We start from the raw sequence: 57,544 nt of genomic DNA on the forward strand, positions 1-57,544 counted from the left end.
TGCCTTTGCTGGCAACCCAGTTAACGCCGAAGTGATTCACAAAATTTGTAAGACATTCCCTGAACTTGATGTGCAGGTTGGCGGCGGGATTCGTGATGAAGAAACCATTGAAACCTACCTGCATGCCGGTGTGCGTTATGTCATTCTCGGCACCAAAGCCATCAATGCACCGCACTTTGTAGGTGATGTCTGTGCTGAATTCCCTGGCCACATCATCATTGGCCTTGATGCAAAAGACGGTAAAGTCGCGATTGATGGCTGGTCTAAACTATCGAATCACGATGTCATCGATATTGCCCAGCAATTTGAACAAGACGGTGTGGAAGCGATTATTTATACCGATATCAGCCGTGATGGCATGATGCAGGGCGTCAATCTGGAATCAACACGCAAACTGGCAAACGCCATTCAGATTCCTGTTATCGCATCAGGCGGTGTTACTGACTACAACGATATCGAAGCGTTGTGTGCTGCAGAAGATGAAGGTGTAATGGGCGCCATTTTAGGTCGCGCCATCTACGAAGGCACAATCGATCTTAAAAAAGGACAGGAACTGGCGGATAAGCTCAACCCACCGCTGGAGTTCTGATACCAATATGGGGCTCGCAAAACGTATTATTCCCTGCCTGGATGTCGACGCTGGTCGTGTAGTGAAAGGCGTACAGTTTGTTGATATTCGTGATGCCGGCGATCCAATCGAGGTGGCCAAACGCTACGATCTGCAAGGTGCCGATGAAATTACCTTTCTGGATATCACCGCCACCCATCATCAACGGGACACTATGGTTCATGTCGTGGAAGCCGTTGCCAGCCAAGTTTTTATCCCACTCACGGTAGGGGGCGGGATTCGCACTGTCGAAGATATTCGTCGTATGCTCAATGCTGGTGCCGATAAGGTCGGCATTAATTCTGCTGCCGTTAAAAACCCCGAATTTGTTCGTGAAGCCGCCGACAAATTTGGTTCACAATGTATCGTCGTCGCGATTGATGCCAAAAAAGTCTCAGCTGAAGGTGAAATCAATAAGTGGGAAATCTTTACTCATGGCGGTCGCCAACCTACCGGGATTGATGCGGTGGAATGGGCAAAGAAAATGGTCGCCTTGGGTGCGGGGGAAATCTTGCTCACCAGTATGGACAAAGATGGTACCAAGTCCGGCTTTGATCTCGATCTTACCCGCGCTATCAGTGATGCCGTTGATGTGCCTGTTATTGCATCGGGTGGTGTTGGTAAACTGCAGGACCTGACCGACGGCATCAAGCTTGGTCACGCCGATGCCGTTCTTGCCGCCAGTATTTTCCATTTTGGTGAACATACTGTCGCCGAGGCGAAACAACAGATGGCAAATCAAGGTATCGAGGTAAGACTCTGATGGAATGGCTGGATAAGGTAAAGTGGAATCAAGATGGCTTGGTTCCCGTTATCACTCAAGAGTTTGAAACCAAACAGGTATTAACTTTAGCTTGGCTTAATAAAGAAGCATTAAGACTTTGCGCTGAAACTGGTCATGCTGTTTATTGGTCTCGCTCCCGACAAAAGCTCTGGCACAAAGGTGAGCAATCCGGTCATCAGCAAATCATTCAGTCCATTCGCTTAGATTGTGATAACGACGCCGTATTGTTAGAAGTAATACAAAACGGCGGCATTGCTTGCCATACCGGCCGTCATCATTGCTTTTACAACAAACTGGTAGACGATCGCTGGGAAGCGATCGAACCTGTATTGAAAGATCCCAAAGAGATTTACTCATGAGCGATATCATCACCAAACTGAATCACGTCCTTAATGAGCGCAAACACGCTGATGCTGATAGCTCTTATGTTGCCAGCCTCTACGCTGCAGGTATCGACAAGATCCTCAAAAAACTCGGTGAAGAGGCGGTAGAAACAGTGATTGCGGGCAAAGGTGGTGTGCGCGATGAAATCATCTATGAAACCGCGGATTTGTGGTTTCACAGTCTGGTATTACTGGCGCATAATGATATTGATCCACAATTGATTCTGGATGAATTGGATCGTCGCTTTGGATTATCCGGTCTGGACGAGAAAGCCAGCAGGAGCAAAGAATGAGTAACTGTTTATTTTGTAAAATTGTCAGTGGTGAAATTCCTTCAGACAAAGTGTTTGAAGATGAATGGATCTATGTATTCAAAGATATTGCCCCCAAAGCTGATGTGCATTTACTGATTATCCCCAAACAGCATATTGCACGACTGGATCAGACCACTGAAGCAGACGCTGCTCTATTGTCACATATGCTGCTAGCACTCCCTGCTTTAGCTAAACAGCAAGGATTGGAAACCGGATTTCGTACCATTATCAATACAGGACCAGGAGGGGGGCAGGAAGTCGACCACCTGCATATACATTTACTCGGTGGTAAAAAACTGCCTGGCTTTAATTAGGAGCACATTATGGGTATCGGTGGTATCAGCATCTGGCAGTTATTGATTATTCTGGTGATCGTAGTGTTATTGTTTGGCACTAAAAAGCTACGCTCATTAGGTGGTGATCTGGGTAGCGCTATTAAAAATTTCAAAGACTCAATGCAAGAAGGCAAAGACTCGGCGGATGAAGACAAAGACGGTGTGATTGAACATGATGACAACGCTAGCCAACAGCACCGAGAGCAGGATAAGGATAAAACCTCCCGCTAACTTAAGCCAACAGGTCAACTATGTTTGATATCGGTTTTTGGGAAATCCTATTGATTGCGGTCGTCGCCTTGATTGTGGTCGGTCCTGAGCGTCTTCCCAAATTAATCCGTGTTACCGGCTTATGGATTGGTCGGGCGCAGGCTTCTTTGCAATCAATTCGTAGTGAAATTTCTAAAGAATTGCGTGCACAAGAACTTAAAGATGCACTGAAAAAGCCTGACAATATGCCGGATCTCAACGAAAACATCGCCTTCCCGGACGATAGCAAACCGAACAAAGCAAAGGATAAAGACCAGAATGGATGATGATCAGCAACCGTTGATTTCGCATCTGGTTGAACTGCGCGATCGCTTATTGCGTAGCGTTCTGGTGGTTTTATTGGTTGCTGTTTGCCTATTTCCGTTTGCTAATGATCTCTACATCTACTTGTCGGAACCGTTATTAAGGCATTTACCTGAAACCAGTTCCATGATCGCCACTGAAGTGGCCTCGCCGTTTCTGACCCCGTTTAAGCTGACCTTAAGCACTGCGATTATGATGGCAGTGCCATTTCTGCTTTATCAGTTATGGGCTTTTATTGCTCCCGGTCTCTATGAGCATGAACGTAAGCTTGTGTACCCATTATTGTTTGCCAGTACCTTGCTGTTTTTTCTCGGTATTATGTTCGCGTTTTATGTGGTTTTTCCGATAGTTTTGGGATTTTTAACACAGGCCGCACCGGAAGGCGTCGCGGTGATGACCGATATCAGTAGTTATCTGGACTTTGTTCTGAAATTATTTTTTGCCTTTGGGTTGGCATTCGAAGTTCCCATTGCAACCGTATTGCTGGTCTGGACGGGTGCATCAAGCATTGAAAGCCTGAAGCAGAAACGCCCTTATATTATCGTCGGCGCCTTCGTCATTGGTATGTTGCTAACGCCACCCGATATTATCTCTCAAACCTTACTAGCAGTGCCTGTGTGGCTGTTATTTGAACTAGGCCTGCTGAGTGCCCGCTGGTTACCCAAAAAGTCGCAAGAAGACTAGCCAGCGCTGCGCATACGTGTTCCATGCTCTAATGACAGTAAAATTTCCTGAGCGCTCACCTGTTCTGGAAAATAAGCACCAGAAATTTTAGCCGCGTGAATGCTGGCCCCATTCATACTGATGCATTGACTAAAGTCTATGCCGCGCAAATCAGCCTGACGAAAATAACTATTGGAAAAGTCTAAACCTTTTGCAATCAAGCCTTGCAGATTTAGGTGACGAAAATCGCATGAGGTTAAGTCCACCTGCTCACCTGCCGCAACACGTTGATTAAACTCATCAATCTTACCTTCACGCAATAAGCGGTAGAGCGGATGCTCCGATATCACAGGTGTCGTCATATTCATTCTCCTTTGAATTACTTTACTTAGATTACAACCTGTTTTGGGTGATTGTAAATGGTGGAAAAATGACGCTTCGCAGAGGATTTTATTGTGCTATGTTAATTGAAACTCTCAACGCAAAGAGGCGCTACGAATGACAATCAAACAACACCTGATTGATGAAATTGAAGTATTACTGCAATTCCCTTTGGATAGTACGCAAGCTGGTATCAAAATTCACAATACCGCTAAAGAAGGCCTGATTAATGCAGCACAAAACTTATTTGAAAAAGGGTTAATCACCCAACATGATGGTGGCTATCTGACCGATTTAGGTTATGAAGCGGCTGAGCACCTACAGCATGCGCTGAGGATCATTACTTCCTAATTCGCTGATAACACTGAAAGCTGTAATCAAACTCATTGTTTTCATCTGCCTGATGGTCTTCAGAACTGATTAACATCCAGTCCTGCTCAGACCATTCAGGAAACCAGGTATCCCCCGTCAAACTGGCATGCACCCGTGTCAGGTAAAGCGTATCTGCTAGCGGTAATAGTTGCTGATATAGCGATGCACCGCCCATTACCATCATTTCTTCGGCATCACTGCATAAAGCCATCGCAGCTTCTATTGAATTGACCACCTCACAGCCGTCAGCCTGATAATCCTGTTGTTTGGTCAACACGATATTTTGTCGTCCAGGTAAAGGCCTGCCTATCGATTCATGGGTACTTCTTCCCATTATGATGGGTTTCCCCATTGTGGTGCGACGAAAGTACTGCAAGTCAGCAGAAAGCTTCCACGGAAGATCATTCTCTCGTCCGATTAAACGTTGCTCATCCATTGCCACAATAATTGCTATAGCCATACTAACTCTCATCTAAAAATACCTGCCAAGGATACCGTAAATAGGCAGCATAATAAGTCTTGTATAAATGCCCAATAAGATCGATCACAAGCTGTGGATAACTTTACCTGTGGATAAGTCGCATTTTTATCCACAAGAGATCCATTCCGCACGATCAAAGTTATCAACAAGCTAAGATCAAGTTAAGATACTGAATTGACACGCTTAAACAGATCTATTCAACAATCCACAGGCATTAAACATTAACATCACTAAAAAAATATCTTTCTTTCTTTATGTTTAATTAATGACTAGCATTCTTCAAATCGCCGTTCCTTGTCCACTGAGACAATTATTTGATTACCTTTCTGAGGAACCAGAAAATCATTGGCAAGCAGGAATGCGAGTTAGGATTAATTTCGCAAACCGTTCTTGTATTGGCATCGTCATAAAAGCTCGTGACGTAACAAACGATATCGATACAAGGAAATTAAAAGCTATTGATGAAAAGCTCGACGACCAGGCATTAATACCTGAAGAAATCCTTCAAACAGTGTTATGGGTTAGCCGTTATTATCATCACCCTCTCGGAGAATGCTTCCAGGCAGCCCTACCAAAACAACTTAGAAAGGGTGAAACGAGTGATTTACAGCTAGAAAACTGGTGGTTTAAAACCGATCAGCAAAGCAATAAGAAATTAGGAACAAAGCAGCAAGCCTGTATCGACTTTTTAAACGATTACCCTGATGGGATTAGTCAGGCTGCAATGAAAGCCCATTTAGGCACTGTTCTCTCATCGTTAAAAGCGCTCGAACAAAAAAATCTAGTCAAACAAGAACCCTTTCCCAAACTGCCCATTGCTCAGGTTGAACTCAGTGTTCCATTTGAGCTGAATAATAAACAAAAAACTGTGATTGAAGCGGTGTGGCAAAAAAAAGCCCAATTCCAACCGTTTTTGCTAGAAGGTATTACCGGAAGTGGTAAAACCGAGGTCTATACTGAGCTCACAGAAAAGATCATCGCGGAAGGAAAGCAGGTCTTAATTCTAATTCCTGAAATCGGTTTAACCGGGCAATTCGTTGACCGTTTCAAGAAACGCTTAAATACCAATATTGTAGTGTTGAACTCTGCAGTATCCGATGGTGATCGCAAGCAAGGCTGGCTATTAGCGAAACGCGGATTGGCAAAAGTCATTATCGGAACGCGATCTGCAGTCTTTACACCCTTGCCCGATGCAGGCCTCATCATCATTGATGAAGAACATGACGCTTCCTACAAACAGCAAGATGGTTTGAAATACCACGCCCGTAATGTCGCCTTAATCCGTGCTCAAAAAAGAGGGATCCCAGTATTAATGGGCAGTGCGACCCCTTCCTTGGAAAGTTTGTACCAAGTCGAACAACAACGTTATCAATTACTGCAACTGAAGCAGCGTGCAGGTGGCGCAGCATTACCTAAAGTACAGCTAATCGACAGTAATGCTGCACATCCTGATCATGGCTTAAGTCAGTTATTGCTAAAAAACATGCATCAGCATTTGAATGCCGGCAATCAAGTTATTTTATTTATCAATCGCCGCGGCTATGCGCCAGTATTGATGTGTCATGACTGTGGTTGGCAAGCGAAGTGTCAGCATTGTGATGCCAGAATGGTCGTGCACCAGCAACGCAACATCCTGTTTTGTCATCACTGTGGTTTTATACAACGGTTGCTTGAAGCATGCCCTGAGTGTGAGTCTAAACAACTTAAAAGCTATGGCGCCGGTACCGAAAAAATAGAACAGGTTTTACAAAAACTCTTTCCTGACACAGCTGTGGTCAGGGTGGATCGGGATACCACGCAACGGGTGAATGCCTTTAACGATATCGTTGCAGACATCAAACAGGGGCAGGCTAGAATTTTGGTAGGCACACAAATGCTGGCCAAAGGTCATGATTTTCATGATGTGACCTTAGTTGGTGTTTTAGATACGGATCAAGGCTTATACAGTGCTGATTTTCGTGCAACCGAGAATTTGGCACAAATGATCACCCAAGTGACGGGTCGAGCAGGGCGAGGAGATAAAAAAGGGGAGGTGATAATACAAAGTCAGCAACCTCAGCATCCTTTCTGGGAAAGTTTAATCCAACAGGGCTATAAAAAAACCGCACAGGATTTATTGCAAGAGCGTATTGATATGGCAATGCCCCCGGTTTCTAACTGGGCTGTGATTCGTGCTGAAGCGCAAGAACGCCATCAGGCCATGGATTTTCTACAAGCCGTCACCAGTATTTTGCACTCGACACAACAACAGCACGTTTTAATTCTCGGTCCAGTACCCGCAATTATGGAAAAAAAGGGAGGCCGTTTCCGCGCTCAACTTTTACTGACTTGCCAACAACGCAAACCCTTACATCAATTACTTGATCAACATATTCAGGCAATTGGCAGTCATAAACTGGCACGGAAACTCAGGTGGTCAATTGATATCGATCCGATGGATCTACTCTGAAACTCGAACCGTTAAGTTAAACCTTGCCAAAACAAGGATGTAATCCACCCTGTGGATCGGGTAAAATGCGCGACACCATTCAATTTGCATTCAAGGCTTCACAACGTTGAAAGATCAACTGAAAAACCTGGTTGGCCAGGCGTTATCCATTTTTATTCAAAAACACGGGTTAGAGATCGATCTCCCCGAGATTCAGATAGAGCGCACTAAAGATAAAACGCACGGTGATTTCGCCTGCAATATTGCGATGATGCTGGCAAAACCAGCCAAAATGAATCCACGCCAAATTGCCACGGATATTGTTGAAGCATTACCGACCAGTGACGTTGTAACTCAGGTTGAAATAGCCGGTCCTGGATTTATTAACTTTTTCCTGTCGGCGGAAGCCAGTCAGCAGGTGGTCAAAGAAATCCTGTCTAAAGCAGAGAAATACGGTCAAAGCCAGATTGGTAAGGGTAAAAAAGTACAGGTGGAATTTGTTTCTGCTAATCCCACCGGCCCCTTACATGTTGGGCATGGTCGTGGTGCAGCTTATGGATCGGTAGTCAGTAGTCTGCTCAATGCCGCGGGCTTCAATGTGCATCGTGAATACTACGTTAACGATGCGGGACGCCAGATGGATATTCTGGGTACGAGCGTTTGGTTACGTTACCTGCAAGCCTGTGGTGAAACCATTACCTTTCCAAGCAATGGCTACCAGGGGAGCTATGTCCTCGATATTGCCGCTGAACTCAAACAAACGTTTGCAGAGCAGTTCCGTCATCCGGCTGACGCGGTGTTTGATGGTGTACCTGCTGATGAACCACAGGGTGGTGATAAAGAATTACACATTGATGGTTTGACCAATCAAGCCAAACAGCTGTTAGGTGAAGCGAATTACCGCATTGTGTTTGATAAAGGGTTGAATGCGATTCTGGGTGATATTCGTGATGATCTAGCTGAATTTGGTACCGAGTACGATGAATGGTTCTCAGAGCGGTCACTCGTTGAATCCGGTGAAGTAGAGAAAGCTATCGAACAATTAAAACAGGCCGGTCAGTTATACGAAGAGAAAGGCGCATGGTGGTTTAAATCGACAGATTATGGCGATGAAAAAGACCGTGTGGTGATTCGTGATAACGGTCAGGCAACCTATTTCGCTTCGGATATCGCCTACCATCTCAACAAATACCAACGCGGTTTTGATGAAATCATCGATATCTGGGGTGCTGATCACCATGGCTATATTCCGCGGGTGAAAGCATCGATGCAGGCCATGCAGCAAAATGTCGATCAGTTGAAAGTCTTATTAGTGCAGTTTGCTGTTTTGTACAGAGGCGCTGAAAAGGTTGGTATGTCAACGCGTAGTGGTGAATTTGTCACCTTGCGTCAGCTTCGTGATGAAGTCGGTAAAGATGCCGCGCGCTTCTTCTACGTGATGCGTGGTGCCGATCAACATATGGACTTTGATTTGGAGTTGGCAAAATCACAAAGCAACGATAATCCGGTCTATTACGTACAGTACGCCCATGCTCGTGTTTGTAGTGTGTTTAGACAATTGACCGAACGCGGCCACGCCTGGGATAAGGCGACTGGTGAACAACACCTCGATCGCCTAACGGAAACGCATGAGGATGCGTTAATGACCATGTTGGCTAAATACCCAGAAATTCTGGAAACCGCTGCGTTAAATCACACACCACATTTGCTGGCGCATTACCTGACCGATTTAGCGCGTGACTTCCATACTTACTACAATGCCCACCAGTTTATTGTGGATGATAATGAACTCAGTCAAGCGCGTTTAACACTGATTGAAGCGGTGCGTCAGGTGATTCAAAACGCACTTACCGTGATGGGTGTATCCGCACCGGAATCGATGTAAGAGGCTAATGGTGGCTAAACGAAATACCCGAAACGATAACACTTCCCGTTCTTTACCTTGGGGGCCGATGCTGCTGAGTTTCGCAGTGGGGGCTTTCATCATGTTCTTATTGCACATCAAGGACAATATCCCGGAAGACAAAACCAGTCAGACCAACAATAAAAACCAACAACAAGAAAAAAAAGGTGTTGAGCCGACATTTGATTTTTATACCTTGCTGCCAGAAATGGAAGTGGTGGTAGAAAATAAAAATAAAGGCAAACAACCGGTCGTGACTTCTCCACCGCAAACGCTTAAGCCTCAGCCTGAAGCCCCCCCTGCGGCTGAACCGACAGCGAGTTATATGATTCAAGTGGGATCATTCAAAAAATTAGCCGATGCGGATGGATTTCGTGCCAAGTTAGCCTTATTAGGTATTGAGTCTAAAGTTCAGACCGTTACTATAGACAACAAAGATACATGGCATCGCGTTCAGGTTGGTCCTATTGCTGGTCGTAATAAGGCCGATGCGGTGCAAAAGCAGCTACGCCAAAATGATATTGATTCTTTGCTGTTGCGAGCCAAACACGGCTGATGCCCTAGCAAAGAAAAGCGCGACACCTCTGCTATTGCTTGCAATACTGGCCTGCTGATTCAATTTTTATGATTATTATTTGATTGAGGACACCGATATGACGGAAAACACTGAAGCAGGCATCTTTCGTGATGTTGCCAGTCCTTTCTGCGGTATTGCATCTGATGATCTGGTGGTGCAGGTTGAGGGTAATACGGTCACGGTGAAAGAAAACGGCGATGCAGTTACCAAACCTGGGTTTGAAACGCCGATTACGGATCTTTCACCGCGCGTAAAAGGGCAGGAAGTCTCGCTGGATAAGGCGGTAAATCATATTGCTAGTTTGTTGAAAAACAGCAAACAGCCGTTAATCGGTGGTATGGGAACCGACTTAAATGGTGCCAGAGCAGCAATGGCATTAGCGGATATCAGTCGCGCCACTGTTGATAGTCAGTTTTCTGATGCCGCATTCAGAAATATTCTGGTGTTGCAGGACAGCGGCTACATGACAACAACACTAACGGAAGTCAGAAACCGGGTTGATGTGTTGCTGGTTGTCGGTACTGACATCGAATCCTCTTTTCCGCGTTTTTTCGAGCGCATAGTGTGGCCAAAGGAAAGTATGTTTGGCCAGGAAATTGAATCGCGGGAAATTATTTATCTGGGCAAAAAGCCTTCAGGCGAAGCTTCAACCACACCCGGTGGCCGTAAAGCAGAAGTGCTGGAATGTGATGATGCGGATCTACCAGAAGTCATCTCAGTATTACGGGCATTAGTGAAAGGCAAAAAGGTACAGTCAGAAACCGTAGGGGGTATTGCCGCCGCTGACTTGGCTGCCATTGCTGAAAAATTAAATGCAGCAAAATACTCAGTAATCAGTTGGTCTGGTACGCAATTGAATATTGATCATGCAGAAGTGACGATTCAAAACATCTGCGAGATGATTAAAGAAATTAATAACACCACACGTTGTAATGGCTTACCGTTAGGTGGAAAAGAGGGTGATACCACCGTCAATGCGGTGTCGTCATGGCAGTCAGGTTATCCGATGCGAACCAGCTTCAGCCGTAATATGCCGGATTACGACCCGTTTGTGAATCGCGGTCAGCGCATGTTGGATGATGGTGAGGTCGATGTGTTGTTATGGATATCCAGTTTCAATACACAAACCACACCACCGCCAAGCAATGCGGCCACGGTGGTTTTAGGTCGCTCAGGCATGACCTTCGAGAATGAACCGGAAGTGTTTATTCCTGTTGGTGTTCCCGGTATTGACCATGAAGGACGCACATTCCGTTGCGACAGTGTGGTATCTCTGCCATTGACGAAATTACGTGACAGCGGCTTGCCCAGCACTTATGACGTGCTGACAGCTGTTGAACAAGCCCTGTAAACGGAGACTGAAATGCTTAAAAAACTCACTGGTGGACGCATCTTCGATCCCGAGCATGGGCTCAATGATGTTGTTGGTGATATCTACATCCGAGACGGTCGAATTGTCGATGCACCGACCGATGGCAAAATTGATGAAGAAATCGATGTGCGCGGCAAAGTCATTATGTCTGGTGCTATCGATATGCACACTCATATCGGCGGTGGTAAGGTTAATATCGCCCGTACCATGTTGCCAGAAGATCATGCTGAAGCCTTGATTGAACGCACGGAGTTAATGCGGAGTGGTTGCGGCCATGCTGCACCGAGTACCTTAACGACGGGGTATCGCTACGCAGAGATGGGGTATACCGCAGGCTTTGAACCGGCAGTATTACCGGTCAATGCACGTCAGGCACATATGGAAATGCATGACACGCCGATCATCGATAAAGGTGGATATGCCATGCTGGGCAGTGATGATTTTCTGCTTAGGATGATGGCGGCCAATGAAGATCAGGAAGCGATTAACAACTACGTAGCCTGGACCATGACGCATAGTCAGGCAATAGGTCTGAAAGTGGTTAACCCGGGTGGTATTAACGCGTTTAAATTCAATCAGCGTCAATTGGATTTAGATGAAAAAAACAGTTTTTATAACGTTTCACCCCGCGAAATTCTGCAACGTTTATCGCGTGCGGTAACCGAACTCGGTGTGCCACATCCTTTGCATGTACATGGTTGTAACTTAGGTGTACCGGGTAATAAAGACACGACCTTAGATACCATTCAAGGTATTGAAGGTTTGCCAATGCATTTAACCCATATTCAGTTCCATAGCTATGGCACCGAAGGTGATTTCAAGTTTTCATCGGGTGCGGCTGAAATTGCAGAATCGATTAACCGTAATAAAAACATCACGGTAGACGTTGGTCAGATCCTGTTTGGGCAAACAGTCACAGCATCAGGCGATAATATGCGCCAGTTTGCTGGCGCGCCGCATGCTCATCCAAACAAGTGGGTGTGTATGGATATTGAGTGTGATGCCGGTTGTGGTGTGGTGCCGTTCAAATACAAAGATCAAAGCTTTGTAAATGCCTTGCAGTGGATGATTGGTCTGGAAACTTTCCTGATGGTAGATGATCCATGGCGGATATTCCTGACCACGGATCACCCGAACGGTGCACCATTCACCAGTTATCCACATCTGATTAAGTTGTTGATGGATAAATCATTCCGTAACGACATGTTATCAACCTTGCACCCTGAAGCGCAGAACGCAACACATCTGGCGTCTATGGATCGTGAATATTCTTTGTATGACATTGCGATTATGACCCGTGCCGGTGCTGCCAAGCTGGTGGGGCTGGCAGATCGTGGTCACTTAGGCGTGGGCGCGGCGGCGGATATCACGGTATATACCGATGATACTGACCGCGAAAAAATGTTCAGTAAACCAGACTATGTCTTCAAAGATGGTGAGATGGTTGTCAGAAATGGTGAGATAGTCAAAGTGACGTGGGGCACCACGCATGTGGTGAAACCAGAATACGATGCCAGTATTGAAAAACCACTTAAAGCTTATTTTGACCAGTACCACACAATGAAAATGGGTAACTTCAAAATCAGTGATGATGAAATTGTGGATGATGGTCGTGGTAGTTTGACCATACAGCCGTTGAAGCAAGGAGGCAGACTATGATCATCAACGGCGTCACAATAGACGCAACATTTGCCGAAGCCTTTCCAATGCGTGGTACTCGCGTCATTATTACCGCACAAAATCTTGAATGGGCAATGAACTCGGCAACGGCCTTTACAGGGTTTGCGACATCGGTTATCGCTTGTGGTTGTGAAGCCTCAATTGAGCGCACTTTAGAACCCCATGAAACGCCGGATGGTCGTCCCGGTGTGGCTTGTCTTATTTTTGCAATGGGTGGTAAGGGTTTAGCCAAACAGGTTGAAACCCGCGCTGGTCAGTGTGTGCTTACTTCGCCGACATCCGCCTTATTTTCTGGCCTGGAAATGGACCAAGAAGGAAAAGAGATTCCTTTAGGCAAGAACTTACGATTCTTTGGTGACGGTTATCAGATTTCTAAAATGATTGACGGTAAACGCTACTGGCGTATTCCCGTCATGGACGGTGAGTTTTTAACTCAAGAAAATACCGGTATGCGTGCCTCCGTAGGTGGTGGTAATTTTCTGATTCTGGCTGAGTCTCAGCCACAAGCGTTGGCAGCCTGTGAAGCCGCTATTCGTGAGATGAAGAAGATCCCTAATGTGATTATGCCGTTCCCGGGTGGTGTGGTTCGTTCAGGTTCTAAGGTGGGGTCTAAATACAAAGCTTTGAATGCTTCAACCAATGATGCTTTCTGTCCAACCCTGAAAGGGCAGACCAAAACAGAGCTTTCGCCAGAGGTGGAATCAGTGATGGAAATCGTCATTGATGGCCTCACCGAAGACGACATCAACAAAGCGATGAGAGTAGGGATTCAGGCTGCTTGTGAATTAGGCGCTGAAAACGGCATAAAACGCATCAGTGCAGGTAACTACGGCGGCAAACTTGGTCCATTCCACTTCCATTTGCAGGAGATCATGGCATGAGTGCATTAACATTCACCCTGAAAAATCCACCTGCGCAACGGATTGATTGTGCAGCGCTGACGGCCGATAAGCTAGTGGATAAATCGGTTGATGAGATTGCTGCTTTGACCTTAGTGGTTGGTAATCAGAAAGTCAGAGTTGATGAGTTATTTGATATCTCAGGCACGGATATAGCCAAAATCTGCTTCGAAAACAGTACGGATAAGCTGGACCATATTGGTCATGGCATGTCGACCGGTAGTATTACAGTAAATGGCGATGCAGGTGCGTATCTTGGCCAGTTTATGACGCATGGTGAAATAGCGGTTAATGGTAATACGGGTATTTATACCGCGTGCGAAATGAAAGGCGGTCAGATCAAAGTTGACGGTAATGCCGGAGACTTTGTTGGTGGCGCTCGTATTGGTTATAAAAACGGCATGACAGGCGGCACCGTCATTATCACCGGTAATAGCGGTGAACGTACCGGTGATCATATGCGTCGCGGCATGATCCTGATTGAAGGCAATGCGGGTAATTACTGTGGTTCACGGATGGTGTCGGGCACGATTGCTGTTTTAGGCCAGGTCGGACAACATCTTGGTTATGCGATGAAACGTGGTACTTTGCTACTCACGCAAGCACCACAACACGGTTTATCAGCCAATTTTAATGACTGTGGTTCACACACACTGGCCTTTTTACCGTTGATGATTGCTTCATTCAAAAAGCTGGATAGTCAGTTTGCTACGCTCGAGCCATTTTCTCGCGTTCAACGTTATGCGGGTGATATTTCCGGTATCGGTATGGGCGAAATTCTGGTTAAAATTTGAGCTATAAAAGCCAGTCTTTCGCCTGTGTGCGGGCGAATATTTGAACTGCATCAGAAAAGTCGGCGACCCGACATTCAGTCGGGTTGCCATTGTCTCCAACGTGGTTTAGCTTTAGATTGTTAGTATTAATAGCAAAGGTTGCTGAACACACCCAGCTTGGAGGCTAAAACATGTCCGATACCGGTAAATCGGTTATTCAGTTTATCGTAGAAGAGCAGCGCGCTAACCCTAGTGCGACCGGTGATCTTTCTGGTTTGCTGGGCGATATTGTCAGTGCCTGTAAAAAAATATCTCATCTGGTTGGACGCAGCGGAATTATTGGCCTGGGCGGTTATGCTGAGTCAAAAAACGTGCAGGGTGAAGATCAGAAAAAGCTCGATATCATTAGCAATGATGTGATGGTCGATCATCTGAAATGGACTGGCCATTTAGCTGCTATGGCGTCTGAAGAAATTGAAGATATCATTCAGATTCCTGCCAAGTTTCCCAAAGGTAAATATCTGATTTGCTTTGATCCCCTGGATGGCTCAAGTAATATCGATATTAACCTCTCCGTAGGGACAATTTTTTCAATCCTGCGTTGCCCGCAAGGGGTAAAAAACCCAACCTTAAAACATTTCATGCAAAAGGGAACCGAGCAGGTCTGTGCCGGTTTTTGTGTGTATGGGCCCTCCACCATGCTTATTATGACAACGGGACACGGTGTGAATGGCTTTACACTGGATCGCGATGTCGGCGAGTTTATTTTGACTCACCCTAATATGAACATCCCCAAAGACACTGCGGAGTTCGCGATTAATATGTCTAACCAGCGCTTCTGGGAAGAACCTGTACAGCGTTATGTCAACGAATGTGTAAAGGGCACAGAAGGGAATCGCGAAAAGAACTTCAACATGCGCTGGAATGCCTCAATGGTGGCTGAGGTGTATCGTATTCTTACCCGTGGAGGCATTTTCATGTATCCCATTGACAGTAAAATTGCCAAGCAAGGCGGTAAATTACGTTTGATGTATGAAGCAAACCCAATGAGCTTTATTATTGAACAGGCGGGTGGTGTGAGTTCGACCGGGCATGAACGCATTCTTGACGTACAACCAGACGATATTCATCAGAGAGTACCTGTCATTTTAGGATCGAAAAATGAAGTGGAAAGGCTCGTTAAATATCATCAGCAAAGCTGATTCTTAAAAGGTGTTTTGAAGATGCGTTATTTATTCAGTCTAATGCTGTTGATTATCTTTCCGCTTCAAGCAGAAGTATACAAATGTACTGCTAATGGCAGTACAACGTTTAGTGATCAGCCATGCTCAGATAATGCTGAGCGTATCGAAATAAAAACTACACCGCCAGCAACGGTTGATATCGAAACGCAGCAGAAAATTACGCAGGAATTTGAAGAAGAGTCACGGATAAATGAAATTAAGGCATTGAATCAGGAAAATGACGAACTAGTGCTTGAAATTAATCGTATACAAAAGCAAAGTGAAACGGATCTTGAGGCCTTAAGAGAAAAAACCTACGAATTAGATGATGGCCGTATGGCTACCTCTGATCCTACGGTATTTGGTGATATGAATCAGGTCATTGCTGACACCAAACAAAAAACAGAAGCATTAAAAGAGAGGATTCGTGTTAACGAAGAGCGGCTCGAAACGCTTCATCAACAAGTCCTGGCAGAAGAAAAGCCCTAAAGTTGATATGAATTAAAAAAGCCCGGTTAAACCGGACTTTTGTTTATCTAAAGATATTTTATTACCAGCCACCAGTACCACTGATTAGTGGCATGCTGAACGAGAAGCTTAGTTCGAGCAGAGAAAAGATCTTTATCAATATATTTTGCTAAGTCAGCAAGTAGTAAACATTGCCTACATTCACGACAAGAGTCGAGTTGCTTGGGAGTCATGCCCTGTTTAAGCCCGGTGGTTAATAGGTTTTTTTAGGCAATAGTATTTTATTTCCCTACCTACATTTGAGGGTAACCAGCTATTGGGATATCTCTTTTTTCAGCGTAGAGTCGTAAGGTAAGCCCTTAGGAGGACAAGCCATGAAAAAAATGCTGTTGCTCGTCACGCATGGAGTGATGTTGCTGATAGGGTTTGCTACAGGGATTTATTTATTGCCTATTTTGACGCAGCCGCCAGCGCCGGATGACAAAATGGTTGGTCGTGTTGCCTCGCAAGCTTTGTTTACGGGCCAGTTCCAACCTGATTTAAAAGGCAGTGACGCGCTACATTATGGTGATGGAACGCTTTATGTGAGCAACGCGATGATTTCGTTTTCTGGCTCCATTTCACCGGGGCCGGATTATCGCTTGTATTTATCGCCCGAGTTTGTTGAAACCAAAGCCGATTTTCTGGCGAAAAAGTCAATGATGAAGCAGGCTGGAGAGGTAAAAACCTTTGATAATTTTATTGTGACGTTGCATGACGATATTGATCCAGCCGTATATAACACGGCAATTGTGTGGTGTGAGGCTTTCGGTATATTTATTACGGCTGGGAAGTATCAATAAATCGGGGAGAATAAAGGAAATCCTTTTCCGTCTTTCATCCTTGGAATATAGTCTAGAGCAATCAACTTCAACTTACCTACCCCTATATGAGGGGGATTAGACGGGGACATGCTACTATTTTCTCTCTTTCACCATAAAATACGATCATGATCCAGCCTCAACGTAATGCCTTAGCGATAGTAGAAACTTACCAACCGCTTCAGCAAGAGCCACAACTTATTCACGCCCTCTATGCAGCATTAACCGAGAAGGATGGCTTTCACGGTTTCCTTGATGTGCTGAAACAGGCCATCAATGCCTGTGCGGCCGAATTGGTGGTGGTGAGGAAAACGCCATTACAGCTGGAGCATATTTGGTATGCCGGATTGTCTCAGGAGTTTATGGAGTGGTACACCAGCAATAATATGATTGAGCATGATCTGGTAGTGAACCATGCGACATATTCTAGCCCCGGTTTCTTTCAAACCGCATTATCGTTGATAGAAAAAGTGAAAAACCAGCCTGATTATGATCGCTGGCAACAGGATCAAAATATGCTTGATAGTGCCTGGCTGGTGGTGGATGCGAGCGAAACACATACAACTATTCTGGCAATGCAGCGGACGGTGGAGCAGGGCGCCTATCAACCGCACGAAATTAACGCATTAAACCGACTGGTGCCTTATATCAGGCAAGCAGTACAACTCAATCAGCAGCTCGACAAAACACTCTCTACCTCGCACACACTTACTTCACTGGTTAATGCTTTGCCCAAGCCGAGTTTTGTCTTAAATGAACAAGCAGAAATATTGTTCGCAAATGCCAAGGCAAAACAGTTTCTCAGTCAAGAAGAGCGACTCCAGGTTAAGGATAAACGTTTACAGTTTAATGAGCGTCAACATCAGGACGCCTTCTTTAAGTCTTCGGTACAAATTATTCGTGCCAGCATGGGCTTAGATAATTTTGACAGTGATGTGATCATGCTTAAACGTGATCATGCGTCAACGTTAATGCTGACATTAACCCCGATAGAAGGTGGGGAGCAGGCATTCAGTGGCGTCTTGGTGACGGTGTATGACAGTGAACAACGTCAGCTACCAAGTGCTGAATTGATAGCCCCTTATTTTGGTTTATCTCAGGCCGAATCACAGTTATGTGCTGATTTGGTGCTGGGCATGAGTCTAAAAGAGATTGCAGAGAACAGGCATAAAAGTGAAGCAACGTTACGATCCTATCTTAAACAAATATTCCTCAAAACCGGTGTTAACCGGCAAAGTCAGCTTATTTGTGCCATTTTGTCTGCATTAATGCGTTAAAACGGGCACTTTTTATCAGTAAGTGCATGTCATAAGCTCAACTACTCTGTTACAAAAAGAGGCCGATAATGAAAAAGACAGTATGTTTAGTGTTGTTGTTATGGGTGTTTTCAGCAACAGCAGAAACCGTCAGCTATCAGTTAAACGGCCAGAATTATGAAGGCTTTTACACCAGTGCTAAAGACAATGCGCCGTTAATTGTTTTACTGCATGACTGGGATGGTTTGACCGAATACGAAATACAGCGTGCCCAGATGTTGGCACAACAGGGCTATGCGGTCTTTGCTGCGGACTTGTTTGGTGCGGGTATTCGACCAATGGAAAATGCCGACAAACGTCAGCACACCGGCGAGTTGTATAAAAACCGGGCAAAAATGCGATCGTTAATACAGGCGGCGTTTCTAAAAGCGGGCGAGCTTGGTGCCGATAAAGATAATGCGGTGGTGATGGGCTACTGTTTTGGCGGGGCAGCAGTGCTAGAGGCGGCTCGTTCAGGGGCTGATTACAAAGGCTTTGTCAGTTTTCATGGCGGCCTGAAAACGCCCGAAGGTCAGGACTACACAAAAACTCAGGGTGAAGTGCTTATTCTTCATGGGGCTGCTGATCATCACATAATTATGGATGATTTTGCCCAGATAGGTGTTGAGCTGGAAGCACAAGATATCACTTATGAAATGATTGCTTATGGCGGTGCCCGTCATGCTTTTACGGTATTGGGTGGTGAGCGTTACCATGCCGAGGCAGACAGAAAGTCGTGGCAGCGTTTTATGTCCTTTCTTGAGCATACCTTGAAATGATTAAAAAATTGATACAACACGGTCTAATCTTCGCAGGTATAACGCTATTATCACCGGTATTCGCTGAAACAGGCTTTCGTTTAGAAAACTTCGCCTACCCCTATCCGCTTGAAATAATGACGTTTGAAAGCCAGCAACAGCAACTGGAAATGGCCTATATGGATGTCAGTCCTGTCACGGAAGCGAATGGCCAGACGGTGGTGTTATTGCATGGTAAGAATTTTTGTGCGGCGACCTGGGCTAATCTGATTCAAGCATTAACTCAGCATGGCTACCGCGTTATCGCAGTGGATCAGATTGGTTTTTGTAAATCATCAAAACCGCTCGACTATCAATATAGTTTTCATCAGTTGGCAACCAATACCCGTTTGTTACTAGACAAGTTGGGAGTCGAAACCAGTTTTATTATGGGTCACTCAATGGGTGGCATGCTGGCAAGCCGTTATGCGCTTTTATACCCGGAACATGTGACCGGATTAATGATGGTTAACCCGATAGGGCTTGAAGATTGGTTACACAAAGGGGTGCCCTATATATCGATTGATGACTGGTATGCCGGCCAATTGAAACTGAATGCCGAGGGTATCAAACGTTACCAACAACACACATACTATGCCGGTAACTGGCGTGAAGATTACGATATTTGGGTGGCGATGCTGGCTGGACAGTTCGATGCCGATCGTGAGAAATCAGCGTGGTTGTCAGCATTGATTTACGACATGATTCTGACACAACCCGTGGTTCACGAATTCAAAGATTTGAGTGTGCCAACATGGCTTTTCATCGGCGAGCAGGATAATACGGCGATCGGTAAAGCTTTTGTCGGGGAGAATAAAAAATCCCAGCTAGGTGACTATTCAGCCCTGGCAAAGCTCAGCCAGATCAGAATCAAGGGGGCAGGATTAAGCCTGTTTCCTGAACTCGGACATTCACCTCATATACAATCACCGAAGACCTTTCATCAGTCTGTGCTGAAAACGCTAGCGCAGTGGCCCCACTAGAAAGAAGAGGACATCATGCCTGTCATATTTAAAGTTTTATTTATTGTGTCGTTATTTCCCATCACCTTAGCAGTATTGGGTGGCTACCTTCGATACCGGCAGTTTGGTCAGTTTGATAATAATCATCCCAGGCAGCAACAGGCTCAGTTGACCGGTGTGGCGGCGAGAGTGCTGGCGGCACAAAAAAATGCGTGGGAAGCGTTAATTTTTTACAGCGTAATGTGTCTGCTGGCTTATGTGTCAGGGATTGGTCTGCAAAGTCTCAGTTATGCTGCGTGGCTATTCTTGCTGAGTCGCATAGCCCATCCAGTATTTTATATATTGGGCATGGCACCGTTCCGAACCTTGGTCTTTCTAATTGGCTGGTGTAGCACCTTGTATATCGGTATTCAGTCGATCGTTTCTCTTTAGACATTGCCTGATCAGCGATCTGATCGATTTAACGATGCTTATATTGGCTGGGACAATAGGCGCGAGATACGGTGGCTTGACGTCGTTTTAGATGTTTTGTTTTTCTACCGTTGACGCGTTTACGCCAAAGCCGAAAACTGCTGGGTTGTAACGTGCTACGCATAAGCTTTATCACTTCGGATTCAGCAAGTCCGAAATGGTTTCTGATTGCTTCGAACGGTGTACGATCTTCCCACGCCATTTCAATGATGCGCGATTGTTCGCTGATAGAAAAAGGATTCAACATAGCAATCAAAGTAAACCTGAGCGTGTGAAATCACTGTAGAAAAATAAGCAGTGATCAGACTAATGCGGAAAGTGGAAGATAGAGAGGAGCACAGTATGCCGGAAATAGACTTCACCTTAATCTGGTTCAATTTGTCACAAATTGGTATCGCTTTTTTATTGGCGTTACCGATAGCGTTTAACCGTGAATATGTTGCCAGTGGTGCCGGGCTAAGAACGTATCCCTTAGTCTCGATTGCCTGTTGCTCGTTTATGTTGGTAGCAATGGATGTTTATCAGGGCAGTGATGCCGAAGCACGGGTGATGTATGGCGTTATCACGGGGATGGGCTTTATTGGTGGTGGCGCGATTGTAAAAGAGGCCGGTCGCGCGATTGGCACGGCAAATGCGGCCGGTATTTGGCTAACCGGTGCCATAGGTCTTTCGGTTGCCTACAGTCGTTATGAGATTGCAATTGTGCTGTCGATAATTGGTTTTCTGATCTTCCAGTTTGGCAGCTATTTGAAAAAACAGGACACTTAAGCGTCCTGCTTTTTCCGTTTTTCATTCCATGACAGCACGCTGATTAACAAACTAGGCAAAAAGGCTAGCGTGACGATCATAGAGCACAGAATCCCGACGAGTACGACAATACCGACACCGCGATAAAGCTCGGTACCGGCACCCGGAATAAATACCAGCGGTGCTAGACCAAACACAGTTGTTGCGGTAGACATCAGGATGGGCCGCAGTCGCGTTGCCACAGCACGGTTAACAGCCAGTCGTACTGAAGTGCCAGCCTCTTGCAGGTTTTTACGGGTTTGTTCAACGATCAGAATCGGGTTGTTGACGACGGTACCCAATAGAATGACAAAGCCCAGCATCGTGATCATGTCAAAGGGTTGAATAATAGCTGGCAAACCAAACGCATTTAATAAGGCGCCCGAGCTGTTCACTGCCACCAGTCCCACAATACCGCCAGCAATGCCCAGTGGAACAGTGGTCAGTATAAGTAGCGGATAACCCCAGTGACTGAAGATTGCTACCAGTAGTAGATAGATTAGAATCACCGCAATCACCATATTGCTGGATAACGATTCACGCGTGGCATCAAGCTGATCGGCAGCGCCAGAAATGCTGATCGACACGCCTTTATCGACTTCGCCCGCTGCCTGCATATCAGGCAACATTTGCGTACGTACTCTATTAACAGCGGTTTCCAACGCAATTTCGCGAGGCGGTATTACCGATAAGGTTACGGTACGGCGGCCATCGACACGACGCAATTGATCGCTATCCACAGTGTCACGAATTTCAGCCAGGGCGCTCAGAGGTAAAACGGTGCCCTGTGGAGTCATGATCGGTAGATCTGACATGTCTGATAACGTCTGATTTTGACCGGCGGTACTAAAAATAAACATATCGATTTTGTCGTCTTCCATGAAAAACTCACCGACATAGGCACCGTCACTCAGTGCGGCAACGGTATAACCAAAATCATCTGCAGTCATATCGATTTCTGCGAGGCGATCCCAGTTGGGCCTCACTTCTATGAGTGGCTGATCCAAGGATAAAGCAGAGGGCTCTGATTCAATCTGTGGATCGCCAAATATACTTTCAGCACGCCGCATCGCGTTTTCTGCGGTGCGGTAAAGGCTTCCCTGGTCAGCACCCGATATATCGAGGTTGACGGCACGTGTACCGCCTTGATTGCTGGCAATGATCGAGCCTCGGTGTGAAAAACCACGCATGCCCGGATATTGTTTATATAAGTCGGTTAATGCCTGCATCATCGGTTCGATGTCCTGATCGCGTGTTGGCTCACTCAGCACCCAAACACGGCCCGGCATAATGCGCTGGAAATAATATTTCAACGAAGGGATCTGATGTTCACCATTGTCGTATTTGCTGGGGTCGGCATTCAGCGCCAGTCGCAGATGATCACGAATTTCATCACCCAGCTTTTCCATTTCAGACAAGTTGTAGCCAGGTGGTGCCGTCATTACGCTAAAGGCTTTAGGTTCTTCACCTTCTGGCAAGTATTCGGCTGGTGGCATCAGGTACCAACCAGCGATCATGGTGCCACTGAAAATAAGCACAATGCACAAGAAGCGTTTGATGGCAGAACCATTGAGCCAACTGACCGTTCTCAGTATCGGGCCCGGATGCGCTAAGTCATCACCATGATCACGCTCATCACCAAAACCAACACGAGCACAAGCGGCCGGTACAACCGCTAGGGCAAACAACATAGAAGCAAGAATCGCCGTGGAAATGGCGATGGCAATATCTGAATACAGTTGCCCCGCTTCTTCCTGAACAAACAATACCGGCGCGAATACCAACACAGTGGTCATGCTCGATGCTAGAACGGCACTCCACACATCGCGAACACCTGTGATTGCAGCTTGAATGCGGTCCAAGCCGCGTCGTCTAGCCTGCTCGATACTTTCCAGTACAACGATGGTGTTATCGACGGTCATACCGATGGCAAATGCGATACCGGCTAAGGAGATGACGTTAATCGTTCGATCAAATACAAGCAGGCCGATAAACGCAGCGATAGTACAAATGGGCATGCCCATCAAGCCGATTAATGTGGCGCGGCCAGAACGTAAAAAAAGAAACAAAACCAGCGTTGCCAGAATGGCGCCCAGCGCTAGGTTTGACGCGACTTTTTCCACCGATGCTTGAACATAACGTACATCATCACCAATTAATTTTATGGTCATGCCGTTGGGTTCAAGTTGCTCCTGACGGATTTCTTCCACCACTTTGAGCATGTCGCGTTTGATATTGATGACATTGGAGCCAGACTCACGTTTAACCGCCATCATCAGCGCTGCCTCGTCATTCACAATAGCTAAATGACGAACTTCATAGTGATCCAGTTTTACCTCTGCAACATCTTTGAGCTTGATATCCGTGTTGTTACGATGCGCCAAGGTAAGTTCATTGAGGCTTTCTATATCTTTAAAACGGCCGGTGGTTCGAATAAAGTAGCGGCGCTTGCCATCATCCAGATCGCCCGCTGATGTATCACGGTTTCGTTCGCGAATGGCATCACGTACGTCGGTTAAGCTCAGACCACGTTGAGCCAACTTGGCCGGATCAATGGTGATTTGTACCTGCCGCTCAGCGCCACCGCGAAGTTGTACCTCAGAGACTCCTCGCACGCGCTCCATTCTGGGGCGAACGTCATCATCAATGAAGTCGGTCACCATATCCATATCGAGGTTGAGAGGGTTACCCTGCTGGGTGGCAACAGCAAAATACATAAACGCATTTTCGGAGAAAGAACTGCTACGAATGGTGGGTTGATCAACGTTCTCGGGGTAGCTGGATACCTGGCTCAATGCGTTGGTGACTTCAATCAGCGTTTCATTGATATCAACGCCAAAAGGAAACTCCATTTCGATATTCGCCTGACCGGTGTCAGCGGTGGACTCCATGCGCGTCATATTGGGGACGCTACGCAGGTATCGCTCTTGTTCAATGAGGATTTCTTTTTCGACATCCTGCGGTGTGGCGCCGGGCCAACCAGTGACAACGCTGATGGTACGAACGTCGAGATCAGGAATCATTTGCACCGGGATGCGTTGGGCAGCAGCAATGCCAAGCACCACGATGATAAGTACGATAACTGTCAGGAGTTTTCCGTTTTTAATGGGTGCTTCCAGCATGTGATAAAAGCCTATTCGTTAACGATAGTGACAGCCTGATCCTCACGTAGCACTTCATTGCCACGGATCACGACGTGTTCATTTAATTGCAGGCCAGAAGTAATGCTGACACCATCCTGACTTTGCTGACCGATGCTTACTTGGCGACGTTTAGCAACGCCGTTGTCAACAATAAACAGGCTGTAGCCGCCATCTGGATGCAGCAGCAGCGCATCACGAGGCACAATCAGCTTTTGACCTGTTTTGCCACTGAGGCCAATGACGGCAGTTGCAGAGGTGCCGGGCAGCAGACTGATATCGGTAGCATCAACCACCACGCGTACTAAAAACGCTCTGGCTTGAGGATCACTAACCGGTACTATGGCGCTGATTTTTGCTGGCAGACGTTGACCCGGATAGACATCGGGAAGGACCTCCACAGGACTGTTTTTATCAATATCAGAAAAACGCTCTTGCGGAACTTTCACATCGAGTCTGACTAAATCAGTGGCAACCAGCTCTAATACTGCTGTGCCACGGTTTATCCATTCACCGGCTTCTGTCATCTTAGCGCTAATCACACCAGAAAAAGGCGCCGGTAGTTCATGTCTGCGCAGTTGTTCGAGGCTGGATCGTTGGGCCGCCTGCATAGCAACCAATGTGGCTTCTGATAGCGCTAAATTTGACTGCCGGTTGGCCATTTCACTTTCCGAAATATAATTTTGTTTCCGTAGTCTTTCGGCTTCTTTGACCAGTCGTGCTGCTTCATCTCGGGCTGCCTTGGCCTCAGCTGTAGCCGCTTGAGATTGTGCATACTGCTGCCGAGATATGGCCGGGTCCAGCTTGAGCAACACTTGACCTTTTTCTACCTCACTGCCTGCATCAACCAACACCTCAGCGACCAAGCCATCTACCCGCGGAGAGAGAAGTGCCCGTTTCTCGGCAGTTAATGAGCCAGACAAACTGAGCGTTTGTGCAATGGATGATTGCTTCGGTAACGTAGTGGAGACGGGGGTAAGGTCATCGGCATAGACCGCCAATGAAAACAAACTCATGACTATAAACGCCCAAGGTCGTGATAGATGTGCCATGTGATATTGAATTCCTTTTTTTCTAACTTTGGGTCGAGATCGGGCTAATAGTTCCTCAGTCATGTCCGTGGAAAATGACTGACAAGCCGACAATTTTAATGACTTACAGTACCCGATTGGCAATACTTACATACGATGTTTACATTATTTTACATATCTAATCTTATCACTCGACTGTTTCCGCTCTGGGTCATACTCTTTAGCTGCCTGGCCTGGTGGCAACCGCAATGGTTTGTGTCTGCGAAGCCTGCGATTATGCCTTTGTTGGCATTAATCATGTTTGCTATGGGGTTGACACTAAAGGTCGCTGACTTCAAGCGGGTGATGACTCAGCCTCTTGTCGTTGTTATCGGTGTGGTGTTGCAGTTTGGTCTGATGCCATTGCTTGCATGGCTAATTGCAACACTATTAAAACTTGAACCGATGATTGCTGTGGGACTTATTTTAGTAGGTGCCTGTTCTGGCGGTACAGCCTCTAATGTTATGACGTATCTTGCTGGTGGCAATGTGGCGTTATCGATCACAATGACAGCGGTATCGACCTTGTTGGCCGTGTTTATGACGCCATGGTTAAGCTGGCTTTATATCGATACCGTGATCGATGTTCCCATATGGGCAATGTTTAAAAGTATTTTGCTGTTGGTGATTCTTCCCGTCGCGGCAGGGGTGCTTTTTAACCGGGTTTTATCTCGTTTTATCAGACCAATATTGACGATATGCCCAATGATTGCAGTATTGGCGATCGTATTTATCATCGCTATTGTGGTTGCGCTTAATCATAGCCGAATGGCTGAGCTATCTTGGCTTATAGTGCTGGCGGTGGCATTGCACAATGTTTCAGGCTTAGCGTTGGGCTATTGGGTGGCGCGCTTAGTCGGTTATTCCAGCGTGATCGCGCGAACCGTGGCGATAGAGGTCGGCATGCAAAATTCAGGTCTGGCGGTGGCATTGGCGCTGAACTTTTTTACGCCATTAGCGGCTTTGCCCGGTGCGATATTCAGTATCTGGCACAATATAAGTGGATCGATGTTTGCCACTTTTTGGCAATGGCGCGATAGGAGTCACGGCCATGACAGCAGAGATTGAAACGCTTTATTACCTATTGATAGCACTGGCAATTGGTTTGATGATTGGGGTCGAGCGTGGCTGGCAGGAGCGAGCCAGTCAAGAAGGCCAACGAATAGCTGGTGTGCGTACATACGGTTTGATCGGTTTGCTGGGGGGCAGCTTTGGTCTACTGGCGCAGCAGTATGGTGAGCTGTTATTAGGTTTAGGGTTTGTCGCTGTGTCGGTTGTGGTGGGAATGATTTTTCTTGCCAAGCAAAAACAAAATGGCGAGTGGGGTATCACCAGCCTTGTGGCGTTGTTACTGGCCTTTATTTTGGGAGCGTTGGCGACCAATGGTGAGGAGCTGGTAGCTGCCGCTACCGCAGTAGTAACAGTGCTGTTGCTTAGTAATAAGCCACAACTACATGGTTTGATCAGCCGCTTACAGGCAGAGGAGTTGCGGGCGGGTATTAAGTTGCTTTTGATCTCAGTGGTGATGCTGCCTGTGTTGCCCGACCAAGGCTTTGGCCCTTGGCAGGCGCTCAATCCTTTTCGGATCTGGCTAATGGTGGTGGTCATAGCGGCGATTTCCTTTGCGGGTTATGTAGCCATCAAGCTTGGAGGTACACGTCGCGGTATTTTGTTTACGGGGCTGTTTGGTGGTTTGGCTTCATCCACGGCGGTAACGCTGCACTTGTCTCGGTTGGGTAAAAAGAGTCCAGGTGTCTTGGCTGTAGCGGCAAGTGGAATATTGATTGCTTGTGGCACGATGTATCTTCGCATGCTTCTCGTGGTTGGCTTATTGGCTCCTGCAATGCTGACGCGGTTTTGGCCGGTCGTCGTTTTAATGGCAGTACTGACTTATCTACCACTGTTGATCTATCAGCGCAGTGCGACAGGGCAAGCTCTGGATACAGCGACTAGCATACAGAATCCACTGGAACTGAAAACGGCTCTGACCTTTGGTGCCATTTTGATGGCAGTTATGTTGCTCAGCGTGATGCTACGCGAGGCCTATGGTGATGGCGGGCTGATGACCTTGGCCGCGTTGTCAGGTATTGCTGATGTGGATGCCATGGTGTTGTCTTTGGTCGGCATGGTGGAGGGGGAGCTTGCTGTTCGATTATTCATTATGGGCTGTGTCATTGCGGCCTGTACCAATAGTATTGTTAAAGCCATGATGTGCTGGTTTATCGGGGGCAAAGTCTTAGGAATCAAGGCGGGCGTGCCCCTTGTACTTGCCGGGGTTGTTGGCGTTATCGTGACATGGATTGGGTACTGGTAAGCGCGTTAACAGTGTGCGTTCGATGAAGTTCAAGCCTTATGTCAGCAGGAACCATCATTACAGGTTTCGGTCTTAGCCTCAGCAAATGAGGAGACCATTTTATGGCAATCAGACTGCTACCCGTGATCTTGGTGTTGATGTTGTTTACAGGCGTTGCTGTTGCTGCCGGACAGGCAAACTATCACCAATGCTTGTTTGATGACAGCAATGAAGTGAAAGCAGATAAAGCCGGACAGACCATCGCTGTGTATTGTGCCTCACGGCATTTTGATACCGCGCCCACCGCCTTTCAGGCTCAGGTGTTGAATCAGGAGCTGGAAGGCATGAAACAGCGCGATCCAAAGTTCAAAGCGTTTTATGATGGAATACGTCAACATAGCGGAAACGATATTTACACTGATCGGCAAATTATTCTGATGTATATCGACAAGCGGGAAGTGAATAAAGACTAGCTATCAACGCAGAAAAATACCGATATTGCTCGCTATTTTTGCATTTTTGGCGCTATTATTAATCGATGAAAAGCGGATGTTTTTCAGCGATGCAAGTTAATCAAAGGAGGCAATTATGTCACTGAGAATTAACGATATTGCGCCTGATTTCACGGCTGCCACCACACAAGGCAAGATTCAGTTCCACCAATGGCTTGGCGATAGCTGGGGCATGCTATTTTCCCACCCCAAAGATTTCACGCCGGTTTGTACCACCGAGCTTGGCTATATGGCCGGTTTGAGTGACGACTTTGCAAAGCGTCACTGTAAAGTTATTGGTCTCAGCGTGGATCCGGTTGAAGATCACAAGCTGTGGCAACAAGACATTGAAGACATTCAGGGGCATAAAGTCACCTATCCGATTATTGCCGATGGTAATCTGGCGATAGCCAAACAATACAATATGTTGCCTGCTGATGAGTCGGGTGGCTCACAAGGGCGAACGGCGGCGAATAATGCAACGGTACGTTCAGTATTTATTATTGCACCAGATAAAACGATCAAGATGTTGCTGGTATATCCGATGACAACGGGGCGCAATTTTGATGAAATTCTGCGAGTGTTGGACTCTATTCAGCTGACCGCTGAGTACAAAGTTGCTACGCCAGTGAATTGGCAAGTCGGCGAGGATGTCATCATTGTGCCGTCAGTTAGTGATGATGAGGCACGCGAGTTATTCCCCGCCGGTTTTAAAACGCTGAAGCCCTACTTACGCACAACGCCACAGCCAACGCATCATTGAGTTTTACGTGGCTGATTGCGACGGCGACGAGTTGAACGGCCGGGTTTGGCAGCATTAGCGGGCTGTTTGCGGTGACTCTTTTGCGCGTGCGCGGTTTCACTGCGTTGACCATCATTGTGTCCATGTGATGGTTTTTTTGGCTTGCGTGGTTTGTGTTTAGGCTGATGCAGCTTGGATGCTGGCACGTCATGCTGGGGTTCAAAGCCTTCAACAACTTCACGAGGCAGATTTTTGCCAATCAGTCTTTCTATATTCCACAGGTGTTCAACCTCATCGGCACTGACCAAGGAGATTGCCTCGCCGGTGGCGCCGGCACGACCTGTTCTGCCGATGCGGTGCACATAATCTTCAGCCACGTTGGGCAGATCAAAGTTCACCACATGAGGGAGTTGATCGATATCCAAGCCACGAGCGGCAATGTCGGTGGCAACCAAAATTTGTTTGTCGCCGGCTTTGAAGTCTGCCAAGGCTTTGGTGCGTGCACCCTGACTTTTATTGCCATGAATGGCAGCAGCGCTGAGACCAACAGACTCAAGATGACGAGTCAGCTTGTTGGCACCATGTTTGGTACGAGAAAACACCAGTACTTGTGTCCACTGATGGGTGTTGATCAATTGACTTAACAGTTCCGGCTTTTTCTTTTTATCCACCGGCGCAATCCACTGCTTTACCGTTGTTGCTGTACTGTTAGCAGGTGACACCGATATTTCGATAGGGTTGTTAACCAATGTTTTTGCCAGAGAACGTATATCTGTTGAGAACGTCGCCGAAAACATCAGATTTTGACGCTTTTTGGGTAAAAAAGAAATGATCTTACGGATGTCGTGGATAAAGCCCATATCTAGCATGCGATCCGCTTCATCTAGAATCAGCACTTCCAGATGGTCGAAACGGACGGCATTTTGCTGATACAAATCGAGTAAACGACCGGGTGTGGCGACCAGAATATCCGCTCCTCGGCGTAAACGCATCATTTGAGGATTGATTTTGACACCGCCAAACACGACGGTTGAGCGTAATGGTAGAAATTTGCCATAGGTTTGAACGCTATCAGCGACTTGTGCTGCCAGTTCACGCGTTGGGGTTAATACCAGAGCGCGGACTTGATTAGCTGATGCGGGTTTACCACTTGCAAGCCGATGTAATAGCGGCAAGGTAAAACCGGCGGTTTTTCCTGTACCGGTCTGAGCTGCTGCCATAACATCATGACCTTGCATGATAGGAGGAATAGCTTTGGCCTGAATCGGTGATGGGGTGTCATAACCCTGTTCGCTGATGGCTTGAAGAATAGGATCGGCAAGGCCGAGAGAAGAAAATGTCATATCATGCTCTAAATTAGGTGATCATGTGCCAAAAAGCCATGATTTGTATCAAAAACTAGTAACTAGGTTTGGTTGCTAGTGTTGTAACAATGCGTTAAACCATCACACCATTTTTAAACTGTGGAGTACATATTTCGCTTAAGGTTGGTCTGCGTGTGTATGTTTTACGTTATTGGCTTAAGGCTGAACGTTGTTGGCCTGCAATCGTCTCATTAGCAGGCTTGTTGGAATAAAGTAGCAGTATTATCGCAGATTTATCATTATATTGATGTGAAGTAACGACATTAGCTTGTCATAGAGAGATGTTATGATGAGTTTAGACAGTTGTAATGTATTAGGAGGAAGTATGTATCAGAAAAAAGCGGTCATTGTCACAGTCATCCTAGCGGCACTCGCCATCTTTGTTGTCGCTGCGGTCTCTACGGTATTTAAAGATGACAGTGAGGAACGTTATCAAAATGTACCATCACCGCAAGCAGAAGCAACCATTGATGATAAAAGTGCTGTAGCACCTGCTTCTGTCAAAGATGAAACAACTGAACCTTTGGCACAAAATGAGGTGGGCGGTTTAAATGAAACGGCTACAGAGCATATGGAAGATGCGAATGAAGCCGTGCCAGAAACTGTCGTGGATGAAGTTGCAGAAACAGGCAAACGATTCGACTCGATGGAAAATGTTCCTGCCACACCCGAGCAGGCTGAGGAAGTATTGGCTGAAGAGCCTGCACCAGCTGCGAGTGGCGGTGAAATTCATATCGTGAAAGCTGTGGGGTTAAAATATGATCCCTTAGTGGTTAACATTCAGCCGAATGACACCGTAGCGTGGGAAAATATGCCGACACACGACACTCAGTCAATGGAAGGTTTGATTCCTGAGGGTGCTGAAATGTGGCACTCAAAACTGGGTGAGAATTACGAGCGCACCTTCACTCAAGAAGGTATTTATGTGTATAAGTGTACCCCTCACTTCGGTGCCGGTATGGGCGGTGCCATCATAGTTGGTAAGCCAGTTAACTTGGAAGCAATTCAAGCGGCTGATGCTAAAGGGGCTGCTGGTCGATTGGTTAGAAAAGCCATTGCCGCCGCTGAAGCAATGTAAACGGTTTAATAACGGCTATAAAACCCTCTGTCCGCTATTCGGGCAGGGGGTTATTTTTTTTGGGACAAGCAATAATGACAGAGCAAACATTTATCAAAGGGAAAGATCGCGATTTAGAAACCAGTATCGCGACCATGCAAGAAAAACTAAAAGCGTTTGGCTTTGATGTTGAAGAAGCGTCTTGGCTCAACCCCGTCAGCCATGTCTACTCGGTGCATATCAGGGATAAAACCTGCCCGTTAATGTTTACCAATGGTAAAGGCAGTAGTGCCAAAGCCTGCCTAGCCAGCGCCTTGGGTGAGTACTTTGAGCGTTTGAGCTGTAATTATTTTTTTGCTGATTTTTATCTTGGTGAAAACCATAGCCAGTCGGATTTTGTGCATTACCCTGATGAGCGTTGGTTTGTCTCTGAGCAAGGTGAAATCCCGGCAGGTTTGATGGATGAAGGTTTATGGGACCACTTTGATCCAGAGCGTGAGCTGACCCCGGAGAAGTTGTTTGATACTAACTCAGGTGCCGGTGAACGTGGAATTTGTGCCGTGCCTTATATTCGTCAACGTGATCATAAAACGCTTTATTTTCCGGTCAATGTGATTGGCAATATTTACGTCAGTAATGGTATGTCTGCCGGTAACACCTTGAACGAAGCGCGGGTGCAGGGTTTGTCTGAAGTCTTTGAGCGTTATGTCAAAAACCGCATTATTGCAGAAGGACTTTGTCTGCCCGATGTGCCGCAACATGTGATTGATCGCTTTCCCAAGATCAAAGCGGCTATCGCCGAACTGGAGCAGCACGGCTATCACTTGAAAGTCGCTGACGCCTCATTAGGCGGTCAGTTTCCAGTGATGAATGTGACATTGATCAACCCGAAAGACGGATCAGTGTTTGCCTCGTTTGGTGCCCATCCGAGCTTTGAGGTGGCATTAGAGCGAACCGTAACAGAGTTGCTGCAAGGTCGTAATCTGGACCAGTTGGATGTATTCCATCCTCCGACTTTTGATATGGATGAAGTGGCCTCACCCCAAAATCTGGAAATGCATTTTATCGACTCCAGTGGCTATATTTCCTATGACTTTTTTAAGCCGACCCCTGACTATGCGTTTTTCGATTGGGATCATGATGCACCCACCTTTGATGAATACGGTTACCTGACCGATCTGATTCATAAGCTCGGCTTTGATATTTACATTGCCGACTATGAGCATTTGGACGTGTATGCCTGCCGTATTCTGGTGCCGGGCATGTCTGATATTTATCCAGTGGATGAGTTGCTATGGGAAAACAATAACGAAGGCGCGTTATTCCGCGAGGCCTTGTTATCACTTAAGCAGGGTAATCAAGACCAGTGGCGTGAGTTGTTGATTGATTTGGAAGACGGCGGCTATAACGATCATACGCCAGTGGCCCAATTTATTGGATTAGCACCGGATCCCGGTACCTTATGGGCAAGCGTCAGGCTAGGCGAAATCAAACTGATGCTGTGTCTGGCTTTGCAGGATGATCAAGCGTTGGAGTGGATCGACTGGTGTTTGTCGTTAGGACAGGGTGATGAAGCGCAGTTACGTTTTTATCGTTGCCTGAAAGCGTTGTTAGATATCAAATGGGATGACGCGCGAGACTATGCTGATTATCAACAAGGCTTATCGCTGATGTATGGTGAGCAGAACGTCAATGTGGGTATCGATATCGTCGAAGCCAACACCGTGTTTTTCGGTTTACATACGCCGGGGCTGAGTTTAGAAGGGTTTGAACGCCATAATGCCTTATTGGCAGGCTATGAAAAGTTGCAACGAGCAAAGCAACACTACTGGAAAGGTGCGCAGCTGAAAAGCTAAATCAAAGACTTAAAACGCTTTTTAAAATTAACACTAACACCTTTGCAAAAATTGCTGTATATTTTCACGCTTCTTCTCGAAATCGTTGCTTTGCAGCACGGTTCAGAAAAAACTGCGGAGCGGTAGTTCAGTTGGTTAGAATGCTGGCCTGTCACGCCGGAGGTCGCGGGTTCGAGTCCCGTCCGCTCCGCCACTTTTTCTGCTTCAGCTATCCCTTAAATTCACGCCTGTTTGTTGTTTCTATTAGCCGCTATAATTTGCTATTTAGACTCTTGCTAGCGCCATGACTTCTACGCAAATACATAAATGGCAATTTTGGGTTGATCGCGGTGGCACGTTTACCGATATCGTCGCCAAAGCGCCTGATGGCGTTTTACACACCCACAAGCTTTTGTCTGACAATCCAGAACAATATCAAGATGCTGCGCTAGCAGGTATGCGATTTTTATTGGGTTTAAAGCCTGATGCGTTGATTCCGGCCGAGCAGGTGAGTTCGGTCAAAATGGGCACAACGGTTGCTACCAATGCGTTGTTGGAGCGCAAAGGTGAGCCAACAGTATTTGTTACCAGCAAGGGCTTTAAGGATGCGCTTGAGATCGGTTATCAAAACCGGCCTCGCTTATTCGAACGGCATATTCAACGACCAGAGTTGTTATATCAGAAAGTGATTGAAGCCAATGAGCGCATCAGTCATCAAGGTGATGTACTCACCGCACTAGACTCCCAACAGTTAAGCATCGATCTGCAGCAGGCATTTGAACAAGGACTGCGAAGTGTCGCGATTGTGTTTCTGCATGGCTATCGTCACCATCAGCATGAACAAATGGCGGAGCGCATCGCGAAACAAATCGGTTTTGAACAAATCAGTTGTTCCTATCAGGTCAGCCCGATGATCAAGTTTGTCAGCCGAGGCGACACCACCGTGGTAGATGCCTACCTGTCACCGATATTACGTCGCTATGTGGAGCAAATTTGTACCCAAATGCCGGGTGTGCCGCTTTATTTTATGCAGTCTTCAGGTGGCTTAAGTGATGCGCAGCAGTTTCAGGGTAAGGACGCCATTCTGTCGGGGCCGGCAGGCGGTATTGTGGGCATGGCCAGAACCGCAGAAATCGCTGGGTTTGGTAAAGTCATTGGCTTTGATATGGGAGGGACCTCAACGGATGTTTCCCACTATGCCGGTGAGTTTGAACGCGAGTTTGAAACACAGGTGGCCGGCATTCGTATGCGTGCGCCGATGATGCGTATTCATACTGTGGCAGCAGGTGGTGGCTCAATATTATATTACGATGGTGCCCGGCTGCGGGTGGGGCCTGAGAGCGCTGGCGCAAATCCAGGTCCGGCGTGTTATCGACGTGGCGGGCCTTTAACCGTGACCGATGCCAATGTTCTACTTGGCAAAATTCAGCCCGAGTTTTTCCCTCATGTGTTTGGCGCTGAGGCCAATAAGCCTTTGGATAAAAAAACAGTCACGGATAAGTTTGCTGAACTTTCAGGACAAACAGGCTTGACAAACGAAGCGCTTGCGGAAGGCTTTATTCGTATTGCTGTTCAACAAATGGCGAATGCGATAAAGAAAATCTCGGTGGCGCGTGGGTATGATGTCACCGCTTATTTAATGCAATGCTTTGGTGGTGCGGGCGCGCAACATGCTTGTCTGGTGGCTGATGTATTAGGAATAAAACAGATCCTAATCCATCCTTTTGCTGGTGTACTCAGTGCTTATGGAATGGGGTTAGCCGATCAAAGCCTGATTAAAGAACAAAGTCTGGATTGTGCCTTAGAGCAGGGAAATATGTCTCTTATCGGTCATGCCTTGCAAGCATTATCTAAAGAAGCTGAAATGGCTCTCAATCAACACTATGTCGATGCGGGTGACGTTGAGATTAAGCAGCGTGTGCATGTCCGTTATCAAGATAGTGATACGGCCTTAATTGTGCCTTTTGCTGATCTGACCTCGACCAAAGCAAGCTTTGAGTGCGCCTATAAGCAGCAGTTTTCATTTTTGATGACAGAAAAAGCCTTAGTCGTTGAGATGGTGTCGGCGGAAGTGGTATTAAAAACCTCAGTTATACAGGAGCCGGATCAGCCTTTAACAAGCAATAGAACTGTCGAGATCGATGAGACGGTTGATGTCTATATGGCTGGGTGCTGGCAGCAAGCTGGGTTACTTCGGCGTGATAGCTTACAAGCGGGTGACGTTATATCGGGTCCGGCTATTTTAATTGAAAATAATTCGACCACGATCATTGAGCCTGGATGGACCGCCAACATTTCATCAAAACGCCATGTGTTACTCCAAAAACAAGCGATATTAGAGAAGGCAGAGCGAGTCAGTTTGCAAGCCGATCCGGTGATGCTTGAAGTGTTCAATAATTTATTTATGAATATTGCTGAGCAGATGGGGCTACAACTGCAAAATACCGCCTTATCAGTCAATATCAAAGAGCGTCTCGACTTTTCCTGTGCGCTGTTTGACGAGGCCGGGAATTTAATTGCCAATGCCCCGCATGTGCCGGTTCATTTAGGGTCGATGGGTGAGAGTATAAAATCGATTATCAATGCAAATCAGGGAAAAATCGAAGCCGGTGATGTGTTTTTATTGAACGATCCCTATCATGGCGGAACGCATTTACCCGATATGACGGTTATAACACCGGTGTTTTTAGCCGGGCATAGAGCACCGGTTTTTTATGTGGGTAGTCGCGGCCATCATGCGGATGTTGGTGGTAAAACGCCCGGTTCAATTCCTGCATTTTCAAGTCATATAGACGAAGAAGGCATCAGGATAGCCAATTTTAAGCTTGTTTCACGTGGCAAGCTGCAACAAGATGCATTGTTAACATTATTAAATTCAGGCCAATACCCGGCACGAAACCCGGCTCAGAATCTTGCTGATCTTAGTGCGCAGATTGCTGCCAATGAAAAAGGTGTGCAGGAATTAACGCGCATGGTTGAGCATTATGGTCTCGATGTGGTTCAGGCCTATATGCAACATGTGCAAGACAATGCAGAGACGGCCGTAAGAAATGTCATCCACCGACTCAACGATGGCGATTTTGAGGTCAGGCTCGATAATGGCAGCGTGGTTCATGTGGCGATAACCGTCGACCAACAAGCTCGCCAAGCCACTATCGACTTTAGCGGGACGAGTGCGCAGCAAAATACGAATTTCAATGCCCCGAAAGCGGTTGCCATAGCCGCTGTTTTATATGTTTTCAGAACGTTGGTCGATGATGATATTCCGCTGAATGCGGGCTGCTTGAAACCGCTGCAAATCATTATTCCTGAAGGATCAATGTTAAATCCGGTTTACCCCGCAGCGGTGGTTGCCGGCAATGTGGAAACTTCAACCTGTATCACTAATGCCCTTTATGGTGCGCTAGGTGTGATGGCTTCAGCGCAACCGACTATGAACAATCTCACCTTTGGTAATCAAAGCTATCAATACTATGAAACCTTGGCAGGAGGCAGCGGTGCTGGCGCTCTGTTTGATGAGGGTGAGCTGGTGGGTGGCTTTAATGGGACATCGGTGGTGCAGAGTTTGATGACCAATTCCAGACTGACCGACCCCGAGGTTTTGGAAAGTCGTTATCCGGTCAGAGTCATACAACATACGATTGAGACAGGTTCGGGCGGTCTAGGGCGTTGGAATGGTGGTGATGGTGCCAGAAGACGTCTTCAGTTTCTTGAGCCAATGACCGTCAGTATTTTATCTAATGGCCGTTGTTTTCCAGCGTTTGGTCTTGCTGGTGGTCAGCCGGGACAGCCGGGTAAAAACCGTGTTATCAGAGCCACAGGCGAACAAGAGGAGCTAGCAGGCTGTGAGGAAACGTTTGTGGACACGGGCGACACCATTGAAATTATCACCCCCGGCGGCGGTGCTTTTGGTGAAGCCTAAAGCTGTTGCAAGTCCGCTAAATTGATAGTCTTAATGCGTTTAATCTCCGTGGCGCTATCACGGTCTTCTTGGGTGTTATAACCCCAGTTAGCCAACAGTAATTGCACATGATCAAGACGATCATCAGTTATTACATTTATCAGCGTGGGCAGGCGATCTTCCACAAACAGAATATCGGTATTCGGCTGTGCGGCACTGAGATCGGTGAGGATCTGTTGTTTACTTAAATTACGATCGAGTCCGTAGATTTGTTCAATAGGAAAATGAATCTGGTTAGCACTTAAAATATGATCAACAAAGCGTTCTTGTTTGGTGGTGATGATCACACTTTGCTCGGTTTCAAGTTGATGCAGTTTTTCGGCGACACCATCAAATAGTGGATTCATTTTAATCCAGTTATCAAAGTCGTCTTCGATCCATTGGTCGCGGGTGGCACCAAAAGTCTGTTTCAGCTCATCAACCTCTAAGGCATCACGAATCATTAAGGCTTCAATTTGATGATGAAACGCGGACATCAAACTTTCTGTATCCAAACCCTCAAAAAGCATACGCACAATCAAAATAGACTCATAACCCGTCTCCATCACTGGTCGTACCTGACGGAACCTCTCTAGGATTTCTGCTGGGATCTGTTCAGGCATATCAGACCAGATCTGTAATGCGACTTTCCAGCCGGCAATGGCGGTTTCTACTGCGCTGTCGCACAAAACCCCATCAAAATCGAGTGCGTATAACTTATTTGTCATTATTTGGGAAAATACAATGGCGAGTAAAATCAGCGGCGTGGTTGGCAGTCCAGTCGCCCTTGGGTGTGTCTTTCATCATTTGGCACCATTTCTCGCTACCGACTTCTGGTGTACAAGCGGCGACACCAAAAACAACAAACAATATGGCAGGAAATGACAGTAATCGTGCTGTAATTGTCATGAAATGTTCCTAAAAAAATTAATCCCGTTCATACACCAAGCGACCATGGAAGATGGTATGACTGACTTGGTGGTTGAACAGCCAGCCCTCAAAGGGGCTGTTTTTACCAGCACTAACAAAGTTTAGAGGCTGGCATTCATACTCAGAGTCAGGATCGATAAGGCATACATCAGCGACAGCACCCACTTTAAGCTGGCCTGAATCAATGCCAAGTATATCTGCCGGATTACAGGTTAAGGCCGCTAACGCTTTTGGCAGGTCGATTTCATCATCTTCCACCAACTTCATGGTTAATGGCAGTAGGGTTTCGAGCCCTGAAATCCCCGCTTGTGTTTCAGCAAATGGACCGAGTTTGTCATCTTTATCAAGTGGTTGATGGTGTGATGAAATGGCGGCGATAATGCCGTCACGTACCCCTTGTTGTAATTGTTCGCGATCACGAATACTACGAAAGGGCGGCAACACATGGCTTAAGGCATCATAGTTGCCCAGATCATGCTCGGATAAATGCAGATGATGTGCGCTGACATCAGCGGTGACGGGTAAGCCTCTATTCTGTGCGTCGCGAATCAACTTTACCGCTTTGCCACTGGATAAACTATGAAAGTGAGCGCGTACTCCGGTTTGTTCAATCAGAATTAAATCACGGCTGACTGCGATGGTTTCTGCACTTTCTGGAATACCACCTAAACCCAGTCGCGAGCTAACAGCACCTTCATGCACACAACCTTGCGATTGCAGCCAGGGATCAACAGGATTGATAAACACGGTCATATCTAGTGTGGCGGCATAGGCCATGGCTCGTTGAAGAATGACACTGTTCTTGATAGTGGAAAGCCCATTGCTGATAGCCACACACCCGGCGTCTTTTAGACGTGCCATTTCAGCGAGTAATTCACACTCAAGGTTTTGGGTCATGGCACCCGCAGTCAGCACCATGGAACGGCCTGACTTTTTAGCGCGGTCTTCAATGAGTTCAACCACTGCCGGATTATCAATGACCGGGTCGGTATCGGGTGGAACGCACAGGGTGGTGACTCCACCAGCTGCCGCTGCCGCCGTTTCACTTAAGATGGTGGCGGTATGTTCTTGTCCTGGCTCTCGTAGTCTGACATTTAAATCAACCAGTCCGGGTGCGACGATTAAACCGTTTGCATCAATAACCCGATCCGCCGTGAAGTCTTCGAAGTGATCGCCTATCGCGACAATTTTGCCATCTTTGATAAATACATCATGACGGCCATCAAGCTGACTCGCCGGGTCAATCACTCGGCCATTTTTTATCCGGATCTTCATGCAGGAATCTCGTTTTGTTCTGAGTGTGCAGCCAATGCCATCGACATCACCGCCATTCTGATGGCAATACCGTGAGTGACCTGTTCCAGAATGACAGACTGGGGACCGTCGGCTACGCTGGAAGCGATTTCAACACCGCGGTTAATGGGCCCGGGATGCATCACAATCGCATCAGGTTTTGCGAGTTTGAGTTTTTCTTCTGTCAGGCCATAACAATGGTAGTATTCGCGCGCACTGGGCAACAGCGCGCCTTGCATGCGTTCCAGTTGCAGACGCAGCATGATCACCACATCGACACCTTCTAAGCCTGCTTCCATATCGTGATACACATGTACGCCCAATGTTTGGCAGTCAGCCGGCAGTAAGGTTTGGGGGCCGATGACGCGGATCTCGCCGACACCGAGCGTGGCCAGGGCTTGAATTTGTGAGCGGGCAACTCGTGAGTGCAAAATATCGCCAACAATGGCGACGCGTAGATCAGGGAAAAACTGTTTATGGCGGCGAATGGTGAACATGTCCAGCATGGCCTGCGTTGGGTGCGCATGACAGCCATCGCCGGCGTTAATCACGCTGACATGGGGCGATACATGTTGTGCTATAAATTCTGCTGCACCACTTTGGTTATGCCGAACCACAAACATATCGGTGTGCATCGATTCGAGATTGTGCAAGGTATCAAGCAGGCTTTCACCTTTGGATGTGGCAGAGGTGCTGATATTAAAATTCATCACATCTGCCGATAAGCGTTTAGCGGCTAATTCAAAGGTGGAACGGGTGCGGGTGCTGTTTTCAAAAAACAGGTTAACGATCGTTTTACCACGCAGAATGGGGACTTTTTTGACCTGACGGTGGGTGATGCCAGAAAACTGTTCGGCGCGGTCCATAATTTCCGTTAATAACGGTTTTTTCAGGCCTTCAATGGTGAGGAAGTGACGTAACTGGCCTTGTTCAGTCAGTTGGTTATTCTTCATTCACCACTCCCTTGGTGCGATACTCCAGTTGTAAACCATTGTTATTGGTTAACTTGATGTGCTGATCCTTATTCAAACTAATGCTGTCTCCAATGATATCCGCATGGATTGGCAGTTCTCGACCATTTCGCTCCATCAAAACGGCGAGGGTGACACTGGCTGGACGACCATAATCAAAGATTTCATTCAAGGCGGCGCGGGTTGTGCGGCCACTGTGTAGGACATCATCAACGAGTAATAAATGTCGACCATCCACCGCAAAGGGTAAGTCGGAAGGCGTCACCTGTGGATGCATACCAATGCGGGTAAAATCATCACGGTAATAGGCAATATTTAAGGTACCGATCGACGCATCAAAGAAGTCTGCGCCGAGAATTTCCTGCAACGCTTTTGCAATCCAGACACCGCCAGTATGAATACCGACAAGCAAGGGCTTTTTGTCGCCCAGCCGGTCGCGAATATCTGCGGCCATGGTTTCCAGCAAGTCGTTTACCTGCGATTGTGTGAAAGCAATGGTCATTATTGATTCAGCCATGATTGAAGTATAAGTTGCGCCGATAACTGATCCACGTCACTGCGCTGTCGGGTATCCATTTTACTGCGGATCCCCATTTGATCCAGTGCTTCGTATGTTGTCAGTCGCTCATCCTGCCATTCTACCGGGATATTGAAGCGCCCATGAAGTCTGTTACCGAAGCGGCGTGCGGCAGCGGTCATGTCCTGTTCGGTACCATCCATGTTTAACGGTAACCCAACGATCAGCAGTTGTGGCTTCCACTCATCGAGCAGTTTGTGAATCTGCTCCCAGTCGGGAATGCCATCCCGCGCTTTGATGGCGGTTAATGGATTGGCCGTGTGGGTTAATTCCTGACCGACAGCGATACCAATATTCTTCATGCCGAAATCAAAGCCCAATATGGTTCTACTGCTCGTCATGCGTGTCCTGTTGTGTTGGACATCAGGTTAATATCAACACCAAGTAGTTGTGCGGCTGCTTGCCAACGCTTATCGGCGGGTGTGTCGAACAATAAATCGCGATCCGCTGGAACCGTTAGCCAACTGTTTTTGGCTAGCTCTTGTTCCAGCTGTCCAGCTTCCCATCCGGCATAACCGAGCGTGACTAATGCATGCTCTGGACCATTATCACTGCCAATCGCTTCAAGAATATCGGTTGAGGTGGTCAGAAAAATATCATCAGCCAGTTGCAAACTGGATTTCCATTCCGAGCGCTGTTGATCGTGAATCACCATACCCTGGCCTTTTTGTACGGGCCCACCAAATAAGACGGGGGTGGTTTTGAGTGAATCAGCGTGATTTTCGATTTTTAAGTGGTTGAGCAGTTCTTCCAGCATGACCCGGGTAGGGCGGTTGATAATGAGCCCCATCGCGCCGTTTTGGTCATGCTCGCATAAATACACCACCGACCGATAAAAGAAGGTATCGGCTAAGGTTGGCATCGCGACCAGAAAGTGGTTTTGTAATGTTGATTCCATCTCGCTCCTAGAAGAAGGTAAAGCCAACCTGGAACAATCGTTCTACTTCTTTAATATAGCGTTTATTAACTAAAAACAAGATAACATGGTCTTCAGACTCAACAATGGTGTCGTGGTGGGCAATCATGACTTCCTCGCCACGCACGATTGCGCCTATGGTGGTACCCGGCGGCAAATCAATTTCATCGATGCGGCGTCCAACCACCATTGATGAACTGCTATCACCGTGAGCAATCGCCTCTAAGGCTTCTGCGGCACCACGACGTAACGAATGCACGGCTACGATATCACCGCGGCGAATATGCGCCAAAAGGCTACCGATAGTCGCTTGCTGTGGTGATAAGGCAATATCAATACTGCCACTCTCTACTAAATCAACATACGCGGCGCGGTTAATCAGCGACAAAACTTTAGTGGCACCAAGACGTTTTGCCAACATCGCTGAGAGAATATTAGCCTCATCATCGTTAGTCAGAGCACAGAATAAATCGACCTTATCAATTTCTTCTTCCAGTAATAGCTCTTCGTTGGCGACGTCACCGAGCAATACAATAGAGTGGGCGAGCTCTTCTGATAAATATTCAGCCCGATGCGGGTTCGCTTCAATTAATTTGATGTGATAATTTTTTTCAAGCGCTTTAGCGAGGCGCGCACCAATGTTGCCGCCACCAGCCAACATAATGCGTTTGTAGGGTTTTTCCAAACGACGTAATTCACCCATAACGGCGCGAATATCTTTGCTAGCTGCAATAAAGAAGACTTCATCATCCGCTTGAATCACGGTATCCCCCGTCGGGGTAATCGGACGGCCTTCGCGGAAAATGGCTGCGACGCGTGTTTCTGTTTTCGGAATATGTTTACGCAGATCTCGCAGAGGATGGCCAACCAGCGGGCCGCCGTGAAAGGCTTTTACCGCGACCAGTTGAATTTTGCCATTGGAAAAGTCGAGCACTTGTAAAGCATTGGGGTGGCTGATTAAGCGTTGAATATATTCGGTGACGATCTGCTCAGGGCTTATCAGCATATCGATGGCGATAGCCTGCGGGTTGTCTCTGTCAAATAGCTGAGGCGTCGACAAATATCCGGTGGAACGGATACGTGCGATTTTGGTGGGGGTGTTGTACAGCGTATGACAGATCTGACACGCCACCATATTGGTTTCGTCACTGTTGGTGACCGCTAATAAAAGATCGGCATCTTCTGCGCCGGCACGGGCCAGCACATCAGGATGCGAGGCTTCGCCCTGAATGGTGCGGATATCATAATGATCCTGCAATTTCAGCAGGTTGCTGTTATCGGTATCGACCAGCGTGACATCATCGTCCTCACGCGCCAACGTGGCTGCGACAGAGGCTCCGACTTGTCCTGCACCGAGAATCAGTATTTTCATATGACGTCCTTAAATCTGCTTGGTGTCGATACCAAGAGAACGCAGTTTACGATAGAGATGCGTTCGTTCCATCCCCGCCAGTTTGGCTGCTTTGCCGACATTACCGTCTGTTTCTTGTAACTTCTGCAATAGATAAATACGTTCGAATTGCTCTCGGGCTTCACGCAAAGGCAGATCGAAATTGATTGCATCATCCCCTTCCGCAGCGGCTTCCGCTTCAGAGTGCAAGGCCTGCTCAATATCGACAACATCTATATCATCACTATCGCTTAACAGCAGTAAGCGTTGAATAACATTTTTTAACTCGAGCACATTACCGGGCCAGTCATGATTTCTCAGGCGGTTTTGTGCCGCAACGGTGAAACGGCGGTAGGGTAGTCCCGCCTGTGTTGTCTGCAAATCGACAAAGTTATGCACCAGCTCAGGAATATCTTCAATATGATCTTTGAGCGCCGGGATCGCAAGGGTAATACTGTTGATTTGATACAAAAGCCCTTCAAGGAAGTCGTTATTATCCACGGCTTTTTGTAAAGCAAACTGGGTGGCACAGATCAGTTGGCAGCTATCTAGCTGCTTGCTTTCCAGCAAGTGAAGTAACAAGGCTTGTGCATCATCATTGAGTAAAGCGAGATCATTGATATAAATGCAGTTATTCGCCGCTAATGATTTTATCTTATGGCTATCAAGCGGAAAGCTTTCAGGGCTGAGCTCGATAAATTTGCCATCGGCATAATTCCCCAGGCTATGCAGGTAATGCGCGAAGCAATGTTTGCCTGCGCCGCCTTCGCCGACGAGCAAGATAGGCATGTCATGGCGTGCAATTCGTTCTACCTGATCGCGCAGTAGCTTCATTTGACTACTTTTACCAACCGGTACCTGCGACAACTCGCGTTGAATTGCGACTTGTTTGGCGCGATTTTCCAAAGCCATTTCCACACCGCGCAATAATTTTGCTGTTGATAGTGGTTTTTCAATAAAGTCGCTGGCACCAAGCCGCGTTGCTTCGACCGCTGTTTCAATGGTGCCATGCCCTGACATCATAACGATGGAGACGGCTTTGTTTTGTTGCTTAAATTCTTTCAGCAGCGTGATGCCATCGATATCCGGCATCCAGATATCGAGCAAAATCAGATCGGGAAGTTGCTTATTGAACGCTGTCTGCGCTTCCTGTCCATCGGCAGCAACACTGACCAGATAATTTTCATCTTCCAGAATGTCCTTGATAAGCTCACGAATATCGGGCTCATCATCCACAACTAGAATCAGTGGTTTGTCAGTACTCACGACCGAACATCCTCCAAGGGTAATCTAATAATTATACTGGTTCCCTCGTCACCGAGGTTTTCAGCCCACACATCACCACCGTGTTCTTCAATGATCTTTTTGACAATCGCCAAACCGAGACCGGTGCCTTTGAATTTGGTGGTGGCATAAGGCTCAAATAGTTTATCAATAATCGGCTCAGGAATGCCCGGACCATGATCCCTGATGGTAATTTCCAGCCAATGCTGATTTTTTATTTCAATCGGATGGTAACTAATCACGATATCGACAGCTTGTTTCGCGTCCTCACAGGCTTCAATCGCATTTTTCAGTAAGTTATGCATCACCTGACGAAAGCGATTGGCATCGATGCGTATAAGGATATCGTCGCGGCTGTTAAGCAAGGCAAACTGATGGTTTGGATTGCTTTGATAAAGTGTCAGCAGCTCACGAATCAAACCACCGATAGAATGTGTCTGCATTTGTAGTGCCGGGGAGCGAGCATACTCGGAAAATTCGTTAACCATTTCTTTCATGGCTTCAACTTGCTGCACAATCGTGCCAGTGAGTTTGTTGACAGTATTAGTTTGATCAGCAGGCACCAGCGCGCTGTATTTTCGCTGTAAGCGTTCTGCTGATAACTGAATGGGAGTCAGCGGGTTTTTGATTTCATGTGCAAGACGGCGCGCTACTTCTCCCCATGCTGCATTACGCTGGGCTTGTAATAAAGCAGTGATATCGTCAAAAACGACGACCCAACCAGCATGGTTCGGTAGGCGAGTACCATGACAAATTAGCGTTTGATTGCCCTTTGTTTTTTGTAATTCAATTTGTTGTTCCCAGCTATCTGCCTGACTCGCGCAGTCAGCGACCATTTGGCAGAAAACCTGGGTATTCGCATTGAGCTGGGCGAGTTTAGCTAGAGGGCTGTCCAGTCTTTGCTGAAGATTGATACCCAAAATTTTACTACTGGCGTTATTCGCCGTATGTAAGTACAAACGTTTATCAATGGTCACCACACCGCTCGACAAGCTACCGAGTACGGTTGTCAGGTAACTGGTTTGCTGCTCAAGCAAGCGGTGACTGCGTTGTGAGGCATTCCGCGCCTGTGTGAGGCGTTGGGTCATTTGATTAAACGATCGCACCAAAAAGCCGATTTCATCATGGCCTGAGGCGGTCAGTTTCATATTGAAATTACCCGATGCGACGGCCTGTGTGCCTTCCGCTAATTCCTGAAGCGGTTCCACGATGCGGCGAGATATCCATACAGCAAACCAGATTGATGCCAGAATGGTTAAAAACACAATCAGGCTCAAGGTTAAAGTGAAGATAGTGATTAAGGGCTTACGCAGATAGTTAAGCTCTTTGTAGTCAGTATAGGCTTTCTGAACGGTATGCCCTAGCTCACTGAGACGATCATTGATGGGGAACAAGACATTTAATATACGCTCTTCGGCTAACACTGATTTTCGCGGTATCTTCACCGTCGCCCGCAACTGCAGATCATCATTTTCAGTAGGATCCAAGCCGATATAATCTTCACCTTGCTGAATTTGTCGCATAATGGCGTCATTAGGTCGGTTGGGAACCATAATCGTCGGTGTTTCGATACTTGAGGCGACGGGTTGACCATCCATTGCCCAGACACTTAATTCCAAGGCACCACTTAATTCATTGAGCTCTCGCAAACTATGCGACAGACGTGAATCGGGTAACTCGCTCATCACACCCGCCATCATGCGGGTTTGTCTAAGCAGCGTACGCATTCGTATGCCAAAAGAGGTGCGGCTTAACTCTAGCGAGTCATCGAGTGCCTGCTCTACTTTTACGTCAAACCAGCTGTTAATACCACGGTGCAAGAAATGTATTGAAAACCCATACACAATGGTAGTGGCGACTAAAATCAGTAATACAAACAGGCTCACCAACCTTATTGTTAGACGTGATCCTGCTTCATGTCGTTTAAAGTCGCGATATAGGCGATACAGGCTGCGAGCTAAAATGGCAGCCAATAAAAACAAGCTGGCGATACCGACACTGAAAATAACCAGAAACAAATCATTGAGTCGCGAACTGTCTTGAGTGGCGGCACTAAGCAAATAGGCCATCACCAATAACAGCAATGCGAGAGAAAAATAGGGTGCAGTGCCGGAGCTGAGCCGCTTAATAAAAGCTAAGGCCATACGGCTCGCACCCAGGGACTTGTCAATTGCCACTTGCTGGAGATGATTGCGCCAGGGCGCATCGGCGTTGGCAACGCATTAAGATCCAAACCACTGCGAATTCGCAGAATCAAATCATCGGTATCGTCGGTGTATTCTGGCGGCACGGTGAGATCGGTTATCTGCCCTAGAGCCGATAACGCGCCGTCTAAATTAGGGAAGTTCTGCTGATGATCGGTGTCCAGTGACACAATGACGTATTGTTCTGACAGGGCATGAAAACGTAGCTGATAACGCAGTTTAGTACGCCACAAGGTGGTTTCCCATTGCCAGAAATCAGCAAAAATAGGAAACGTTTCATTTAATTCCAGCTCTTGGAAAAACGTAATAGGCACACCATTTTCTAGTGCTTCTATGACCCGCGGGGTCAACGGGTAGTCGACCTGTGCACTGATAACGTAACCATTACCAATTTGATGAACTTTAGGATAGTTGACGCTGAAAATGGTCGCATAGGCGCTCTGGCTGAATAACAGCAGTAGCAATACGCTGTTAAAGAGGCGTTTAGCGACGACGTAAGCAGGCATAATAAAAACCATCCATGACATCATCACCGGGCAGGCGTTGATAACCATAGGGTCGAGCCGTTGCCGGTGCTTGCTCAAAACGTAGTTCTTTGGCATCCGGGTGGCGTTGAAGAAAGGCTTCAATTTGCTGCTCATTCTCTTTTTTGAATGCAGAGCAGGTAGTGTAAACCATCAGGCCATCTGCTTTCAGTAATGGCCATAGTTTGTCGAGAAGTTGCTGCTGGGTATGTGCCAACGAGGTAATATCTTCAGGGCGCCTTAATAGCTTGATATCAGGATGACGACGAATCACACCACTGCCTGAACAAGGGGCGTCAATTAAGATACGATCGAATAACTCACCATCCCACCAAGCATCAGTGTCTGATGCATCCGCTGCTTTGAGTTGAGCGCCTAATTGCAAACGAGACAGGTTTTGCTCAATCTGTTTGAGCCGCTCGGCTGATATATCCAAGGCGACCAGCGTGTTGTCAGGATGCTGTTCCAGAATATGGCAGCTTTTTCCTCCTGGTGCGGCGCAGGCATCAAGAATGTGTTGATCTGGCTGGATATCAAGCATTTTGACAACCAGTTGTGCGGCGCCATCTTGTACTGAAGCCATGCCTGTTTCGAAGTTGGGCAGGGCGTTTACATCATAGGCTTTGCTTAATAACACACCATCGTCGCAATCGCGTAAAGCGGTAGCGCCGATATCTTGCTGCAATAATTGCTGCAGGTAGGTTTCACGTGAAGCCTGTTGTCGATTAACACGCAGCATCATCGGAGCTTGCTGATTATTGGCTTGTGTAATTTGTTGCCAATGATCAGGCCAATCGCTTTGGTATTGCTGCAATAACCACTCAGGGTGTGCAGTACCAGCCACAGGGTTGTGTTGGAGTTGCGCTTCTAATTCGGTGTGTTGACGTTGGTAATTTCGAAGGCAGGCATTAAGCAATCCGGTTGCCCATTGTTTGCCAAGTTTTTTTGCGGCATTCACTGTTTCTGAGATGGCTGCATGAGAGGGGGTACGCAGATCGCGTAATTGATAAAGGCCGGTCAAGAACAGCGCGGCAATATCAGCATCTTTATTTTTGAATGGTTTTTTTAATAACTGATTACCAAGAAAAATAAGCGTTGGATGCAACCTCAGCACGCCGTAGCAAAGCTGTTGATAAAAGCTGCGTTCGTTATCATTCAATTGCGGTAAAAACGCTGCCATCACCACGTTGAGCGAACGGTGCTTAAGTTGAACCTCAGCAATGGTCAAGGCAGCGGCTGAGCGAGCGCATAAAGAACGTGTATTGTTAGCCAAGGTGTTCGCCGACCTCTATTGAGTTTGCATTCAGAAAGTCGGTCACAGGCATGGCGCGTTTGCCGGGTACTTGCAGTTGTTTGATGCGAATCACGCCTTTTGCCGTGGCGACATCAATGCCTGTCTTACTCACAGCAATTATGTCGCCAGCGCTGGCGTCTGATTTGATGTCGATATGCTCTGCTTGCCAGATGCGGAAGGTGTCACCTCGCCACACAGTTTGGGCCACAGGCCACGGGTTGAAAGCATTAATTTGACGAGACAAGGTTCCAGCAGGCTGCTGCCAATCAATAACCGCTTCTTGTTTTTGCAGCTTTTCTGCGTAGCAGCTATGAGTATCATCTTGCGGTTTGGCGGCTTCCTGGAAGGTATCGAAGTCATCTAGACAGTCTAGTAAGGTTTGGGCGCCAAGTTTTGCTAACCGGTCATGCAGGTTTTGACTGGTATCATTTGAACTAATATCACAGCGTGCTTCTAACAAGACGGGGCCGGTGTCTAAACCCGCTTCCATCTGCATAATACAAACTCCGGATTGCGAATCGCCAGCCAGAATCGCTCGCTGAATCGGTGCAGCACCACGCCAGCGTGGCAATAATGAGGCATGCACGTTGATACAACCGAGCTTGGGCGTATCTAAAACGCGTTGCGGCAATAAGAGGCCATAAGCAACCACAATCATCAGGTCAGCCTGATAATCAGCCAGTGTTTGAATGCTGTTTTCTTGTTTGAAGTTGAGGGGTTGTTCAACAGGAATGTTATGTTCAAGCGCCAGTTGTTTTACCGGACTTGCCGTCAGTTTTCTGCCACGGCCTGCAGGTCTGTCTGGTTGTGAATAGACAGCACAAATCTCATGTTCGCTTGCCAGTAATGCCGCTAACGTCTCGGCTGCAAAAGCCGGTGTTCCGGCAAAAATAATGCGCATGGCAATCCTTAGAGTTTTTGTTTTTGGTGTTTTTCTAAACGCTTTTTAATGCGCTGACGCTTCAGGTTGCTCAGGTAATCTACAAATAACTTACCATCTAGATGATCGATTTCGTGTTGCACACAGGTTGCAAGCAAACCATCTGTAGTGAATTCAAAGTCTTCTCCTTGCAGGTTAACGGCTTTGATTTTGACTTTATCTGCGCGAATCACTGCTTCATAAGCTTCTGGCACGGACAAACACCCTTCTTCAAATTCGCGCTCGCCTTCAGCAGCAACAATTTCAGGGTTAATCAAGACCAAAGGGTCACTTTTGTCTTCGGAGATATCAATCACCAGAATGCGTTTTTGTATATTAACTTGGGTGGCAGCAAGACCAATTCCCGGCGCGTCATACATTGTTTCCAGCATGTCGTCTGCGAGTTGTCTTATCTTGTCATTGACGTCGGTGATAGGCTCCGCTTTTTTTCGTAAGCGCGGATCCGGAAAGTGCAGAATATTCAAAATAGCCATGTTTGTACCTGTTTCAGTTCTGTTTTAAAAGGACCAGAACGCTGTCTTATCTTCTATTGTAGTCTGCTGGTGGCACGATGAAAAACCGCAACAGACACTTTGGCCGCGAAAAGCCGCGCCAAAGTGTCTGTTACGGCCGTTGTTCTTATTTTAACGAAGCGTAGTAAGCCGCTAAGTTGGCAATGTCGTCATCAGAGAGATTTGCTGCCATGGCATGCATTAATGCCGCATTACCGCCTTGACGTTCTTTGCTACGATAGGCCTGCAAAGCGGAGACCAGATATTCTTCGTTCTGTCCTGCCAAGTTAGGGTAAGCAGGCATTAGCGCCATACCATCAGCGCCATGACAGCTAGCACAGACTGCGGCTTTTGATTTGCCTACCGCCGCGTCACCGGCAGCGAAACTGGTTGGTGCCAGAGTTAAGGATGCTAAAGTAGCCAAGGTGATAGCAAAGATTTTCATAACAGTGCTCCATGAAAGCAAATTAAAGTTAAGCTAATACGGGCTTGGTGAAATGCCTCAAAGCAGTATGGAGACTATTTTATCACCGCTAAAGTTGCCTAATAGCTTGATAAGTGTTTACGCTTATAACACACTATATCCGTTGTTACTCAAAAATGGATCGGGGTAACGTTAATGTCCATGAGGATAGCTCAATGATACGACGCATTGTCTTAAGCCTGTTTTTTATTTTGTTAAGCCTGCCAATCGTGGCAAATGAAGTCGAACTCAATCCCGATCATCCAAAACGGTATACCGTCGTAAAGGGTGACACCTTATGGGACATTTCGGGTATGTTTCTGAAATACCCTTGGCACTGGCCAGACATTTGGTATGTCAACCCGCAAATTGAAAATCCACATCTGATTTATCCCGGCGATGAGCTTTCCTTGGTTTATCGTGATGGCAGACCGGTACTGGAGCTTAACCGTGGCAAGCGGGATGTAAAATTGTCTCCCCAAGTACGTGAAACCATGCTGGACAAACCGATTCCAACCATTCCGCTTTCAGCGGTTGGTCCTTTCTTGAGCAAACCTCGCGTTGTTGGCGCAGAGGTCTTGGATAATGCCCCATATGTTGTTGCCAGTGCCGATGAGCGTCTGATTTCAGCTTCGGGTGATTATGTCTATGCTCGAGGTGTAGAGCCGGATAGTTCTGACGACTTCGCGGTTTTCCGTGGCGGCAAAGTTTATACCGATCCGGATACCAGCGAGGTGCTAGGATACGAAGCGATTTACACCGCTGATGCGAGTTTAGTGACAGAGGGTGACCCTGCCAAAATGGACATCACTTATTCCAATCGTGAGGTTCAGATCGGTGACCGCTTATTGGAAATTGAAGATGAAAATTACGACCTGAACTTTATTCCACGCTCACCCGAGCAACAAATGGATGGTCGCATCATCTCGGTGTTCGACGGTGTTTCACAGGTCGGGCAATATCAAATTGTTGTACTAAATCTAGGCAATCGTGATGGTCTTGAAACCGGTCATGTCTTGTCAGTATGGAAAGCAGGTGAAACGATTCCTGATCAGGTGACAGCAGACCGCAAGGATGTGGTGACATTGCCTGATGAGCACGCGGGTGAAGCGATGGTGTTCAAAATTTATGAAAAAGTCAGCTTTGCCTTAGTGATGAAAGCCACCAAGGCCATTCACCTATACGACAGAGTGAAAAGCGCCCCATAAAAAGGATTTTTAAAGCGTGACGGTCGACAAGCACTCAGATATTGCTTGTTGGATTGCCTTGCAACGTGTTCACGGGGTCGGTCCAGTGAGCTTTGCTAAGCTGTTGGCGCAATTTGGCAGTCCACAGCAAGTGTTGCAAAACCCCAGCCAAGTAACAGGTATGAGCCAGTCCGTGATGGAAGGCTTGTACCGGCCTGACTGGGCGCAGGTAGAAGAAGATTTAGCCTGGCTAGACAACGATGGGCGTGAGGTTATTACACTTCACGATGCGCGATATCCTCAGTTACTGAAACAAATCTCTGATCCGCCTTGTTTGTTGTATGTTCAAGGAGAGGTTGCATTACTCTCGGAGTGGCAGCTCGCCGTTGTAGGGAGTCGCAACCCTTCAGCATCCGGTCGTAACACCGCATTTGATTTTGCGCGGTATCTCGCTGCAGGTGGTTTGGCCATTACCAGCGGCTTAGCAGCAGGCATTGATGGCGCGGCGCACAAAGGGGCTTTGGCTGGCGGCGGTAAAACAATTGCGGTGGTGGCGACGGGGTTAGATCGCGTTTATCCCGCTCAACATCGGCAGTTGGCACATGATATTGCTGCCAATGGCGCTATCGTGTCGGAGTTTCCGCTTGGCACCACGCCCAGAGCCGAACTGTTTCCACGACGCAACCGTATTATCAGCGGTTTGTCTTTAGGCACATTGATTGTTGAGGCTGCATTAAAAAGTGGATCATTAATCACTGCGCGGATGGCAATGGAACAATATCGGGAGGTGTTTGCCATTCCCGGTTCGATTCATAATCCTCTTTCTCGGGGTTGCCATCAGTTAATTCGCGAAGGTGCCAAGCTAGTCGAAACCGCCGACGACATTATTGAAGAGTTGGGTGCCTTGGCGGGGGTTGAAACTGACTTGCCTGCGGCACAGGATAGCGTCAGCGAAAAGCCGGAACGAGATGGTGATTATCAAATTTTATTTGAACATTTGGGATTTGACCCCATTTCTGTGGATAGCTTGATTGAAAATAGTGGATTGACGGCCGATGCCGTTTCATCCATGCTGTTATTACTAGAGTTACAAGGCGAGGTTGAATCGTTGCCAGGCGGCCGTTACGTGCGAACTGGTTCCTGAAATTAAGCAGACCCTCCTTCTAAAGAGAATCAAATGAAAGAAAATATCATTGATGTGTTGCTGTATTTATTTGAGAACTACATCGACACGGAAGAGAGTCATAAGCCCGATAAAGATGCGTTGGAATTGGAGTTGGAGCAAGTAGGGTTTCAGGAGCTGGAAATTCATAAAGCACTTGATTGGCTGGAGAATATGACCGTATTGGCCGATCAACCAGTGACCCAACATGCCACCATGCGCGTGTTTAGTGACAATGAGAAAGAGCGTCTCGATGTTGAATGCCGAGGTTATCTGCTTTTTCTGGAACAGGTTGGTGTTTTGGATGTCGAAACCCGAGAAGTTGTTATTGAACGAGTCTTGGCATTGGACACCGATGAGATTGATCTTGATCAACTCAAGTGGGTCGTTTTAATGGTGTTGTTTTATCAACCAGGTAGAGAAGTGGCATTTGCCTGGATGGAAGATCTGGTGTTTGAGGACATGGAAGCCGTTATTCACTAAGACATAGTGAGAACAGTTTGCTCTAACGTTGCCCGTCTCTACGGGCTTTGTTATTTATTGCGCTGGTTTTTTTGGTACTGGGGAATATGGGAAAGAAATTAGTCATCGTCGAATCGCCTGCTAAAGCGAAGACCATTAAAAAATATCTGGGTAAAGATGTCGAAGTACTGGCCTCATACGGCCATGTTCGAGATTTATTGCCAAAAGAAGGCGCTGTCGACCCCGCCAATGAATTTGCGATGAAATATCAGGTTATTGATCGCAACAGTAAACACGTTGATGCCATCGTTAAGGCAATGAAAAAAGCAGATGAACTCTATCTCGCAACGGATCCGGATCGCGAGGGAGAGGCGATTTCTTGGCATTTATTAGAGTTACTGAAAAAACGTGGCGCTCTAAAGAACAAAGAAACCCACCGTGTTGTTTTCCATGAAATTACCAAGCAGGCAGTCAATGATGCGGTAGCACATCCACGCGGCTTGTCGATGGATATGGTGAATGCACAACAAGCGCGTCGTGCTTTGGACTATCTGGTGGGATTTACCTTATCCCCACTGTTATGGAAAAAAGTCCGTCGTGGTTTGTCTGCTGGTCGAGTACAAAGTCCTGCGCTACGCATGATCGTTGAGCGTGAGCTTGAGATTGAGGCGTTTAAACCCAAAGAATATTGGACCATTGAAGCGGATGCCGTCGCCCAGAAAAAAGACTTTCAGGCTAAGTTAACGCATTTTGAAGGCGAAAAGCTGAGCCAGTTTACGGTCAATAATGGTGAACAGTCGGCTGATGTTGTTGCCAAGCTGACGAGCGCGGCCGAAGGCAAATTGCTGGTTACCAAAGTTGATAAAAAGCAACGTAAACGTAATCCTGCAGCACCCTTTACAACTTCAACCCTACAACAGGAAGCATCACGTAAACTAGGCTTTGGCGCGCAACGAACAATGAGCGTGGCACAGCAACTATACGAGGGTGTTGATACCGGTGAAGGCGCAGTTGGTCTCATCACCTACATGCGTACAGACTCGGTCAGCCTGGCTGCTGAAGCGATTGAAGAAATACGCGGTTTTATTGCTGAAAAATATGGCCAAAAAATGGTCCCCGGCAAGCCTCAGGAATACAAAACCAAATCAAAAAATGCGCAGGAAGCGCATGAGGCAATTCGCCCGACCTCAGTGTTACGCACACCAGAAGAGATGAAAGCGTATTTATCGGTCGATCAGTTGAAGCTCTATACCCTGATTTGGCAACGCACAATGTCCTGCCAGATGGTTCATGCCACCTTGAATACGGTTGCTGTTGATTTGGGTTGTGGTCAGGGTAATACATTCCGGGCTAACGGCTCTACGGTAGTGAATCCCGGCTTTATGAGTGTATATCTGGAAGGTAAGGACGATACCGGTAAAACCGATAAAGATGAGAACCTGTTGCCACCGATGGAAGTAGGCGAGGTGGTCGAGCTGAAAGCGATTCGACCCGAGCAACATTTCACCGAGCCGCCGCCGCGTTTTAGTGAAGCAAGTTTGGTGCGTAGTTTGGAAGAGCATGATATTGGCCGACCTTCGACCTATGCCAGTATTATTTCAACGTTACTGCAACGTGAATATGTTGAATTGGTCACTAAACGCTTCCATCCGACCGATGTGGGGCGTGTAGTAGGTAAGTTTTTGGTGGACCACTTCACCAAGTACGTTGACTACAACTTTACCGCGCAACTGGAAGACGAGCTGGATGCGGTCGCGCGTGGTGAAGAAGAGTGGATTCCTTTGCTGACGCGCTTTTGGGCACCGTTCAAAGAACAGGTAGAAACCAAGGATAAAGAAGTTCAGCGCAGTGATGTGACACAGGAACTGTTGGATGAAGACTGCCCGAAATGTGGCAATAAGCTCTCCAGCCGTTTAGGTCGTAGTGGCCGCTTTATCGGCTGTACGGCTTATCCAGAATGTGACTACACCCGTAATATTGATGGCGAAGAAACCAGCAACAATGAACCAGAGGTGGTGGAAGGACGGAAATGTCCGAAATGTGAGTCGGACTTGTGGATTCGTACCGGTCGCTATGGCAAGTTTATTGGCTGCTCTAGCTATCCGAAATGTAAACACATCGAGTCTTTAGAGCAACCTACCAATACCGGTGTCGATTGTCCGAAATGTAACAAGGGTGAAATCCTCACCCGAAAATCACGTCGCGGAAAGGTTTTCTATTCCTGCTCGGAATACCCAACTTGTGACTATGCCTTGTGGAATGAGCCACTCAAAGAAGCTTGCCCTAACTGTAGCTGGCCTATTTTGACCTTGAAGACAACGAAGAGCCGGGGCACGGAAAAAGTCTGCCCGCAGAAAGAGTGTGGTTTCACCGAAAAGGTGGAATCAAGCTAAAGATTTAGCTTTTTTTTGCGATCGATATGCCCCAGATCACGCTCTGGGGCAATCACGTCACGAACCACTTGTTTGAGTTCAGTGATCTCCGGGAAGCGACCAGCGTCTTTACGTGACCAGACACATTGATCATTGGCATAGACTTCAAAAATACCACCGGTGCCCGGTTTCAAGGTCAGCTCATCCAATTCACTATCAAATGTCGATAACAATTCCTGCGCCATCCAGCCTGCTCGCAATAGCCAGCGGCACTGGGTGCAATAAACGATAGTGACTCGTTGATTCATAATTATCTCTTGAGAAAATTAAAGATAATTACTCAGCCTGCAAAGCTGTAAAGGTTTGTTCAGCTTGCTGCATAGCGGTCTCGGTATCCGCTGACAAAACATTGAAATGCCCCATCTTTCTGCCGACACGTGCCGCTTGTTTACCGTAAAGGTGAAGTTTGATATTGGGCGCCGCAAGCAATTTATCCCAGTGTGGTTCGCTGTTTCTCCATACATCACCCAAAATATTCACCATCACTACCGGGCTTTCTAGGTCACAGTCGCCAGATGGCAAACCGCACAGCATTCTGACTTGTTGTTCAAACTGTGAGGTGTGGCAGGCATCTAATGTGTAGTGTCCTGAGTTATGCGGTCGAGGTGCAATTTCATTGGCAATAATAGCGCCTTCTTCAGAGACGAAAAATTCGACGGCCATTGTGCCAACATAGCCCAGCCCTTTGGCTATTTTATTGGCCATTTGAATCGCTTTTTGAGACAAGTCAGAACTAATGCCACTAGGTACGGTGGTTGTGTGCAGAATACCGTTTACATGCACATTTTCAGCGACAGGGAAGTTAGTAATCGAGCCGGTTTCACTTCTGGCAAGGACAACCGATACCTCACGTGCCAGATTGATGCGTTGTTCCAATACACACTCTTTTTTGTCTAAAGCGTCGAAGGCTTGATAGACATCATCCAGATTATTACAAGGGACTTGGCCTTTGCCGTCATATCCGAATGTAGCGACTTTAAGAATGGCAGGAAACTGGATGGCAGTCTCGGCCTCAGCAATATCTTCGCGGCGTTGGATAGGTAAAAAAGGCGCGGTAGCAATACCTTGAGAGGCGATAAATTGCTTTTCCACATTGCGGTTTTGAGTTGCTGCCAAGGCTTTAGAGGACGGATGTACCGTTGTTTTACTCTCCAGAAACGCGAGCGTTTGGGCTGGAATGTTTTCAAACTCTGTGGTGATTGCTGCGCACAACTGTGCCATTTCAGACAACGCTGTTTCATCATCATAAGGGGCACAAATATGCGAATCAGCAACGATGCCAGCCGGGCTTTGTGGATCCGGATCCAGAACCACCACTTTGTAGCCCATCGTTTGAGCTGCCGTTGTGAACATTCGACCTAACTGGCCGCCGCCTAACATGCCCAAAGTAGCACCAGGTAAAATCTGCGTATTCATATCAACCTCTTAAATCTTAACGCCTGCCAGAGCGTGATGTTCAGGAATGTGTGTGGCGGAGTGATTATCAACTCAGACACAGCGCGCACATCACTGTATTATTGTGGGGGTAGTGTCATTTCCAGCACACTTTGATGCTGATCTTCACGAAATTTTGTCAATTTTTCTGCAATGGTTGCATCGTGTAAGGCCAGTTGTGCAATCGCAAATAAAGCAGCATTGGCGGCACCGGCTTCACCAATGGCAAAGGTTGCAACGGGTATGCCCTTAGGCATCTGCACGATAGATA

59 protein-coding genes and 1 tRNA gene (2 of these 60 only partly in view) are annotated in these 57,544 nt (G+C 47.1%); 36 read left to right on the forward strand and 24 right to left on the reverse strand.

Annotated features, from left to right (window positions below):
- The 8 genes in view from hisA to tatC are tightly spaced (at most 20 nt apart) and all read left to right on the forward strand, a layout consistent with a single transcriptional unit that may run on beyond the window.
- On the forward strand, positions 1-589 hold the 3' portion of the coding sequence (gene hisA, locus MDMS009_RS07930; RefSeq protein ID WP_008290965.1) for a 1-(5-phosphoribosyl)-5-[(5-phosphoribosylamino)methylideneamino]imidazole-4-carboxamide isomerase. The gene continues 161 nt to the left of window position 1, outside the view; 589 of the gene's 750 nt are visible here — the last part of the coding sequence; its start codon lies beyond the left edge, outside the window; it ends in the stop codon at positions 587-589.
- Positions 590-596: 7 nt separating this feature from the next.
- Entirely contained in the window at positions 597-1,370 is a 774-nt protein-coding gene (hisF, locus tag MDMS009_RS07935) for an imidazole glycerol phosphate synthase subunit HisF (protein WP_008291108.1), read from the forward strand.
- Positions 1,370-1,750: a phosphoribosyl-AMP cyclohydrolase gene (gene hisI, locus MDMS009_RS07940; protein WP_008291018.1), complete on the forward strand. Its 381-nt coding sequence runs from the start codon at positions 1,370-1,372 to the stop codon at positions 1,748-1,750. The genes hisF and hisI overlap by 1 nt, the downstream gene beginning before the upstream one ends.
- Positions 1,747-2,067 carry a phosphoribosyl-ATP diphosphatase gene (locus MDMS009_RS07945; RefSeq protein WP_008291045.1) on the forward strand — a complete coding sequence of 107 codons (321 nt, stop codon included), beginning with the start codon at positions 1,747-1,749 and terminating at the stop codon, positions 2,065-2,067. Before hisI ends, MDMS009_RS07945 begins: the two co-directional genes overlap by 4 nt.
- Positions 2,064-2,402, forward strand: coding sequence for a histidine triad nucleotide-binding protein (locus MDMS009_RS07950; protein ID WP_008290880.1), 339 nt, complete (start codon positions 2,064-2,066; stop codon positions 2,400-2,402). The genes MDMS009_RS07945 and MDMS009_RS07950 overlap by 4 nt, the downstream gene beginning before the upstream one ends.
- Positions 2,403-2,411: 9 nt before the next feature.
- Positions 2,412-2,654, forward strand: a complete 243-nt coding sequence (tatA, locus tag MDMS009_RS07955) for a Sec-independent protein translocase subunit TatA (RefSeq protein WP_008291080.1) — start codon at positions 2,412-2,414, stop codon at positions 2,652-2,654.
- 20 nt (positions 2,655-2,674) lie between these two features.
- A complete protein-coding gene (tatB, locus tag MDMS009_RS07960; RefSeq protein WP_008290994.1) occupies positions 2,675-2,959 on the forward strand; it encodes a Sec-independent protein translocase protein TatB in 285 nt (94 codons plus the stop codon).
- Complete coding sequence (gene tatC, locus MDMS009_RS07965; protein ID WP_008291165.1) at positions 2,952-3,680, forward strand: twin-arginine translocase subunit TatC; 729 nt, start codon at positions 2,952-2,954, stop codon at positions 3,678-3,680. The genes tatB and tatC overlap by 8 nt, the downstream gene beginning before the upstream one ends.
- On the opposite strand, the gene MDMS009_RS07970 is transcribed toward tatC, so the two are convergent.
- Positions 3,677-4,021, reverse strand: coding sequence for a pentapeptide repeat-containing protein (locus tag MDMS009_RS07970; RefSeq protein ID WP_008290894.1), 345 nt, complete (start codon positions 4,019-4,021; stop codon positions 3,677-3,679). The genes tatC and MDMS009_RS07970 overlap by 4 nt on opposite strands.
- A 136-nt stretch (positions 4,022-4,157) precedes the next feature.
- Between MDMS009_RS07970 and MDMS009_RS07975 the strand changes: the two genes are divergently transcribed.
- Positions 4,158-4,391 (forward strand): TIGR02647 family protein, encoded by a 234-nt coding sequence (locus MDMS009_RS07975; RefSeq protein ID WP_008291163.1) that lies wholly within the window; start codon positions 4,158-4,160, stop codon positions 4,389-4,391.
- On the opposite strand, the gene folA is transcribed toward MDMS009_RS07975, so the two are convergent.
- Complete coding sequence (gene folA / locus MDMS009_RS07980; RefSeq protein WP_008291052.1) at positions 4,381-4,872, reverse strand: type 3 dihydrofolate reductase; 492 nt, start codon at positions 4,870-4,872, stop codon at positions 4,381-4,383. The genes MDMS009_RS07975 and folA overlap by 11 nt on opposite strands.
- Before the next feature lie 286 nt (positions 4,873-5,158).
- Between folA and MDMS009_RS07985 the strand changes: the two genes are divergently transcribed.
- The 14 genes from MDMS009_RS07985 (at position 5,159) to MDMS009_RS08050 (ending at position 20,562) form a co-directional block, all read left to right on the forward strand.
- Complete coding sequence (locus MDMS009_RS07985) at positions 5,159-7,342, forward strand: primosomal protein N' (protein WP_008290956.1); 2,184 nt, start codon at positions 5,159-5,161, stop codon at positions 7,340-7,342.
- A gap of 106 nt (positions 7,343-7,448) precedes the next feature.
- Positions 7,449-9,206, forward strand: a complete 1,758-nt coding sequence (argS, locus tag MDMS009_RS07990; RefSeq protein ID WP_008290953.1) for an arginine--tRNA ligase — start codon at positions 7,449-7,451, stop codon at positions 9,204-9,206.
- Between the two features lie 7 nt (positions 9,207-9,213).
- Positions 9,214-9,780, forward strand: a complete 567-nt coding sequence (locus tag MDMS009_RS07995; protein ID WP_154646998.1) for an SPOR domain-containing protein — start codon at positions 9,214-9,216, stop codon at positions 9,778-9,780.
- Between the two features lie 97 nt (positions 9,781-9,877).
- On the forward strand, positions 9,878-11,152 hold the full coding sequence (locus MDMS009_RS08000; protein ID WP_008290873.1) for a formylmethanofuran dehydrogenase subunit B: 1,275 nt from the start codon (positions 9,878-9,880) through the stop codon (positions 11,150-11,152).
- A gap of 12 nt (positions 11,153-11,164) precedes the next feature.
- Positions 11,165-12,832, forward strand: coding sequence for a formylmethanofuran dehydrogenase subunit A (locus MDMS009_RS08005; protein WP_008290971.1), 1,668 nt, complete (start codon positions 11,165-11,167; stop codon positions 12,830-12,832).
- Positions 12,829-13,734 carry a formylmethanofuran--tetrahydromethanopterin N-formyltransferase gene (fhcD, locus tag MDMS009_RS08010; protein ID WP_008290983.1) on the forward strand — a complete coding sequence of 302 codons (906 nt, stop codon included), beginning with the start codon at positions 12,829-12,831 and terminating at the stop codon, positions 13,732-13,734. The genes MDMS009_RS08005 and fhcD overlap by 4 nt, the downstream gene beginning before the upstream one ends.
- Entirely contained in the window at positions 13,731-14,546 is an 816-nt protein-coding gene (locus MDMS009_RS08015) for a formylmethanofuran dehydrogenase subunit C (RefSeq protein ID WP_008291065.1), read from the forward strand. The genes fhcD and MDMS009_RS08015 overlap by 4 nt, the downstream gene beginning before the upstream one ends.
- A gap of 170 nt (positions 14,547-14,716) precedes the next feature.
- Positions 14,717-15,727: a class 1 fructose-bisphosphatase gene (locus MDMS009_RS08020; protein WP_008291078.1), complete on the forward strand. Its 1,011-nt coding sequence runs from the start codon at positions 14,717-14,719 to the stop codon at positions 15,725-15,727.
- A gap of 21 nt (positions 15,728-15,748) precedes the next feature.
- Positions 15,749-16,237: a DUF4124 domain-containing protein gene (locus MDMS009_RS15830; protein WP_008290906.1), complete on the forward strand. Its 489-nt coding sequence runs from the start codon at positions 15,749-15,751 to the stop codon at positions 16,235-16,237.
- A 353-nt stretch (positions 16,238-16,590) separates the two neighbouring features.
- Complete coding sequence (locus MDMS009_RS08030; protein ID WP_008291112.1) at positions 16,591-17,058, forward strand: DM13 domain-containing protein; 468 nt, start codon at positions 16,591-16,593, stop codon at positions 17,056-17,058.
- A gap of 146 nt (positions 17,059-17,204) precedes the next feature.
- The gene (locus MDMS009_RS08035; RefSeq protein ID WP_008291000.1) at positions 17,205-18,353 is read left to right on the forward strand and encodes a LuxR family transcriptional regulator; all 1,149 of its coding nucleotides are present in this window, start codon (positions 17,205-17,207) and stop codon (positions 18,351-18,353) included.
- A gap of 68 nt (positions 18,354-18,421) precedes the next feature.
- Positions 18,422-19,150, forward strand: coding sequence for a dienelactone hydrolase family protein (locus MDMS009_RS08040; protein WP_008290920.1), 729 nt, complete (start codon positions 18,422-18,424; stop codon positions 19,148-19,150).
- Entirely contained in the window at positions 19,147-20,151 is a 1,005-nt protein-coding gene (locus MDMS009_RS08045; protein ID WP_008291130.1) for an alpha/beta fold hydrolase, read from the forward strand. Before MDMS009_RS08040 ends, MDMS009_RS08045 begins: the two co-directional genes overlap by 4 nt.
- A gap of 15 nt (positions 20,152-20,166) precedes the next feature.
- Positions 20,167-20,562 carry an MAPEG family protein gene (locus MDMS009_RS08050; RefSeq protein ID WP_008291002.1) on the forward strand — a complete coding sequence of 132 codons (396 nt, stop codon included), beginning with the start codon at positions 20,167-20,169 and terminating at the stop codon, positions 20,560-20,562.
- 28 nt (positions 20,563-20,590) lie between these two features.
- Here the strand turns inward: MDMS009_RS08050 and MDMS009_RS08055 are convergent, their stop codons facing one another.
- A complete protein-coding gene (locus tag MDMS009_RS08055; RefSeq protein WP_154647007.1) occupies positions 20,591-20,845 on the reverse strand; it encodes a TIGR03643 family protein in 255 nt (84 codons plus the stop codon).
- Between the two features lie 98 nt (positions 20,846-20,943).
- Between MDMS009_RS08055 and MDMS009_RS08060 the strand changes: the two genes are divergently transcribed.
- Positions 20,944-21,369, forward strand: coding sequence for an MgtC/SapB family protein (locus tag MDMS009_RS08060; protein WP_008291075.1), 426 nt, complete (start codon positions 20,944-20,946; stop codon positions 21,367-21,369).
- Here MDMS009_RS08060 and MDMS009_RS08065 read toward each other — a convergent pair.
- Positions 21,366-24,509, reverse strand: a complete 3,144-nt coding sequence (locus tag MDMS009_RS08065) for an efflux RND transporter permease subunit (RefSeq protein ID WP_008291020.1) — start codon at positions 24,507-24,509, stop codon at positions 21,366-21,368. The two genes, MDMS009_RS08060 and MDMS009_RS08065, sit on opposite strands and share 4 nt — an antisense overlap.
- Before the next feature lie 11 nt (positions 24,510-24,520).
- Positions 24,521-25,579 carry an efflux RND transporter periplasmic adaptor subunit gene (locus MDMS009_RS08070; RefSeq protein ID WP_154646999.1) on the reverse strand — a complete coding sequence of 353 codons (1,059 nt, stop codon included), beginning with the start codon at positions 25,577-25,579 and terminating at the stop codon, positions 24,521-24,523.
- A gap of 135 nt (positions 25,580-25,714) precedes the next feature.
- Here MDMS009_RS08070 and MDMS009_RS08075 point away from each other — a divergent pair, with 135 nt between their 5' ends.
- From MDMS009_RS08075 to MDMS009_RS08090, 4 genes are all read left to right on the forward strand, one after another.
- Positions 25,715-26,665 (forward strand): bile acid:sodium symporter family protein, encoded by a 951-nt coding sequence (locus MDMS009_RS08075; protein WP_043888065.1) that lies wholly within the window; start codon positions 25,715-25,717, stop codon positions 26,663-26,665.
- Positions 26,649-27,911 (forward strand): MgtC/SapB family protein, encoded by a 1,263-nt coding sequence (locus MDMS009_RS08080; RefSeq protein ID WP_008290877.1) that lies wholly within the window; start codon positions 26,649-26,651, stop codon positions 27,909-27,911. Before MDMS009_RS08075 ends, MDMS009_RS08080 begins: the two co-directional genes overlap by 17 nt.
- Before the next feature lie 101 nt (positions 27,912-28,012).
- Positions 28,013-28,363 carry a hypothetical protein gene (locus MDMS009_RS08085; RefSeq protein WP_008291156.1) on the forward strand — a complete coding sequence of 117 codons (351 nt, stop codon included), beginning with the start codon at positions 28,013-28,015 and terminating at the stop codon, positions 28,361-28,363.
- 115 nt (positions 28,364-28,478) lie between these two features.
- Complete coding sequence (locus tag MDMS009_RS08090) at positions 28,479-29,144, forward strand: peroxiredoxin (protein ID WP_008291087.1); 666 nt, start codon at positions 28,479-28,481, stop codon at positions 29,142-29,144.
- Here MDMS009_RS08090 and MDMS009_RS08095 read toward each other — a convergent pair.
- Entirely contained in the window at positions 29,138-30,466 is a 1,329-nt protein-coding gene (locus MDMS009_RS08095) for a DEAD/DEAH box helicase (protein WP_008291137.1), read from the reverse strand. The genes MDMS009_RS08090 and MDMS009_RS08095 overlap by 7 nt on opposite strands.
- 346 nt (positions 30,467-30,812) lie before the next feature.
- On the opposite strand from MDMS009_RS08095, the gene MDMS009_RS08100 reads away from it, so the two are divergent.
- From MDMS009_RS08100 to MDMS009_RS08115, 4 genes are all read left to right on the forward strand, one after another.
- Positions 30,813-31,565 (forward strand): plastocyanin/azurin family copper-binding protein, encoded by a 753-nt coding sequence (locus MDMS009_RS08100; RefSeq protein ID WP_043888066.1) that lies wholly within the window; start codon positions 30,813-30,815, stop codon positions 31,563-31,565.
- Between the two features lie 74 nt (positions 31,566-31,639).
- Positions 31,640-33,400, forward strand: coding sequence for a 30S ribosomal protein S12 methylthiotransferase accessory factor YcaO (gene ycaO / locus MDMS009_RS08105; RefSeq protein WP_008290932.1), 1,761 nt, complete (start codon positions 31,640-31,642; stop codon positions 33,398-33,400).
- Between the two features lie 116 nt (positions 33,401-33,516).
- Positions 33,517-33,593 (forward strand) — tRNA-Asp (locus MDMS009_RS08110).
- Positions 33,594-33,683: 90 nt separating this feature from the next.
- Positions 33,684-37,301: a hydantoinase B/oxoprolinase family protein gene (locus MDMS009_RS08115; RefSeq protein WP_008290930.1), complete on the forward strand. Its 3,618-nt coding sequence runs from the start codon at positions 33,684-33,686 to the stop codon at positions 37,299-37,301.
- On the opposite strand, the gene MDMS009_RS08120 is transcribed toward MDMS009_RS08115, so the two are convergent.
- The 15 genes from MDMS009_RS08120 to MDMS009_RS08190 all read right to left on the reverse strand — a co-directional run bounded on the left by MDMS009_RS08120 (position 37,298) and on the right by MDMS009_RS08190 (position 50,578).
- A complete protein-coding gene (locus MDMS009_RS08120) occupies positions 37,298-38,047 on the reverse strand; it encodes an HAD family hydrolase (protein WP_008290968.1) in 750 nt (249 codons plus the stop codon). The two genes, MDMS009_RS08115 and MDMS009_RS08120, sit on opposite strands and share 4 nt — an antisense overlap.
- Positions 38,037-38,228 carry a DUF3012 domain-containing protein gene (locus MDMS009_RS08125; RefSeq protein WP_043888067.1) on the reverse strand — a complete coding sequence of 64 codons (192 nt, stop codon included), beginning with the start codon at positions 38,226-38,228 and terminating at the stop codon, positions 38,037-38,039. Before MDMS009_RS08125 ends, MDMS009_RS08120 begins: the two co-directional genes overlap by 11 nt.
- Positions 38,229-38,246: 18 nt before the next feature.
- On the reverse strand, positions 38,247-39,524 hold the full coding sequence (locus MDMS009_RS08130) for a dihydroorotase (RefSeq protein WP_008290879.1): 1,278 nt from the start codon (positions 39,522-39,524) through the stop codon (positions 38,247-38,249).
- A complete protein-coding gene (locus MDMS009_RS08135) occupies positions 39,521-40,495 on the reverse strand; it encodes an aspartate carbamoyltransferase catalytic subunit (protein ID WP_008291161.1) in 975 nt (324 codons plus the stop codon). The genes MDMS009_RS08130 and MDMS009_RS08135 overlap by 4 nt, the downstream gene beginning before the upstream one ends.
- Positions 40,485-41,030 (reverse strand): bifunctional pyr operon transcriptional regulator/uracil phosphoribosyltransferase PyrR, encoded by a 546-nt coding sequence (gene pyrR / locus MDMS009_RS08140; RefSeq protein ID WP_319946224.1) that lies wholly within the window; start codon positions 41,028-41,030, stop codon positions 40,485-40,487. Before pyrR ends, MDMS009_RS08135 begins: the two co-directional genes overlap by 11 nt.
- A complete protein-coding gene (gene ruvX / locus MDMS009_RS08145) occupies positions 41,015-41,431 on the reverse strand; it encodes a Holliday junction resolvase RuvX (RefSeq protein ID WP_043888068.1) in 417 nt (138 codons plus the stop codon). The genes pyrR and ruvX overlap by 16 nt, the downstream gene beginning before the upstream one ends.
- A complete protein-coding gene (locus tag MDMS009_RS08150; protein ID WP_008291139.1) occupies positions 41,428-41,988 on the reverse strand; it encodes a YqgE/AlgH family protein in 561 nt (186 codons plus the stop codon). Before MDMS009_RS08150 ends, ruvX begins: the two co-directional genes overlap by 4 nt.
- A 7-nt stretch (positions 41,989-41,995) precedes the next feature.
- Positions 41,996-43,378, reverse strand: coding sequence for a Trk system potassium transporter TrkA (gene trkA / locus MDMS009_RS08155; protein ID WP_008291005.1), 1,383 nt, complete (start codon positions 43,376-43,378; stop codon positions 41,996-41,998).
- 9 nt (positions 43,379-43,387) lie between these two features.
- Positions 43,388-44,662: a sigma-54-dependent transcriptional regulator gene (locus MDMS009_RS08160; protein WP_008291126.1), complete on the reverse strand. Its 1,275-nt coding sequence runs from the start codon at positions 44,660-44,662 to the stop codon at positions 43,388-43,390.
- The gene (locus MDMS009_RS08165; RefSeq protein ID WP_008290924.1) at positions 44,659-46,824 is read right to left on the reverse strand and encodes a sensor histidine kinase; all 2,166 of its coding nucleotides are present in this window, start codon (positions 46,822-46,824) and stop codon (positions 44,659-44,661) included. Before MDMS009_RS08165 ends, MDMS009_RS08160 begins: the two co-directional genes overlap by 4 nt.
- Complete coding sequence (locus tag MDMS009_RS08170) at positions 46,815-47,390, reverse strand: DUF4390 domain-containing protein (protein WP_237700497.1); 576 nt, start codon at positions 47,388-47,390, stop codon at positions 46,815-46,817. Before MDMS009_RS08170 ends, MDMS009_RS08165 begins: the two co-directional genes overlap by 10 nt.
- On the reverse strand, positions 47,368-48,681 hold the full coding sequence (rsmB, locus tag MDMS009_RS08175) for a 16S rRNA (cytosine(967)-C(5))-methyltransferase RsmB (RefSeq protein WP_081443606.1): 1,314 nt from the start codon (positions 48,679-48,681) through the stop codon (positions 47,368-47,370). Before rsmB ends, MDMS009_RS08170 begins: the two co-directional genes overlap by 23 nt.
- A complete protein-coding gene (fmt, locus tag MDMS009_RS08180) occupies positions 48,674-49,603 on the reverse strand; it encodes a methionyl-tRNA formyltransferase (RefSeq protein ID WP_008291008.1) in 930 nt (309 codons plus the stop codon). Before fmt ends, rsmB begins: the two co-directional genes overlap by 8 nt.
- 8 nt (positions 49,604-49,611) lie before the next feature.
- The gene (def, locus tag MDMS009_RS08185; RefSeq protein ID WP_008290908.1) at positions 49,612-50,115 is read right to left on the reverse strand and encodes a peptide deformylase; all 504 of its coding nucleotides are present in this window, start codon (positions 50,113-50,115) and stop codon (positions 49,612-49,614) included.
- Positions 50,116-50,260: 145 nt separating this feature from the next.
- Positions 50,261-50,578, reverse strand: a complete 318-nt coding sequence (locus tag MDMS009_RS08190; RefSeq protein WP_008290888.1) for a c-type cytochrome — start codon at positions 50,576-50,578, stop codon at positions 50,261-50,263.
- A 194-nt stretch (positions 50,579-50,772) separates the two neighbouring features.
- On the opposite strand from MDMS009_RS08190, the gene MDMS009_RS08195 reads away from it, so the two are divergent.
- The 4 genes from MDMS009_RS08195 (at position 50,773) to topA (ending at position 55,800) form a co-directional block, all read left to right on the forward strand.
- A complete protein-coding gene (locus MDMS009_RS08195; protein WP_008290923.1) occupies positions 50,773-51,804 on the forward strand; it encodes a LysM peptidoglycan-binding domain-containing protein in 1,032 nt (343 codons plus the stop codon).
- 16 nt (positions 51,805-51,820) lie between these two features.
- On the forward strand, positions 51,821-52,927 hold the full coding sequence (gene dprA, locus MDMS009_RS08200; protein ID WP_043888069.1) for a DNA-processing protein DprA: 1,107 nt from the start codon (positions 51,821-51,823) through the stop codon (positions 52,925-52,927).
- 33 nt (positions 52,928-52,960) lie between these two features.
- A complete protein-coding gene (locus MDMS009_RS08205) occupies positions 52,961-53,428 on the forward strand; it encodes a DUF494 family protein (RefSeq protein ID WP_008291036.1) in 468 nt (155 codons plus the stop codon).
- Positions 53,429-53,514: 86 nt separating this feature from the next.
- Positions 53,515-55,800 (forward strand): type I DNA topoisomerase, encoded by a 2,286-nt coding sequence (gene topA, locus MDMS009_RS08210; RefSeq protein ID WP_043888070.1) that lies wholly within the window; start codon positions 53,515-53,517, stop codon positions 55,798-55,800.
- Here topA and MDMS009_RS08215 read toward each other — a convergent pair.
- The 3 genes from MDMS009_RS08215 to purE form a co-directional block, all read right to left on the reverse strand.
- Positions 55,797-56,087, reverse strand: coding sequence for a SelT/SelW/SelH family protein (locus tag MDMS009_RS08215; protein WP_008290976.1), 291 nt, complete (start codon positions 56,085-56,087; stop codon positions 55,797-55,799). The genes topA and MDMS009_RS08215 overlap by 4 nt on opposite strands.
- Before the next feature lie 28 nt (positions 56,088-56,115).
- Entirely contained in the window at positions 56,116-57,255 is a 1,140-nt protein-coding gene (locus MDMS009_RS08220; RefSeq protein ID WP_008291159.1) for a 5-(carboxyamino)imidazole ribonucleotide synthase, read from the reverse strand.
- Between the two features lie 98 nt (positions 57,256-57,353).
- A protein-coding gene (purE, locus tag MDMS009_RS08225) for a 5-(carboxyamino)imidazole ribonucleotide mutase (RefSeq protein ID WP_043888071.1) crosses the window boundary here: on the reverse strand, positions 57,354-57,544 show its final stretch. The gene runs 301 nt beyond the window's last position; 191 of the gene's 492 nt are visible here — the last part of the coding sequence; the start codon falls outside the window, past its right edge; the stop codon is at positions 57,354-57,356.

This window comes from Methylophaga thiooxydans DMS010, from assembly GCF_000156355.1.
Lineage (GTDB): Bacteria > Pseudomonadota > Gammaproteobacteria > Nitrosococcales > Methylophagaceae > Methylophaga > Methylophaga thiooxydans.

Coding starts and splice junctions, on each gene's coding strand:
- hisF (WP_008291108.1), top strand. CDS start 597: ATGGGGCTCGCAAAACGTATTATTCCCTGCCTGGATGTCGACGCTGGT.
- hisI (WP_008291018.1), top strand. CDS start 1,370: ATGGAATGGCTGGATAAGGTAAAGTGGAATCAAGATGGCTTGGTTCCC.
- MDMS009_RS07945 (WP_008291045.1), top strand. CDS start 1,747: ATGAGCGATATCATCACCAAACTGAATCACGTCCTTAATGAGCGCAAA.
- MDMS009_RS07950 (WP_008290880.1), top strand. CDS start 2,064: ATGAGTAACTGTTTATTTTGTAAAATTGTCAGTGGTGAAATTCCTTCA.
- tatA (WP_008291080.1), top strand. CDS start 2,412: ATGGGTATCGGTGGTATCAGCATCTGGCAGTTATTGATTATTCTGGTG.
- tatB (WP_008290994.1), top strand. CDS start 2,675: ATGTTTGATATCGGTTTTTGGGAAATCCTATTGATTGCGGTCGTCGCC.
- tatC (WP_008291165.1), top strand. CDS start 2,952: ATGGATGATGATCAGCAACCGTTGATTTCGCATCTGGTTGAACTGCGC.
- MDMS009_RS07970 (WP_008290894.1), bottom strand. CDS start 4,021: ATGACGACACCTGTGATATCGGAGCATCCGCTCTACCGCTTATTGCGT.
- MDMS009_RS07975 (WP_008291163.1), top strand. CDS start 4,158: ATGACAATCAAACAACACCTGATTGATGAAATTGAAGTATTACTGCAA.
- folA (WP_008291052.1), bottom strand. CDS start 4,872: ATGGCTATAGCAATTATTGTGGCAATGGATGAGCAACGTTTAATCGGA.
- MDMS009_RS07985 (WP_008290956.1), top strand. CDS start 5,159: ATGACTAGCATTCTTCAAATCGCCGTTCCTTGTCCACTGAGACAATTA.
- MDMS009_RS07995 (WP_154646998.1), top strand. CDS start 9,214: ATGGTGGCTAAACGAAATACCCGAAACGATAACACTTCCCGTTCTTTA.
- MDMS009_RS08000 (WP_008290873.1), top strand. CDS start 9,878: ATGACGGAAAACACTGAAGCAGGCATCTTTCGTGATGTTGCCAGTCCT.
- MDMS009_RS08005 (WP_008290971.1), top strand. CDS start 11,165: ATGCTTAAAAAACTCACTGGTGGACGCATCTTCGATCCCGAGCATGGG.
- fhcD (WP_008290983.1), top strand. CDS start 12,829: ATGATCATCAACGGCGTCACAATAGACGCAACATTTGCCGAAGCCTTT.
- MDMS009_RS08015 (WP_008291065.1), top strand. CDS start 13,731: ATGAGTGCATTAACATTCACCCTGAAAAATCCACCTGCGCAACGGATT.
- MDMS009_RS08020 (WP_008291078.1), top strand. CDS start 14,717: ATGTCCGATACCGGTAAATCGGTTATTCAGTTTATCGTAGAAGAGCAG.
- MDMS009_RS15830 (WP_008290906.1), top strand. CDS start 15,749: ATGCGTTATTTATTCAGTCTAATGCTGTTGATTATCTTTCCGCTTCAA.
- MDMS009_RS08030 (WP_008291112.1), top strand. CDS start 16,591: ATGAAAAAAATGCTGTTGCTCGTCACGCATGGAGTGATGTTGCTGATA.
- MDMS009_RS08035 (WP_008291000.1), top strand. CDS start 17,205: ATGATCCAGCCTCAACGTAATGCCTTAGCGATAGTAGAAACTTACCAA.
- MDMS009_RS08040 (WP_008290920.1), top strand. CDS start 18,422: ATGAAAAAGACAGTATGTTTAGTGTTGTTGTTATGGGTGTTTTCAGCA.
- MDMS009_RS08045 (WP_008291130.1), top strand. CDS start 19,147: ATGATTAAAAAATTGATACAACACGGTCTAATCTTCGCAGGTATAACG.
- MDMS009_RS08050 (WP_008291002.1), top strand. CDS start 20,167: ATGCCTGTCATATTTAAAGTTTTATTTATTGTGTCGTTATTTCCCATC.
- MDMS009_RS08060 (WP_008291075.1), top strand. CDS start 20,944: ATGCCGGAAATAGACTTCACCTTAATCTGGTTCAATTTGTCACAAATT.
- MDMS009_RS08065 (WP_008291020.1), bottom strand. CDS start 24,509: ATGCTGGAAGCACCCATTAAAAACGGAAAACTCCTGACAGTTATCGTA.
- MDMS009_RS08070 (WP_154646999.1), bottom strand. CDS start 25,579: ATGGCACATCTATCACGACCTTGGGCGTTTATAGTCATGAGTTTGTTT.
- MDMS009_RS08075 (WP_043888065.1), top strand. CDS start 25,715: ATGTTTACATTATTTTACATATCTAATCTTATCACTCGACTGTTTCCG.
- MDMS009_RS08080 (WP_008290877.1), top strand. CDS start 26,649: ATGACAGCAGAGATTGAAACGCTTTATTACCTATTGATAGCACTGGCA.
- MDMS009_RS08085 (WP_008291156.1), top strand. CDS start 28,013: ATGGCAATCAGACTGCTACCCGTGATCTTGGTGTTGATGTTGTTTACA.
- MDMS009_RS08090 (WP_008291087.1), top strand. CDS start 28,479: ATGTCACTGAGAATTAACGATATTGCGCCTGATTTCACGGCTGCCACC.
- MDMS009_RS08095 (WP_008291137.1), bottom strand. CDS start 30,466: ATGACATTTTCTTCTCTCGGCCTTGCCGATCCTATTCTTCAAGCCATC.
- MDMS009_RS08100 (WP_043888066.1), top strand. CDS start 30,813: ATGTATCAGAAAAAAGCGGTCATTGTCACAGTCATCCTAGCGGCACTC.
- ycaO (WP_008290932.1), top strand. CDS start 31,640: ATGACAGAGCAAACATTTATCAAAGGGAAAGATCGCGATTTAGAAACC.
- MDMS009_RS08115 (WP_008290930.1), top strand. CDS start 33,684: ATGACTTCTACGCAAATACATAAATGGCAATTTTGGGTTGATCGCGGT.
- MDMS009_RS08120 (WP_008290968.1), bottom strand. CDS start 38,047: ATGACAAATAAGTTATACGCACTCGATTTTGATGGGGTTTTGTGCGAC.
- MDMS009_RS08125 (WP_043888067.1), bottom strand. CDS start 38,228: ATGACAATTACAGCACGATTACTGTCATTTCCTGCCATATTGTTTGTT.
- MDMS009_RS08130 (WP_008290879.1), bottom strand. CDS start 39,524: ATGAAGATCCGGATAAAAAATGGCCGAGTGATTGACCCGGCGAGTCAG.
- MDMS009_RS08135 (WP_008291161.1), bottom strand. CDS start 40,495: ATGAAGAATAACCAACTGACTGAACAAGGCCAGTTACGTCACTTCCTC.
- pyrR (WP_319946224.1), bottom strand. CDS start 41,030: ATGGCTGAATCAATAATGACCATTGCTTTCACACAATCGCAGGTAAAC.
- ruvX (WP_043888068.1), bottom strand. CDS start 41,431: ATGACGAGCAGTAGAACCATATTGGGCTTTGATTTCGGCATGAAGAAT.
- MDMS009_RS08150 (WP_008291139.1), bottom strand. CDS start 41,988: ATGGAATCAACATTACAAAACCACTTTCTGGTCGCGATGCCAACCTTA.
- trkA (WP_008291005.1), bottom strand. CDS start 43,378: ATGAAAATACTGATTCTCGGTGCAGGACAAGTCGGAGCCTCTGTCGCA.
- MDMS009_RS08165 (WP_008290924.1), bottom strand. CDS start 46,824: ATGGCCTTAGCTTTTATTAAGCGGCTCAGCTCCGGCACTGCACCCTAT.
- MDMS009_RS08170 (WP_237700497.1), bottom strand. CDS start 47,390: ATGCCTGCTTACGTCGTCGCTAAACGCCTCTTTAACAGCGTATTGCTA.
- fmt (WP_008291008.1), bottom strand. CDS start 49,603: ATGCGCATTATTTTTGCCGGAACACCGGCTTTTGCAGCCGAGACGTTA.
- def (WP_008290908.1), bottom strand. CDS start 50,115: ATGGCTATTTTGAATATTCTGCACTTTCCGGATCCGCGCTTACGAAAA.
- MDMS009_RS08190 (WP_008290888.1), bottom strand. CDS start 50,578: ATGAAAATCTTTGCTATCACCTTGGCTACTTTAGCATCCTTAACTCTG.
- MDMS009_RS08195 (WP_008290923.1), top strand. CDS start 50,773: ATGATACGACGCATTGTCTTAAGCCTGTTTTTTATTTTGTTAAGCCTG.
- MDMS009_RS08205 (WP_008291036.1), top strand. CDS start 52,961: ATGAAAGAAAATATCATTGATGTGTTGCTGTATTTATTTGAGAACTAC.
- topA (WP_043888070.1), top strand. CDS start 53,515: ATGGGAAAGAAATTAGTCATCGTCGAATCGCCTGCTAAAGCGAAGACC.
- MDMS009_RS08215 (WP_008290976.1), bottom strand. CDS start 56,087: ATGAATCAACGAGTCACTATCGTTTATTGCACCCAGTGCCGCTGGCTA.
- MDMS009_RS08220 (WP_008291159.1), bottom strand. CDS start 57,255: ATGAATACGCAGATTTTACCTGGTGCTACTTTGGGCATGTTAGGCGGC.